The sequence below is a fragment of the Herbaspirillum sp. C7C2 genome (assembly GCF_022627865.1).
GTDB classification, from domain to species: domain Bacteria; phylum Pseudomonadota; class Gammaproteobacteria; order Burkholderiales; family Burkholderiaceae_D; genus Herbaspirillum; species Herbaspirillum frisingense.
In genome coordinates this window covers 1-56754 of record NZ_JABXGI010000024.1, presented here as the reverse complement: position 1 = coordinate 56754, position 56754 = coordinate 1, and the positions used below count along the sequence as shown (strand labels likewise).

Below are 56754 nucleotides of genomic sequence, written 5' to 3'. Positions count from 1 at the left end.
GGTGGAGAGCTGATCGCCTGCTTGCGCAGCGCGTGATGTAAGGCGCGTGGCGCGACGCCGAAAAAAATGGGCTGCAAGTGACATCACTTGCAGCCCATTTTTATTGATATAAATAATTTACTTTTTCTGTGCCTCGGGATCAGAAGGTCCGCTGCACGTCCGAGCGCGGCGGCAGCTGATAGCTCCAGGTCTCGGTCAGCGGCTTGCCGTTGGCGGTGAGCGCGGCCCGCAATTCCACCGCCTGTGCAACGTTGCGGATCTTCACCCGCAAGGTCAGGCGCCAGCCGTTGATGGCTAGATTGGGCTGCAGTTGCGCATCGATCAGCTCGCCATTGTTGGACACGCTCACCTGCGGCTGCACCTGGGTCCCGGCCGGCAGCTTGCCCAGCGGGCCGCCGGTGAAGTCCACCAGCAGGGCCGTGGTACCGTCGAAGGCGCGGATCAGGTTGGCCTGCGTGAGCTCGCCATCGGTATGGAAGGTCTGCTTGACCCAGCCCACCTCGTTGTTGAGGATGGCCGGCTCGTCCATGGTCCAGTGGATGCGGTAGTCGTAGGCCACCGGCGTGCCGCGGGCCGGCAATTGCGACGGCAGCCAATAGGCCACGATGTTGTCGTTGGTCTCGTCGGCGGTGGGGATTTCCACCAGTTGCACCGCGCCACGACCCCAGTCGCCACGCGGTTCGATCCAGGCCGAAGGACGCAGGTCGTAGCGGTCCTTCAGGTCTTCGAAGGCCGAGAAATCGCGGCCCCGCTGCAGCAGCCCGAAGCCACGCGGATTGGTCACCTCGAAGGAACTCACTTCCACGTTCTGCGGATCGTTGAGCGGACGCCACAGCCATTCGCCATTGCCGGTGTGGATCGCCAGACCGTTGGAGTCATGGATGGCCGGACGGAAGTTGCGGCGCGAGGATTGCTGGTTGGGGCCGAACAGGAACATGCTGGTCAGCGGCGCAATGCCCAGGCGACCCACTTCGCCGCGCAGGAACACGCGGGCCTGCACATCCAGCAGCGCATCCTGGCCCGGGGTCAGCGTGAATTTGTAGGCGCCGGTGGCGCGTGGCGAATCCAGCAGCGCATAGAAGGTCAGCTGCTTCTCGCCCGGGGCTGGACGCTGGATCCAGAATTCGGTGAAGTGCGGGAATTCCTCGCCGCTCAGCATGGCCGTATCGATGGCCAGGCCGCGCGCCGACAGGCCATAGACCTGGCCCTTGCCGATCACGCGGAAATAGCTTGCGCCCAGCACGCTCATGACCTCGTCTTCCTTGTCATCGCGGTTGAGCGGATAGACCACCCGGAAGCCCGCATAGCCCAGATGCGCGGTGCTGTCCTTGGCCAGCGCCAGGTCGCCGAAGTTGAAGCGGTCGGTGCTGTAGCCCACATCCTGCACGCGACCATCGATGATCTCGTGGATCGCCACCGGCGCGTTGAACTGCATGCCCTGGTGGTAGAAGGCCAGCTTGAAGGGCGTCTTCTGGTCGCGCCATTCGAACTTCTCGCTCTTGGGCTGGATCTTCATGTAGTCGGCGAACTGCATCGCCGCAAAGGTCGGCGAGAGATTGCTCGCCGGTTTCTGGTAAGGCTTGTCAGCCAGCGCCCTGGCGCGTGCCACGGCCTGGTTGAGGTCGAAGCCCTGGTTGCTCTGCGCCTGCACCGAGGCTGCCAGCAGCGAGGCTGTCAGCACCATGCCGTGCAGGAAATTCCATTTCAATCCACGTTTGATCAATGCATCTCTCCACAAAGAGGCGGCATTCCAGCACAAACGGGCTGGTCACCGCCATGGTCCTGTCTGTCCTACAGGCATCAAAACAGAATAATATAGCGAACCGTCCGACCGGCTAAGCATCATAGAAGACAAGCAATAACTGATCCCGCCGGCCAGACCGCCTTCGACGGGCCGCTGCACCCTGTAGAGAGCAGCGCGCCGCCAAAGTTTAGAAAAAGAGAGGAAACCCGTGTCCCACAAGCTTACCGAGCGGCAAGCCGCGCCCGTGCGCCGCCCCCGCCTGGCCTTGGCCATGACCCTGTGCGCGCTGGCCTGTAGCGCCGCGCTCAGTGGCCCCGCGGCCCATGCGCAAGCCAACCCCGCCTTGCTGGGTGACAAGACCGCCTTCATCGACGACCTGCTGCGCCAGATGACGCTGGAAGAAAAGATCGGCCAGTTGCGCCTGATCAGCATCGGCCCGGAAATGCCCGCCAAGAAGCTGGCAGAAGAACTGGCCGCCGGCCGCGTCGGTGGCACCTTCAATTCGGTCACCCGCGCCGAGAACCGGCCGCTGCAGGAAGGCGCGATGCGCTCGCGCCTGAAGATCCCGATGTTCTTCGCCTACGACGTGATCCACGGCCATCGCACCACCTTCCCGATCGGGCTGGGCCTGGCCTCCAGCTGGGACATGGACCTGGTCGCCAAGGCCATGCGCACCTCTGCCGAGGAAGCCGCGGCCGACAGCATCGACATGACCTTCGCGCCGATGGTGGACATCAGCCGCGACCCGCGCTGGGGCCGCACCTCGGAAGGCTTCGGTGAAGACCCCTACCTGGTCTCGCGCATCGCCGATGTCTCGGTGCGCGCATTGCAGGGCGAGACCCGTCCCATCGCCGCCAATCGCGTCATGGCCAGCGTCAAGCACTTCGCGCTGTATGGGGCGGTGGAGGGCGGGCGCGACTACAACGTGGTCAACATGGACCCGCAACGCATGTACAACGACTACCTGCCGCCGTATCGCGCCGCCATCGATGCCGGCGCCGGTGCAGTGATGGTGGCGCTCAATTCCATCAATGGCGCCCCGGCCACCTCCAACACCTGGCTGCTGCAGGACCTGCTGCGTCGCGATTGGGGCTTCAAGGGCCTGACCGTGTCTGACCACGGTGCCATCACCGAACTGGTCAACCACGGCGTGGCGCAGAACGATAGCGAAGCGGCGCGCCTGTCCATGAAGGCCGGCACCGACATGAGCATGGCCGACCAGGTCTACATCAAGCAACTGCCGGAGCTGGTGCGCTCGGGCAAGGTCTCGCAGCAGGAACTGGACAACGCCGTGCGCGACATCCTCGGCGCCAAGTACGACCTGGGCCTGTTCAAGGACCCGTTCGTGCGCATCGGCCGTGCGGCCGATGATCCGGCCGATGTCTATGCCGATGCACGCCTGCATCGCGCCGCGGCCCGTGAAGTGGCGCAGCAGTCCATGGTGCTGCTGGAAAACCGCAACGCCACGCTGCCGCTGAAGAAGAATGCCCGCATCGCGCTGGTCGGCCCGCTGGCCGATTCGCACATCGACATGCTGGGCAGCTGGTCGGCCGCCGGTCGCGACAAGCAGACCATCACCGTGCGCCAGGGCCTGCAGGCCGCGGTGGGCACGCAGGGCAGGCTGGTCTATGCCCGTGGCGCCAACATCACCGAAGACAAGCACATCGTCGATTACCTCAACTTCCTGAACTGGGATGATCCGGAGGTGGTGCAGGACAAGCGCAGCCCGCAGGCGATGATCGCCGAAGCCGTGCAGGCGGCCGCCAATGCCGACGTCATCGTGGCCGCCGTGGGTGAGTCGCGTGGCATGTCGCATGAATCCTCCAGCCGTACTTCGCTGTCGCTGCCGCAGAGCCAGCAAGATCTGCTCAAGGCGCTCAAGGCCACCGGCAAGCCGCTGGTGCTGGTCTTGATGAATGGCCGCCCGCTGGACCTGAACTGGGCACGCGAGAACGCCTCGGCCGTGCTGGAGACCTGGTACACCGGCACCGAGGGTGGCAATGCGATTGCCGATGTGCTGTTCGGCGACGTCAATCCTTCCGGCAAGCTGCCGCTGACCTTCCCGCGTTCGGTGGGGCAGATCCCGAGCTACTACAACCATGCGCGTGTCGGTCGTCCCTTTACCGAAGGCAAGCCCGGCAACTACACCTCGCAATACTTCGACGAGCCCAATGGCCCGCTCTATCCCTTCGGCTATGGCCTCAGCTATACCGAGTTCAAGCTCTCCGAGGTGAGCCTGTCGCAGCCCACCATGCAGGCCGATGGCAAGGTGGAGGCCAGCGTCACCGTGAAGAATATCGGCCGCCGCGCCGGTGCGACCGTGGTGCAGCTGTACATCCGCGATGTGGCGGCCTCGGTGGTGCGCCCGGTCAAGGAACTGAAGGATTTCCGCAAGCTGATGTTGCAGCCGGGAGAAGAAAAGCAGGTGCGCTTCAGCATCGACCGCAAGGCGCTGTCCTTCTATAACGCCAAGCTGGAATACGTGGCCGAGCCGGGTGAATTCCAGGTGCAGGTGGGCCTGGATTCCAAGGAGGTGAAGACGGCTTCGTTCAATCTGCAGTAAGGGTCTGCGGAAAGGGCGATAGGTCTCCCATCAGTCCGAACGGTATGAGATGGGAACCGCCATGGATGTTCATGCGGATCTTCGTCAGGCAAAGAAAAATGGGCACACTCAACAGAGTGTGCCCATTTTCATTTCCGGCCCGGCTTTGCATAAATGATATAAATCATTTATACAGCGATGGCATCAGGCCGCTGCTGCTTCGTCTTCCTCTTCACCCAGGAAGCCACCGCTCTGGTGCGCCCACAGCCGCGCATACAAGCCGTTGGCTGCCAGCAGCTGGCTGTGCGTGCCTTGCTCGACGATGCGCCCCTGGTCCAGCACGATCAGGCGATCCATGGCCGCGATGGTGGACAGACGGTGCGCGATGGCGACTACGGTCTTGCCTTCCATCAGCTTGTACAGGCTGGTCTGGATGGCCGCTTCCACTTCCGAATCGAGCGCGCTGGTGGCCTCGTCCAGCAGCAGGATGGGAGCGTCCTTGAGCATCACGCGGGCAATCGCGATGCGTTGGCGCTGGCCGCCGGACAGCTTCACGCCGCGCTCACCGACATGGGCGTCGTAGCCGGTGCGGCCCTTGGCATCGGCCAGGGTGCCGATGAAATCATGCGCCTCGGCCTGTTCGGCGGCGTGGACCATCTCGGCATCGCTGGCGTCGGGACGGCCATAGATCACGTTCTCGCGCACCGAACGATGCAGCAGGGAGGTGTCCTGGGTGACCATGCCGATCTGCGCGCGCAGGCTGTCCTGGGTGACGTGGGCGATGTCCTGGCCATCGATGGTGATGCGGCCACCCTCGATATCGTAGAAACGCAGCAGCAGGTTGACGATGGTCGACTTGCCGGCACCGGAGCGGCCGACCAGGCCGATCTTTTCGCCGGGTTTGATCACCAGGTCCAGGCGGTCCACCACCGGACGTGGCGCCGCGCCACCATAGCTGAAGCTCACGCCCTCGAAGCGCAGTTCGCCCTGCGCGACCTTCAGCGGCTTGGCATCCGGCGCATCCTTGACGTCATGCGCCAGCGCCAGCGTATTGATGCCGTCCTGCACCGTACCGACGTGCTCGAACAGGGCCGACATTTCCCACATCACCCAGTGGGCGATGCCGTTCAGGCGCAGCGCCATGGCGGTGCTGGCGGCCACCGCACCGATGCCCACCTTGCCCTGGGTCCACAGGTACAGCGATACCCCGCTGGCTCCGATGATGAGGATCATGTTCAGGATGTGGTTGACCACCTCGAAACCCGAAACCAGCCGCATCTGGCGATGCACCGTGGTCAGGAATTCGCGCATCGCGCTGCGGGCGTAATCAGCCTCGCGGCCGGCATGCGAGAACAGCTTGACGGTGGCGATGTTGGTGTAGGCGTCCGTGATGCGACCGGTCATCAGCGAACGCGCATCGGCCTGGTTGCGTGCCACCGCCGACAGGCGCGGCACGAAGTAGCGTAGTGCCACCGCGAAGGCTGCCAGCCAGACGAAGAAGGGCGCCAGCATCCACATGTCGAAGCTGCCGACCACGCCGATCAGGGTCGCGAAGTAGATGGTGATGAAGACCAGGATGTCGCCCACGATCATGCAGAAGTCACGCACCGCCAACGCGCTTTGCATGACCTTGGTGGCGACCCGGCCGGCGAATTCGTTCTGGTAGAAGCTCATGCTCTGGCTGAGCATGAGGCGATGGAAATTCCAGCGCAGCAGCATGGGGAAGTTGCCGGCCAGGGTCTGGTGCTTGAACATGGTCTGCAGTGCGATCAGCAGCGGACTGGCGGCCAGGATCAGCAACAGCCACAGCAGCGTGTGTCCCTCTTGCGCCCACAGGTGTGCCGGTTCGACCTTGGCCAGCCAGTCGACGATGCGGCCCAGCGCCGCAAACAGCAGTGCCTCGAATACACCGATGATGGCCGTCATCAGCGTCATGGCGGCGATGTAGGGGCGTACGCCCCGGGTACAGAACCAGATGAAGCGCATGAAGCCGCGTGGCGGCGGCAGCGGATGTGTTTCCGGGTAGGGATGGACCAGTTTTTCGAACCAGCTGAACATGCAACAAACTCCAAAAAGGGGGCGGCGGGCGACGGCGATACTGCGGCGGGCGCAGGACAGGCCAGGTTGGCCTGCGGCGCGGCTTCATGCGTGGCTGGCGGATCGTTGCGGCAGCAGGGCCGCTATCGTGATCCGGGGCTAGCCCGCGATAGGGTGGACGCCATGGAAGCCGCATCATCTCATAGGCATGGGGCCCAGGTGTATCGGACAAGACAAAAACACTTGTCGGAAAATCGGAATGGTGGTCGGCGCTTGAAGTTCCCTGATCGGCGATACTGATGAATTGCCATCCATTCATCTGTTGCAGCCATGAATCTCTCTCAAGCCGCCGTCGCCTTCCTGCCACAGGAGCAGTTGGCCCTATCGTTGTTGCCCTATGTCCTCGACGACGCCGCTGATGGTTCGCATGATCTTTCGCACCTGCTGCGGGTCTGGAACAATGCACGTCGCCTCCAGCAGGAGGAGGGCGGTGACCTGCGCATCCTGCTGGCCGCCGTGCTCTTGCATGACTGCGTGCGGGTGGAGAAGGATTCGCCCCTGCGCGCCCAGGCCTCGACGCTCTCGGCGCAACGCGCGCGGGAAATCCTGGACGCGCTGGGGTGGACCGCGCAAGACGCCGACCGCGTAGCCCATGCCGTGCAGGCCCACAGCTACTCGGCGCAGATCACGCCGCAGTCGCTGGAGGCGAAGATCGTGCAGGATGCCGACCGGCTGGATGCCATCGGCGCCATTGGCGTGGCACGTTGCTTCTATGTGGCGGGGCGGATGGGGTCGGCGCTCTATGAACCGCTGGACCCACAGGCGCACGGGCGGGTACTGGAGGATCGTCGCTTCGCGCTGGACCATTTCCCGGCCAAGCTGTTGCGCTTGCAGGAGGGCTTCCAGACCGCCAGCGGAGCGGCCATGGCCAGCGCACGGCAGGCACGCATGCGCGCGTTCGTGGAGGACTTCCTGGGGGAGTTGTGAGGGGGAGGGTGGTGCGCAGGGGAGCGCCAGCAGCGCCTGCCCGCTCGCGAGGGGAAGAGCAGGTGGCACGGACCGAGGCCACCTGATCACCAGATCACTTCACTTGAGCATCAGGCCGCCAGTTTTTCCATCGGCAGTGCCGGTGCCACTTGCAGCGGGACCTGTACGGTACGCAACAGCGGTGCGGTTTGCGCTGTCCTTGCCGTGGACACCCCCGCCACCGGTGCCGCCACCAGCGCGTCCGGTGCTTCCAGCTGGAATACGCCCACCGCCTGGTTCAGGTTCACCGCCTGCTCCTGCAGCGTGGCCACGGCGGCGCTGGCCTGTTCCACCAGCGCGGCATTGTGCTGGGTCACCTGATCCATCAGCGCAATGGCCTTGTTGACTTCCTCGATGCCCACGCTCTGCTCATGGCTGGCGGTGGAAATCTCGCCCATCACATCGGTCACCTGCTGCACGCTGGTCACGATCTGTTCCATGGTCTCGCCGGCACGTTCCACCAGGCGGGTCCCGGCTTCGACGTTGTTGACCGAGGCGTCGATCAGTTGCTTGACTTCCTTGGCGGCCGCCGCGCTGCGTTGGGCCAGGCTGCGCACCTCGGTGGCGACCACGGCGAAACCACGGCCCTGTTCACCGGCGCGGGCCGCTTCCACTGCGGCATTCAAGGCCAGGATGTTGGTCTGGAAGGCGATGCCGTCGATCACCCCGATGATGTCCACGATCTTGCGCGACGAGGTGTTGATGGCGGCCATGGTATCGACCACCTCTTCGACGATGGCGCCACCCTGCTTGGCGATGTCGGAGGCATTGCGGGCCAGCTGGTTGGCTTCGCGGGCATGGCCGTCGTTCTGCTTGACGGTGGCTGTCAGCTGCTCCATGGCCGAGGCGGTTTCTTCCAGCGAGGCGGCCTGGTCTTCGGTGCGGGCCGAGAGGTCGCTGTTGCCGGCGGCGATCTGGGCGCTGATGGTGGCCACACCGGCGGCCGCATCACGCACTTCGCTGACGGTGTTGCGCAGGTTGCCGCTCATTTCGGCCAGGGCTTCCATGATGCTCTGGCGACGCGCATTGCCGACACGGCGCAGCGTCACCTCGTGGTACAGCTCCCCACGGTCCACGGCCAGCGCCACTTGCTTGACCTCGTCCGGTTCGGCGCCCAGTGCGCCACGGATGGAGCGGGTGATCAGCGTGGCCAGCACCACGCCGGCCACCAGCGCGGCGCTGAGCAGGATCAGCATGAAGGCCTGGAAGCCGCGTGCGGTGCTGCGGGCCTTGGCTGATTCCGCCTGGCTCATGCCTTCTTCCAGGTCGATGAACTGGTTGATCGCGGCCAGCCATTCGACAAAGGCCGGCTTGACCTGGCCCAGCATCAACTGGCGCGCAGCCTCGATGTCACCCGCCTTGCGTGCCGCGATGGCCTTGGCGGCCAGCGGCATGGCGCGGGCTTCCATGGCCTTGATGCGTTCCAGGCTGGCGCGCTCGTCGGGACGCACGCTCATGCTGGCGAAGACCGCATCGAGCGGCTTGGCCGACTGCTGGTAATCGGCGTCGAGCTTGTCGATCAGCGCCATCACGTCCTTGACCTCGGCATCGCCCACCAGGGTCAGGTCGCGCAGGGCGATGGCGCGGTCATGCACGCTGCCGCGGAAGTTGATGGCGTAGCGCTGCTTGACGTTGTTGTCTTCGCTGACCCGCGCCAGGCTGCCTTCGATGGCATTGACCTTGGTAATGCTGACCACGGTCAGCACCAGCATCATCGCCAGTACCAGCGCAAAGCTCAGCGACAATTGGGCGGCGACGCTCAGTGAGCGACGCTTGGGGGTAAGTGGATGCATGACAGGCTCCCTGGAATGATGGACTGGTGACGCGACAGTGACTTGTGACCGATGCTGCCGATGTTGCCGATGCTGCCGATGCTGCCGATTATTGCGGGTCAGCCCGCAGGCGCCTACCAGACGATGGTATTAGTCCACCTTCGGACATGGCGCTGATGACCGGCAACATGGTGCGAAGAGGGCAGTCTAGCGGCAATCGCCATGGCCCTGGATTGAATCTTCCGATGGAAGCGATAGCCTCTGCGCAGTCCCACGGGATGGGCGGGGAGAGGGTGCTTAAGCCTGCGTTAAGTCTTCTGCGGCAAGCTGGGCAGCAAAACAACCGCCAGGACCACGACATGACCGAACACCCGTCCCCTGCAGTCGCTTCCACGCCACCGGCCGATCCCGGCCATCTCGCCAACCGTGCCACCCGCGCCCAGATATGGCGGCTCATCCGGCCGTTCTGGGTGTCCGAAGAAAAGTGGAAGGCCTGGGCGCTGCTGCTGTCCATCATTGCCCTGAACCTGGGCATGGTCTACATCAACGTGCGCCTGAACTCGTGGAACCGCGACATGTACAACGTGCTGCAATCGCGCGACTATCCGCAGTTCAAATCGCTGCTGTGGCAGTTCTCGGGACTGGCCTTCGTGTTCGTGGCCATCGCCATCTACAGCGTCTACCTGAAGCAGGCGCTGCAGATCCGCTGGCGCTACTGGATGAGCACCCGCTATCTCGACCAGTGGCTGGCGCATCGCGCCTATTACCGCATCGAGCAGGGGCAGGAGGGGCGGCTCTCGGACAACCCCGACCAGCGCATTGCCGAGGACCTGCATGCGCTGACCTCCGATACGCTGTCGCTGGTGCTCGGATTCATCTCCAGCAGCGTCACCCTGTTTTCCTTCATCCATATCCTGTGGTCGGTCAGTGGCCCGCTGAGTTTTTCGGCCGGTGGTCACAGCTGGGTCATTCCCGGTTACATGGTCTGGTTCGTCATCGCCTATGCCGCCGTCGGGTCCGGGCTGGTGTGGTGGATCGGTCGTCCGCTGGTGGGGCTGAGCTTCAACCAGGAGCGCTTCGAGGCCAACTTCCGTTTCGGTCTGATCCGCGTGCGCGAGCATGCCGAGGCGGTGGCCCTGTATCGCGGCGAGGCGCAGGAACGCACGCAGCTCACGGCACGCCTGGACGATATCCGCCGCAACTGGTGGGACATCATGCGGCTGACCAAGAAGCTCAATGTGGCCGTCAATTTCTATGGCCAGTTCGCCGTGATCTTCCCCATGCTGGTATCGGCGCCGCGCTACTTCTCGGGCGCCATTTCGCTGGGTGTGCTGATGCAGATCAGCGATGCCTTCGGCCAGGTGCAGGATGCGCTGTCATGGTTCATCAATGCCTTCACCACGCTGGCCAGCTGGAAGGCCAGTATCAACCGGCTGGCGGGCTTCCATGCCGATGTGGAGCGTGCGGCCGGCATGGCGCGCACCATCGAGGTCACGCCGCATGCGGGCAGTGCGGTGACGGTGTCGGGTTTGCAGCTGTCCTTCCCGGATGGTGCGCCGATGATGCGCAGCCTCGATGCCCGGGTGGAGTCGGGCGAGCACGTGCTCATCAGCGGCCCCTCGGGGTGTGGCAAGTCCACGCTGATCCGCGCCATGGCCGATGTCTGGCCCTATGGTCATGGCCAGGTCAGCCTGCCGCAGGATGCCCCGGTGATGTTCCTGCCCCAGCGCAGCTACCTGCCCATCGGCAGCCTGCGGGCCGCGCTCTCCTATCCGGCGGCCGAAGGCAGTTTCGAAGATGCCCTCATCACCCGTTACCTGGCCCTGTGCCGCCTGTCACACCTGGCCGACCGGCTGGATGTGGCGGCCAACTGGAGCCAGGCACTGTCGCCGGGTGAGCAGCAACGGCTGGCCTTCGTGCGGGTGTTTCTGAATCGTCCGCGCATCGTGTTCCTGGATGAAGCCAGCAGCGCCATGGATGGCGAGACCGAAGAGGCGCTCTATGCCGCCTTGCCGCGCGAGCTGCCGGGCGTGACCGTGATCAGCATCGCGCACCGCGAGACGCTGGCGCGCTTCCACGATGTGCGCTGGAAGTTCGTGCCGGCGGCAGCGGGCGAGGGTGAGGGCGCGGGGCATCGGGTACAGATGCAGCCCATCGCGTCGTGACCTCACCGGTTGGCGCGACCATACCGTTTTTGCATAAGCTCGGCAGAGAGGGCGTGACAGAATGGATTCATCGCGGCACGGTTCGCCGCATCCACCCGCTCACCCACGATTACTGGAAAGCCCACCATGAACGATCCCATCGTCTATCTCAATGGCGAACTCACGCCGCTGTCCGAAGCCCGCGTCCCGGTGCTGGATCGCGGTTTCATCTTCGGCGATGGCATCTACGAGGTGATCCCCATGTATCGCCGCAAGGCCTTCCGTGGTCGCCAGCACCTGGCGCGCCTGTTCCGCAGCCTGGACAGCATCGGTATTCCCAATCCGCATGACGAGGCCGGCTGGAACGCCCTGATCGACCAGGTCGTGCAGGCCAACGGTCTGGACGACCAGATGATCTACCTGCAGGTCACCCGGGGTGTGGCCAAGCGCGCCCACGCCTTCCCCAAGGAAGTGGTGCCGACGGTCCTGATCATGACCAACCCCATGGCACTGCCACCGGCTTCGGCCATCGAGCAGGGCGTGGCCTGCGTGACCATGGAAGATCGCCGCTGGCTCAATTGCCAGATCAAGTCGACCTCGCTGCTGGGCAATGTGCTGGCCGCGCAGTTCGCCGCCGAAAACCAGGTGACCGAGGCGATCCAGTTCCGTGACGGTTTCCTGTCGGAGGCGTCGTCCTCCAATGTGTGGGTGGTCAAGGATGGCAAGATTTCGGCGCCGCCCAAGGACAACCTGATCCTGGAAGGCATCCGCTACGGCCTGATGGAAGAGCTGTGCGCCGAAGAGGGCATCGTGCTGCAGTCGCGTCGCATCACCCGCGAGGAAGTGCTGGCCGCCGACGAGCTCATCATTTCCTCGGCCAGCAAGGAAGTGCTGCCGGTGGTCAAGCTGGACGGCCAGCCGGTAGGCAGCGGACGTCCGGGTCCGGTGTTCGGCAAGGTCTATGCGGCCTACCAGGCAGCCAAGGCCCGTCTGTAAACGTGTCGGCAATGTGGTCAATGGCGACCCTGACGTTTTCTGCACGTGGGGTCGCCGGCATGGCGTAGAATGCAGGTATCCCCCACCCGTATTCACCTGACCCTCCGCTTGAAGCGCGCCGGTTCATCCCCATCTGGGAGCATTGAAACCAGGAGCGCCGAAGCGGACAACGCCAAGGCGGTTTGCCATGACTATGCCCACTATTTCCCCTGAAGAATCCCTGATCGAATATCCCAGCGACTTCCCCATCAAGGTGGTCGGGATCACCCATGACGATTTCGCCGAAACCATCGTCGCCATGGTCATCGAGCACGATCCCGAGTTTCATGCGGGCAAGGTCGAGATGCGGCCGTCCACCCAGGGCAAGTACCTGTCGCTGACGCTGACCGTGCGCGCGACCAGCCGCACCCAGCTCGACAACATCTATCGCGCGCTGTCCACGCACGAGATGGTCAAGTTCGTGCTCTGATCCGGTTCGCGGTGTCGCAAGGTCGGCAAAGACCGGCGCAGTCCTTCGGAATGCGCCGGTTTTTTCATGGACTTTTCGCTTTTTTGCGGGCTGGCGTTTTCGGCACATCGCCCGGCCAGCCGGGGATGGCCTGGAAGCGTTGCATCTCCTCGAAGATCCATTGGCGGAAGGCCACCACGCCGGGCTTTTCCAGTCCTTCCGGCAGGTGCACCAGGTAATGCGCCTCCTCGCACAACTGGGCCACGTCGAACAGGCGTACCAGCGTGCCACTGGCGATTTCCTGCCAGGCAATGGTGTGTCGCGACAGCGCTACGCCCTTGCCCTCGACGGCATGGCGCAGGGTCAGTGAGGAGTCTTCCACCACCAGCGTGCCGCTGGGTTCCGGCAGATCCAGCCCGGCCAGGGTCAGCCAGGGTTGCCAGGACTCGCGGGTATCCATGCGCAACAGGGTGCAATGGGCCAGGTCAGCCGGGCGCGTGAGCTTGCGGCTACGGCCACCGTCGCCGCGATAGCCGGGCGCGGCCACCGGGTAGTAGTAATCGTCGCTGAGCTTTTCGGTGACCACGCCGCTGTACTGTCCGCGACCGAAGCGGATGCCCACATCCACCCCGTCCAGACGCAGGTCGGCCAGATGGCTGCCCGATTGCAGCACCACCTCGATTTCCGGATGGGCATCGATGAACTTCCACAGGCGCGGCGCCAGCCAGCGCGAGGCGAACGAGGGCGTGGCCGAGATCACCAGGCGCTGCTGGCGGTTCAGGCTGCGCAGATGTTCGGCGGCCTGGGCGATTTCACCGAGCGACTTGCGGATGGTGGCGGCGAAGCGCTGGCCGGTCTCGGTGATGGCGATGCGCTTGCCGTGGCGTTTGAAGAGCTGCAGGCCCAGGTCTTCTTCCAGCGCACGCACCTGGTGGCTGATGGCGCCGGGGGTGACATGCACCTCCTCGGCCGCGCGCGAAAAGCATTCGTGGCGGGCAGCCGCGTCGAAGGCGCGCAGGGCGGCCAGGTTGGGCAGTTTCCGGAGATCGGCCATGGTGGGCTCCTTGTGAATTCCATTCGCAAAGAAACGCAATATATATCGTTTTGTGGGCCTGCAGGGTTTTCCTACAATGGTGACTCATTCACCATCACTTCAGGCATTTTCCCTCTGAAAGTCGCACCCGATCGGGCAGTGCGGCAGGGACGCGGCTTGTCTGGATTTTCGCAAGGGAGTACCCGCCATGGCAATTTCATTCGCAGATCAGACGATTCCGGAACGGCTTCTGGAAGGACAGACGCAGACCCGCCGCCTGCGCGGTGGGGTGCGCATCCGCGTCACCAGCGGCCTGGTGTGGCTGACCATTGCCGGCTGCCGGCAGGACATCTGGCTCACGGCCGGACGTTGCTTCGACTACCACGGACGCGGGCTGGCGATCCTCGAAGCGGTGCACGGCGCGGCCGAGTTCACGGTGTCGCCCCTGCGCGTCGCGGGCTGGCGCAGCTGGCTGTCCGGTGCTGGCATCGCTCCCCAGGCGCCGCTGCTGCCGGTGGCTGAGGGTGACGACACGGTGCGTATCAGCAGCATCAGCAAGTTGTTGCCGCACGGACTGATCCGCTGGTTCTGACACGGCCCTGTCCGAATTTCGCTACACTGGCGGGCATGCAAACCGCACTACCCCCCGCCAGCGCCGGCACCACGCCCGCCGCCACGGCCCGCCGTCCAGAGCTCGTACGGCGCGGCGTCGAGTCCTACGAGACCAGCTTCGCCGCCATGCGCGCCTACACCGATGCGCGCACCGCCGACAGCCCCGACCAGCTCTGGATCGTCGAACATCCCCCCGTCTATACCCTGGGCCTGGGCGCCGACCGCGCCCATGTGTTGAACCCGCACGACATCCCGGTGGTGCAGACCGACCGGGGGGGCGAGGTCACCTACCATGGCCCCGGACAGGTGGTCATCTACCTCTTGATGGACCTGCGCCGCAACCGCAGCGGGGCGCGCCTGTTCGCCCGTGAATTCGTGCACAACATCGAAGAGGCGGTGATCGCCACGCTGGCGGCGTATAATCTCGCCGGTGTACGCAAGGAAGGGGCGCCCGGCATCTACGCCGCCGACGGCCCCTGGCAGGGCGCCAAGGTGGCCGCGCTGGGCTTGAAGATACGGGGCAACGGCTGCACCTACCACGGGGTATCGCTCAACGTGGCCATGGACCTGGCGCCGTTTTCCTGGATCAACCCCTGTGGCTACGAAGGCCTGGCCACCGTGGACATGCAGACCCTGGGGGCCGGACAGGCCCGCCTGGCCGATGTCCAGGACTTGCTTGCCGACCAACTGATCGCCCGCTTCGCGGGCATGGCTTGAGCCTCACGCGCTGAGCGCGCCCGGGGCCGGAACGACCGACATGACGACCGAAATCACTTCCGCAGCAGATTCCTCCTCCAATGCCAATGCCGCCGGTGCGGCCCGCGTGAACCCGCTGGACAAGCAGAAGGGCGCCGGCAAGACCGCCTGGATTCCCATCAAGGTGGTGGCCGCCGAAAAGCTGAAGAAGCCGGACTGGATTCGCGTCAAGGCCGGCTCGCCGACCACGCGCTTCTACGAGATCAAGGACATCCTGCGCGCCAACAACCTGGTGACGGTCTGTGAGGAAGCCTCCTGCCCCAACATCGGCGAATGCTTCGGCAAGGGCACTGCGACCTTCATGATCATGGGTGACAAGTGCACCCGCCGCTGCCCGTTCTGCGACGTCGGCCACGGTCGTCCCGACCCGCTGGACCCCAACGAGCCGGAAAACCTGGCCAAGACCATCGCCCAACTGCGCCTGTCCTACGTGGTCATCACCAGCGTGGACCGCGACGACCTGCGCGACGGCGGTGCCGCCCACTTCGCGGCCTGCATCCAGCGTGTACGCGAATTGTCGCCCGAGACCCGCATCGAGATCCTGACCCCGGACTTCCGTGGCCGCATGGACCGCGCCCTGGAAATCCTCAAGATGGCCCCGCCGGACGTGATGAACCACAACCTGGAAACCGCGCCGCGCCTGTACAAGGAAGCCCGCCCCGGTTCCGACTACGAGTATTCGCTGAGCCTGTTGAAGCGCTTCAAGGACCTGCATCCGGAAGTGCCGACCAAGTCCGGCATCATGGTCGGCCTGGGCGAGACCGACGAGGAAGTGCTGCAGGTCATGCGCGACATGCGCGCCCACAACGTCGACATGCTCACCATCGGCCAGTACCTCATGCCCAGTGGCGACCACCTGCCGGTACGCCGCTACGTGCACCCCGACACCTTCAAGATGTACGAGGAAGAGGCCTACAAGATGGGCTTCGTGCACGCCGCCGTGGGCGCCATGGTGCGTTCCAGCTACCACGCCGACCAGCAGGCGCACGGGTTGGTGTAAGCCGGCCGGCTTCGCACTGCAAGGCCCCGCCGTGTGCGGGGCTTTTTCTTGTTTGAGAGCGATTCAAATTCTCCATACAAGTCGCTCAGGTGGCTTGTATGGGATAGCGGGGCGCTGAAAGAAACCCGGCCGCAAGGTAAGATACGCGGTTCTGAGCATTCGATTCGAAAGCAGGTTGTCATGTCCTCATCCATCGCCCCGGCCGCCGCCGTGCCGGAAGAAAAACTGGTCTTCGTCAGTTCGTGCAAGTTGCCCATGCCCTGGGCCACCTTCGAGCTGCACGCCTTCTACGATGAAGTTTCCGGCAAGGAACATCTGGCCCTGACCCTGGGCGATGTCGGCAACGGCGCACCGGTGCTGGGCCGCGTGCATTCCGAGTGCCTCACCGGCGACGCCTTGTTCTCCCAGCGCTGCGACTGCGGCGCCCAGCTGGAGGCCGCCCTCAAGAAGATCGCCAAGGAAGGCCGGGGCGTGCTGTTCTACCTGCGCCAGGAAGGCCGTGGCATCGGCCTGTTGAACAAGATCCGCGCCTACCACCTGCAGGACCAGGGCGCCGATACCGTGGAAGCCAATGAACGCCTGGGCTTCCCGGCGGACATGCGGCGCTACACCATCGTATTGCCGATGCTGGCCCACCTGAAGATCACCAGCCTGCGCCTGATGACCAACAACCCGCGCAAGGTGAAGGCGCTGGAAGAGAGCGGCATCACCGTGGCCGAGCGCATTGCCCTGATCGCCAACCACAATCCTTTCAACATCGGCTACCTTGGGACCAAGGCGCGCAAGCTGGGGCACCTGCTGCCGGGCCTGGGCAAGGGCGAGGCCCAGCCGCAGCCGGAGAAGGTGCCGCTGGATGCGCACGACAATGAGTGAACTGCACGGGTAAGCAGCGCGAGGGAATCGCACAACACCAGACGGGCCGATACGGTCCGTCTTTTTTTTGCCCGTTCCGGCCTGCCCCCTTGACGCATCGGTTAGCATGGTGACTGGACTGTCCATTCTCATTCCGTCTTTACAACATGAACCCATCCGTACCCGCCGGCGCTGCGCCGATTCCCGTGTCCCTGCTCACCGGCTTCCTGGGCAGCGGCAAGACCACGCTGTTGAATCACCTGATCACCCAGCCGGAAATGAAGGACACGCTGGTCATCATCAACGAGTTCGGCGAGATCGGGCTGGATCACCTGCTGGTGGCGCATAGCCAGGAAGAAACCATCGTCGAGATGAGCAGCGGCTGCCTGTGCTGCACCATCCGTGGCGATCTCAAGAAGACGCTCAAGGACATCACCTGGCGCTTCGCCGAAGGCGGCCAGCGCAAGTTCAACCGGGTGGTTATCGAGACCACCGGCCTGGCCTCGCCCACGCCCATCCTGCACACGCTGATGACGGACCCCTTCATTTCGGAGCGCTATCGTCTCGATGGCGTGATCGTCACGGTCGATGCGGTCAATGGCATGTCGACCCTGGACAATCATCCGGAAGCCGTGCAACAGGCGGCGGTCGCCGACCGCCTGCTGCTGACCAAGACTGACCTGGCCGACGCTGCCACGCTGTCGGCCCTGCAGGCGCGCCTGCGTACGCTGAACCCCGGTGCGCGCCAGTTGCAGCCGCAGGTGGGCCAGATCGCGGCCGGCGAGTTGCTGGATGCGGGCCTGTTCAAGCCGGGCGAGAAGATGCCCGACGTGGCGCGCTGGCTCAACGAGGAAGCCTTCGCCGAGAAAGCGGCCCAGCACCACCATCACGGGCATGACCACCATCACCACGGTCATCATGACCATGAACATGATGATCACGGCCACGCGCATGCACACGCGCATCACGAGCATGAGCACGAGCATGATCACGCCCACGACGTGAACCGTCACGACGACCATATCCGTGCCTTCTGCTTTACCTTCGACGAACCCATCGATCCGGTGCTCTTCGATGAATGGCTGAGCTTGCTGGTGGGCTTCAAGGGGCCCAACATCCTGCGCATCAAGGGCATCCTCAACCTCAAGGGTGAGGAACTGCCGACCGTGATCCATGGCGTGCAGCACATCTTCCATCCCACCACCACCTTGCCGCAGTGGCCTTCCGAGGATCGCCGCAGCCGCATCGTCTTCATCACCCGCGACGTCGAGCGCGCCACCATCGAGCGCTCCTTCGACGCTTTCATGCAGGCCCAGCAGATCGAGCGGGAGGCGCGCGAGGCGCAGCAGAAGCGCAATGCGGCACCGGCCGCCTATTGAGCAGGACCGGCCGCGCAGGCGGCCGCATGTTCCCGCGGGGAAACATGAAAACGACCCGGCGATGGGATCAGCGCCCGCCGGGAGTGTGCCGATTAAAAATAAATCCGCTACGGCCGATAACGAGGGATAGTCCGGATTATGATCGGGCTCACTAGAGATATAACGATTCGTTTATGCAGCGTGTGATCAACAAGCTGGGGGCAACGTTGTCGGCATCGCTCACGCTGATGCTGGGTTTGTGCGCCACCGTGACGGTCTTCGTCGCCACCAGCCACCTGGAAGAGGATGCCGTCAACCTGGACTTCGAGCGCCGGGCCGGTCTGCGCGCCTTTACCATCCAGCGCGGGCTGGAAGAAGCGGTCCAGGTGCAGTCGGTGGTGAACCACTTCTATGCCACCGTGGGCGACCCCAGCCGCGAGCAGTTCGAGAGCTTCACCCGTCCGCTGCTGGAACGTTATCCCTATGTGCGCGCCTTCAGCGTGCAGCGTTTCGTGTCCGACGAAGACCGGCCGGTCTTCGAGGCCCTGCGCCAGGGGGCCAAGCCGGGATTCGAAATCACCACCCTGCAGGATGGTCGTCTGCAAAGCGCGCCGCAACAGGCTTCCTATCTGGTGGTGGATTATGTCGAACCTATCGCCGGCAATGAAGCCGCGCTGGGCTTGGACGTTTCCGGCAACGCCGCCATCCGGCATGCCCTGGACGCCGCCGTGGTCAGCGGCCGGCCGGCCTCGACGCTGCCGCTCCAGCTGGCCCAGTCCGGCCCGGACGAGCGCGGCCTGCTGGTGATCCAGCCGGTCTACCGGGGCGGCGTGCAGCCCACCGACCACGCGGCGCGGCGCGCCCTGCTGGTGGGCGATACCACGGCGGTGCTGGAACTCAATGGCCTGGTGCAAAAGATCCTCGACGGTGCCGGCCTGACCTCGGATCACGAGATCGGCCTGCGCATCTATGTTGGCCCCCAGGCCGAGCCGGGCAACCTGGTGTATCGCCATGACAGCGCACCGCGGGAGACGCACTGGCTGGATCAGTTGCTCAAGCCCGGTACCCTGTTTCGCCATCCTTCCAGCACCGTCACCCGTTTCGATATCGCCGGCCAGACCTGGCACATGGAGATCAGCATCCCCCCGCGCTCGGTCTTCGCCGACCATTACGGTTCGCTGCTGATCCTGCTGGTGGGGGTGATCGCCTCGCTGCTGGGCGCGGCCTACATGCGTGCTCTGTCGATGCGTTCACACCGGGTGCAGCAACTGGTGGAAGACAAGACCGCCGAGCTGCGCACCACCAATGCCCTGCTGTCGGACGACATCAAGGCGCGCCGGCTGGCCGAGCGCGCATTGCGCCTGCGCCATCAGGCCATTGAGGCCAGTGCCAATGCCATCCTGATCCTGTCGGCCCAACAGCCTGACTACACCATCGAATACGTCAACCCGGCGTTTGCCCGCATCACCGGCTACAGCAGCGCCGAGGCGGTGGGCAAGAGCATCCGCTTCCTGGAGGGACGCGACAGCGATCCCGAAGGTTTCGAGACCGTCTGGATCGCCATGCGCGAGCAGCGCGAGCACAACGTGGTCCTGCGCAACTATCACAAGGACGGTTCGGAGCTGTGGAACGATTTCTACATTGCCCCGGTACGCGACGAGAGCGGCGAGGTCACCCACTTCGTAGCTGCGCTCTACGACATCACCTCGATGAAGCGCTATGAAGCCGAACTGGAATTCCAGGCCAGCCGCGATACGCTCACCGGCCTGATCAACCGCCACATGCTGCGGCACCACCTGGAACAGGCCATCGGCGTGGCCGAGCGACAGAAGCAGGCCCTGTGGGTGGTGTTCGTCGACCTGGATCGCTTCAAGTTCGTCAACGACACGCTGGGCCACAAGGCCGGCGACACCCTGCTGCGCACGGTGGCCGGGCGACTGCGCGCGGCGGTGCGCGAAGCCGACACCGTGGCACGCCTGGGGGGGGACGAATTCATCATGATCCTGCCGGAGCAGGATGAGCTGTCACTGGATACGCGCAGCCTGCAACGCATCATGGATGCGGTGGCGGCACCGGTGACGCTGGGCGGGCATACCCTCTTCATGACCTGCAGCATCGGCGTGGCCTGCTATCCCAACGACGGCACCGATGGCGAGACCCTGATCAAGCACGCCGACATCGCCATGTATCGCGGCAAGCAGACCGGTCGCAACAATTTCCAGTTCTACACCCCGGCGATGAACGAGCAGGCACTGGAACGCCTGCGCATCGAAGGCGACCTGCGCAATGCGCTGGACCACGGCGAATTCCTGCTGCATTACCAGCCCAAGGTGGACCTGGCCAGTGGCCGCGTGATCGGCAGCGAGGCATTGATCCGCTGGCAGCATCCGCAACTGGGCATGGTCTCGCCGGCACGCTTCATCGGCCTGGCCGAGGAGACCGGCCTGATCCTGCCTATCGGCGCCTGGGTCCTGCGTACCGCCTGCGTGCAGTGCCGCCAGTGGCAGTTGAAGGGGCATGAGGACATCAGCGTCTCGGTCAACCTCTCGGTGGGCCAGTTCCTGCAGAAGGACCTGGTCTCCTCCATTGCCGACGTGCTGGAAGACACCGGCCTGCCGCCGGCCTCGCTGGAACTGGAACTGACCGAGAGCCTGATGATGACCGATGTCGAGCACGCCATCGGCATCCTGGCGGGGTTGAAGAAGCTTGGCGTGCGCCTGTCCATCGACGACTTCGGCACCGGCTATTCCTCGCTGGCCTACCTGAAACGTTTCCCCATCGACGTACTCAAGATCGACCGCTCCTTCGTGCGCGACATCACCATCGACGCCGACGATGCCGCCATCACCGCATCCATCATTTCGCTGGCACGCCACCTGAAGCTGCGCGTGATCGCCGAGGGCGTGGAAACCGACGAACAGCTGGATTACCTGCGTCACTACGGTTGCGACGAGATCCAGGGTTACCTGTTCAGCCCGCCGGTGCCGGCCGACAAGTTCGAGCAGATCCTGCGCGAGGAACGGGCCATGCTGTAAGCGCGCCGGCGCTGTCGTGGCCGGTACTGCGTATCACCTTCAGTGGTGTGCGATCCAGGCCAGGATCACGGCGATGGTCGGCAGCGAGAGCGTGGTGGAGATCAGGATGGCGCGCGACATGGCCGTCACTTCCCGCTGATACAGCTCGGCCAGCATGAACGGCCCGGTGCCGATCGGCATGGCCGCCAGCAAGACCGCACTGTCTGCCCACACCCGGGGCAGGGGCAAGATCCAGTAGGCCAGCACGGCCGTCACCGCCGGTTGCAGCAGCAGCTTGAAGGCCACCAGCAGCCACACCGGTGCGCCCTCGCCACGCTGTACCGGCTGCGCCAGGAACAGCCCCAGCGACACCAGTGCACAGGGGCTGGCCGCTCCCCCCAGAATCTTGAACAACTGCTGCACGCCGCTGGGGATGGTGGCCCCGCTCAGGGCCACCGCAATCCCGGCCACCGGCGCGATCATGATGGGGTTGCGCAGCAGCGAGCGACCCACCTTGAGCACCGTCTGCCCCAGCCCGGCCTGGGCATGCAGGCAGGTCTCCAGCAACACGATGGCCACCGCGAAGAGCAGGCAGGCCGTCATCATCATCGCGATCACCGAGGGCGGCAGGCCATCGCGGCCGAAGGCCAGGTAGCACAGGGGAATCCCGATGAAACCGACATTGGCGTAGGAACTGCCCAGGCTGTCGATGATGACGTCGGCCGCCGCCGCCTTCTGCCGCAGGCGCAACCATGCGGTCAGCAGGAACACCAGTGCCACGCCCGCCGCAAAGACGCCGATGAAGCGCAGGTTGGCGAAGTCGGCCGCTGTCAGTCGCGACATGGAATCGAACAGCAGGGCCGGCAGTGCCAGCCAGATCACGAAGCGGTTCAGCTCGCTGGCCGCGCCGGCCGACAGGATGTTGCGGCGACGGCAGATCCAGCCCAGGAAGATCAGTGAAAAGATCGGAAAGACGATATTGAAGATGGCAAGCATGGCTGGGCGCAGCCGTGCTGCGAGCGAATGAAGGGGAGGGTGAAGCGGTCAGGCCTGGCGGCCGGCCTGGCCTGTCTGTTCTCTTTGTTCAGTTTGTTGTGCGCCATCCAGCGCCCGCGCCAGGTGTTCGGCCGCGCCTTCGGCATGCTCGCGCGCCAGCTTGTCGGCCAGCGCCGGCTTGCCCTCCAGCACGGCCTGCAGGATCGCCTCATGCTCGTCCCACACCATCTGGTGCGAGCGCACATCTCCGGCCAGGATGGCACCCATGGCGCGGCGGATGTGCTGCCAGTGCAGGGCGGTGGTCTCGGCGATGACGGGATTGCCGCTGCTGCGATAGAGGAACTGGTGGAAATCCATGTCGGCCCGGATGCGCGCCGACAGGTCGTCCATGTCCGGCAGGGCGCGGGCCGCTGCGATCAGGGAGAGGCCCTCGCTGGCCGTGGCGGCGCGGCGGGCCGCATCCTGCTTGCAGTGCGCGGCACAGTCGCGTGCGGCCAGGCCGTCCAGTACCGCACGCACCTGGTAGAGCTGCAGCAGCCGCTGCGGGTCCAGGGCGGTCACCATCACCCCCTTGCGACCGGCATCGGTGATGAAGCCCTCACGTCGCAAGATCTGAAATGCCTGCAGGATGGGCTGGCGCGACACGCCCAGTTGTTCGGCCAGGCCTTCCTGCGTGATCTTGCTATTGGGCGCGATGGCACCGGTGCAGATGGCATCCAGGATGGCGTGGTAGACCTGTTCGATGAGCTGGGCGGGGGCGGCAATCTTGAGCATTGCGTGTAGGTTCGCTTTTTCTGTGTTCTGTATGCAGATTATGGAGAGCGGTGGGCTTTGTCAAGGCGCAAGGTCTGCGCAGGCGGGCGGCGTAGAATGGCGGCCTTGATCGATCCCGCCCCTGGATGTCCCGATAATGCCTGCCTGCCCCCTCCAACCTGCCTCCCCGGAATTGCTGGCCGCCTGGCGTGCCGACGCCGCGCAAGCTGCGGCCGGCCCGGTGGCGATCCCTGACTGCCTGAGCGAGCAGTCCACGGCCGTGGTGCTGGACCTGCATTTCGGTCTGGGCCATGCCTTTTTCGCCACCTGGCATGCCTTCGCGCGACAGCGGGCGCAGGGGCCAGTGCAGCGCCTGCATTACATCGCCATCCTGCCGCACCCGCCGACGGCGGAGGCCCTCCATTCAGATTTGACTTATGCACAGGACTTGCGCGAAGCCTGGCCCTTGCCGCTGCCCGGCACGCACCGGCTGCTGCTGGACGAGGGCAGGGTGGTGCTGACGCTGATCTGGGGCGCACTGGAAGAAGAGCTGGCGCGGCTGGAGGCGCCAGTCGATCTGTTCTACCTGCATGCCGATCCGCAGCGCTTCGACGCCGCTGCTCCGCCCTGGCATGCGCATGCTTGCAAACGGCTGGCGCGCCTGGCCTGGACCGGCGCTCAGGCCATGGTGTGGGGCATTGACGAGGCGGCATCAGTGGCCTTGACGGCGGCAATGCGCCAGGTCGGCTTTTCCGTTCACCCACGTGGCCCGCTTGGTGACGACGTATTGACCTTGCGCTACGCGCCGATGTGGGCGCGTCCGGCTTCGCATGTGGCCACCAGCGATACCCCGTTGCAGCGTCACCCGCGCCAGCCCCGTCATGCACTGGTGATCGGCGCCGGCCTGGCCGGCACGGCCATCGCCGAACGTCTGGCCGCACGTGGCTGGCGCATCGATCTGGTGGATGCCGGGCCGGAGGTGGCCACACTTGCTTCCGGCAATCACGGCGGTCTCTTCATGCCCGCGTTGGCACGCGACGACAGTCCGCTGGCGCGCCTGACGCGTGCGGCCTTCCTGTTCGCAGCGCAACGCTGGCAGGCACTGGGGGGCGTGGGCTTGAAGGAGGGCGCGGCCATCACCGGTGAATGCTGCGGCATCCTGCAGTTCGGGCGTGATGCCAAGCAGGCCTGGTCCTTCGAACAGGGGGCGCAGCAATGGCAGTACCCCGCCCGTTATGCACGCTGGATGTCGGCTGCCGACACGGCTGCTGCGCTGGGCATGCCGACCATGGGCGGGGGCTATTTCTTTCCGGAAGCGGGCTGGTTGCATCCGCCTTCGGTCTGCCGCCGCCTGCTGGCGCAGGCCCGTTCATATGGACAGCTTGCCACTCACTTCGGTCGCGCCGTGGCGCGCCTGCAGCGCGAGCAGGCGAGCGCGCAATGGCAGGCGCTGGATGCAGCGGGCAGCGTGATCGCCCAGGCGCCGGTGGTGATCCTGGCTGCCGGTGCACAGGCCAGGGCGCTGGCCCAGGCGGCCGACCTGCCACTGAACGCGGTGCGCGGCCAGGTCACGCATCTGCCGGCGCAAGGATTTCCCGACCTGCCGTACGCCCTGTGTGGTGACGGCTACCTGACCCGGCCCTATGCCGGGCAAGTCTGCATGGGCGCCAGCTACGACCGCTTCGACGATCCCGCCCTGCGGGTCGACAGCCATGCGGACAATCTCAACCGTCTGCGTCACATGCTGCCGCAGATCGACCAGCACCATGGGCAGCCGGGGCTGCCGGATGCCACCGATCCCGACCTGGGCGGGCGGGTCGGTCAGCGCTGCATCGCGCCCGACCGGCTGCCGCTGGTGGGAGCACTGCCGGGGCAGGATCCGGGGCTCTACGGTTTGCTGGGCTATGCGTCGCGGGGCCTGATCTGGGCACCGCTGATGGCGGAACTGCTGGCGTCGATGATCGAGCGCGAGCCCTTGCCGCTGCCGCGTGATCTGGTGGCGGCGCTGGACCCGGCTCGTTTCGCGGGCTTGTCAGCCGGTGCGTTCGATGCGATCAACGCGCCCAGTGACCCGGAATGAAGTGCCAGCCGCCGCCCGGGCCTTGTTGCCAGTGGGCCGGCTCATAGCGCGCATAACCGCGGCGCACGCGTTCCCAGTGCCCACCCACCCAGACGTGGCGGTGTCCGTTCCAGGCCCAGTAGCCCGGTGCCCAGGCATAGCCGTGGCGGGGCGGCGGGGCGACTTCATAGCGCGGGGCCGGTGGTGGCGTGCCGATGCGCACATCCACGCCCACCACCTGCGCCTGGGCGGCGGGGGCGGCGGCCAGGGTGGCGCCCAGGGCGGAGAGGGTGGTGACAAAGGCGAAGGCGATGCGACTTGTTGTGGTTTTCATCATGGACTCCTGTAATGGACAGCATGGCGGTGGATGCAGCGCGTCGCTGTGGTCGCGCCGTGAAGCCACTGTAGGAGCCGCTCTTCTTTAAGACTGTAATGTTGTGTTTCCAGTTGTTTCCTGGTGCGGGTGTGCGCCGCGCCGGCATCGGGGCGGGCGCAGCACTGCATCCGGCTGCGGTAACAACTCCGGGCAGATTGATACTTTGCGATACCGGCTCGATCAGCGCCGGGCCGGTTCAGTCACTTCAGTCACCTTGCCACGCGCTGGCCGCACATAGCGCTGCTCCACCACCCGGCTGCCCCATTGCTCCCCGGGCGACTCCTCGGCCAGCGTGAAGCCTGCCGCCAGATACAGGTGGCGCGCCGCATCCAGCCCCTGGAAAGTCCACAGGTAGCATGCGAATCCATGCGCATCGACAAAGGCCATGGCCTCCTCCAGCAGGCGCCGGCCCACGCCGGCGCCGCGCAGGCTGTCATCGACGATGAACCAGCGCAGGTGGGCTACTCCGCTGGCGGGATCACCATCGATGACGATCGACGCCAGGGTGCGTCCCTGCTCCACATGCGTCCAGAGTTGCTTGCCGGCGGCCGGCAGCAGCTGGGCGAAGGCACCCAGTTCGCTACCCACCTTGTGCTCGAAGAACACGCCGAAACCGGCCGCCTCGGCGTAATAGCGCGCATGCAGGCTGGCGATGTCGCCGATGCAGCCGGGCTGGTAGCCGAGGCACAACGGTATCGGCTGCTTCTCCTGCGAGGCTGCGGCATTCGGGTTTTCACGCGACAGGGCCTGCGAATACAGCGCCAGTGCGCGCAGCAGACCCTGCTGGTCTTCCGGCACGATCCGCCGCAGCGCCGCCGAGACCTGGTCGGTGGCGAACTTGTCGATCTTCTTGCGCAGGGCCTGCCCGGCCTCGGTCAGCGCCAGGCTGAAGGCCCGCCCGTCAGCTGCCAGTGGCGTACGGCGCACCAGGCCCAGGGCCTCCAGCTTGGCCAACTGGCGGCTGGTATTGGACTTGTCCAGATACAGCAGCTCGCCCAGGTCGCGCGCCTGGATGCCGGGATTGAGCCCGATCTCGATGATGGCGTGCACCGCCGAGGGCGCCATGTCGCTGCCGGCCAGCGTGCTGCGCATGAAGCCCAGCTCGCGCACCAGCTTGCGTGAGAGCTCCCGCAACTGGCGGATGGTGTGTTCCCGTGACGGTAGCTGAAGGCCGTCGTAGTCCATGGTGTTCTCCCGATTCAGTCTTATGGTTGCGATATGCAATCAATGTACGGCCAGATGATTGCGTAGTGCAACCAGTTTTGCGGGCCGCTCACCAGGCTGTCTCGCGCGCGCAACTGGCGTCGGGCGGCGTCGGGTTGGGGTCGGCCAGCGTGCTGGAGTAGAATGTCGCCTTTCGCGCAGCCCGCCCGCCGTGACCCTACCGGCCGCCGTGGCGCGCCACCTCCTGCATCCCCAGCCTTGTTGAAAGTCTCCGCACATGCTGCGCATCTCTGAGCTAAGCCTTCCGTTGAACCATACGGAAGATGAACTGAACGCCGCCATCCTCGACCGCCTGGGCATCCAGGCCGACGAGATGCTGTCCTTCACCCTGTTTCGGCGCAGCTACGATGCCCGCAAGAAGACGGCCATCACCCTGAACTACACCATCGACGTCGCGCTCAGGAACGAAGCCGAAGTCCTGCAGCGCAACGCGAAGAAAACCAATGTCGGCCCTACGCCCGACACTTCCTATCATTTCGTCACCCGCGCCCCGGCGACCCTGAAGAAGCGCCCGGTGGTGATCGGGTTCGGGCCGTGCGGCCTGTTCGCCGCGCTGATCCTGGCCGAGATGGGCTTCAACCCCATCATCCTGGAACGCGGCAAGACCGTGCGCGAGCGTACCAAGGACACCTGGGGCCTGTGGCGCCAGCGCGAGCTCAAGCCCGAGTCCAATGTGCAATTCGGCGAAGGCGGTGCCGGTACCTTCTCCGACGGCAAGCTCTACAGCCAGGTCAAGGACCCCAAGCATTACGGTCGCAAGGTGCTGTCCGAATTCGTCGCCGCCGATGCGCCGCCGGAAATCATGTACGTCAGCAAGCCCCACATCGGCACCTTCCGTCTGGTCAAGATGATCCAGCTGATGCGTGACAAGATCGAGAAGCTGGGCGGTGAATTCCGCTTCGAACAGCGGGTCGAGGATGTACTGATCGAGGATGGCCGCATCCGTGGCCTGACCCTGGCCACCGGCGAACAGATCGAGGCCGACCATGTGGTGCTGGCCATCGGCCACAGCGCCCGCGATACCTTCGAGATGCTCTACGAGCGCGGTGTCTATATCGAGGCCAAGCCGTTCTCCATCGGCTTCCGCGCCGAACACCCGCAGTCGCTGATCGACAAGTGCCGCTTCGGTCCCGGGGCCGGCCATCCCATCCTGGGCGCGGCCGATTACAAGCTGGTGCACCATGCCTCCAACGGTCGTTCGGTATACAGCTTCTGCATGTGCCCGGGTGGCACAGTGGTGGCGGCTACCTCCGAGCCGGGCCGGGTGGTCACCAACGGCATGAGCCAGTATTCCCGCAACGAGCGCAATGCCAACAGCGGCATCGTGGTGGGCATTTCACCGGCCGACTATCCCGGTCATCCGCTGGCCGGCATCGCCTTCCAGCGCGAGTGGGAAAGTCGCGCCTATGAGCTGGGTGGCAGCAACTACGATGCCCCGGCGCAACTGGTGGGCGACTTCATCGCCAACCGTCCCTCGACGCAACTGGGCAACGTGGAGCCGTCCTACAAGCCAGGCGTGAAGCTGGGCGACCTCAATCCTTCGTTGCCGAGCTACGCCATCGAGGCCATCCGCGAAGCGCTGCCGGCCTTCGAAAAGCAGATCCGCGGCTATTCCATGCACGATGCCGTGCTGACCGGTATCGAAACGCGCACCTCATCGCCCATCCGTATCAAGCGCGACGACCATAGCCTGCAGAGTCTCAATACCAAGGGTTTGTATCCGGCCGGTGAAGGTGCTGGTTATGCCGGGGGCATCATGTCGGCCGCCATCGACGGTATCCGTGTGGCCGAGGCGCTGGCGCTGGACATGGTGGCGCAGACCTGATCGTCGGACCGCCCAAGCAAAACGCCGCTCCGGTTGCCCGGAGCGGCGTTTTTCGTTTGCCTTGCTGCGTATTGCCTGACGCGTTGGCTTGCTGTCTGGCTTACTTCTTGGCGCGGGCCGAAGCGACGGTCTTTTCAGCTGCAGCCGTGAATTGCTTGGTCGCGTTGGCCAGGTTGGCTTCCAGGGTTTCCACAGCCTGCTTGGAGTTCTTGGACAGTTGCTCGTAGGCAGCGTTGGCGTTGGTCAGGGTGGCCTTCAGGATGGACACGGCCTGTTCCGAACCCGGGGGCGCGTTCTTGCTGATCTCGTCGATCAGGGCCGACAGCTTGCGGCTGGTTTCGGAAATCTGGGCTTCAGCCGCCTTGGTGAATTCAGCCTGGGTCGAGGACACGATGCCGGCCAGGTGACGGCTGTAGGCGGTGGCCTTCTCGGCGCCCGGCTGGGCTTGTGCAGCGGCCAGCGACAGCAGTTCCTGCGGGTCCTTGGCGGCGGCCAGCTGCTTGGCGGCGGCGGTGGCTTCCTCCAGGGTGGCCTTGGTGGCCGACAGGTTCAGTTCAACGATCTTTTCCACGCCTTCGAAGGCCTTGGCGGTCAGGTTGTTGATGAGGTCCAGGTGGGCTTGCAGGTTGGCCTTGGTAGCGGCGGAAAACTGATCTTGGTACGAAAACATGTTCATCTCCTAGGTGATAGATATGACAAATGAGCTTGCCGACGAGCGTGACGATCAAACAATCGGCTTTCGAGAGCGGCTTTCGACCAGAATCAACAAACAATCATGATTTGTGCGCCGCAACAATTCCTATTTTATGCACTTCTTTGGTGAAATCAAGTGTTATTTGTGCGCCGCACAAAAATAGTCCGGAGGTCGTGGGAATTATGCGACGCCCCGCCCGCAGCGGCTTTGCGGGCGATCAAGCCGAACGTTCGGTCGTTTTCTCCGGCTGCACCTGCGTGTGACCGCTGGGCAGGTCATGCACCACGATGCCGGCATCGGTCTCGCTGAAGGCACAGCCCTTGCCCAGGGCGATGGCGCGCAGGCCGTCCTGATAACCCTGTTCCCAGCGCCATAACACGGAGCCACGGGCGAAATTGACGTCCTTGGAAGCCATGTTCCAGTCACGCCCTGCATAGGCCAGCCGCACGATGTGAATGGTACTGTCGGCGCCGAGCTCGGCCATCATCTGCTTGTCTTCCTGGGTCAGCATCTCACGCGGCAGGCGCTTGTAGAGCGCATGGGCGGCGCGACGCAGGTGGTACTGCTGCAGGTAGGCATCGATGTGGCGCTGCGAGCGCGAGGCGAAGGTGACGTCCTTCTCCCGCGTCTGCACCTCTTCCAGGGTGCGCGGTTCGGGACCGTCGGCATGCCACAGGTCCACCATCATGCACAGCAGGTTGGTGCGGGGCTCATCGTTGAGGACGGCTTCCAGCGGCGTGTTGGAGTACAGGCCACCGTCCCAGTACAGCTCGCCATCCACCCGTACCGGTGCGAAACCCGGGGGCAGGGCGCCGCTGGCCATGACGTGGTCCGGTCCCAGCGGCTGCTCGCGGGAGTCGAAGTTGACCAGCGTGCCACAGGTGACCTTGACCGCCGCCACCGTCATGCGGATACCGGACTGGCTGTTGAGGTAATCGAAATCCACCAGCCGCGACAAGGTCTCGCCCAGTTCGGTGGTGCTATAGAAACTGGCCTCCTCGGGTGACACCGGCAGGCCCAGCGAAAAGGCATTGAGCGGGCGCGGCCGGAAGAAGCCGGGGGCACCCCGCAGGAAGGTATCCAGCGTGGTCACGCGGGTGGCCCAGGGACGCAGTGCGTCGGGCACCTGGCGTAGGTCGAACAGGTCGGGGTGGGCCACCGTCTCCCAGAACTCGCGCAGACGGGCGATGCGGGTCTCGCGCGGATTGCCGGCGATCAGGGCGGCATTGATGGCACCGATCGAGGTCCCCACCACCCAGTCCGGCGTGAGGTCGTGCTCGTGCAAGGCCTGATAGACACCGGCCTGGTAAGCCCCCAGCGCGCCGCCGCCCTGCAGCACCAGCGCCACGCGCGGCTTGACCGCCGGCGCGGCGGACCGGCTGGCGGGTTTGCGGGGAGCGGACGGGGCTGTCTGTTCGGGGTCCTTGCGCATCGTTCATCCTTTCAGGGAGTGCCTGTCACCGCCAGGGCGACCACATCGTCAAGGAGTCTAGGATAGCGCGCTTACGGGAACGTGACCGGACCAATATGCAAGTGCCGGCAAATGCCCGGCGGCACCGGTCAGCTGGCCAGCCAGGCCTCGATCAGTTGACGTGCCTGTGCATCGATCTGTTCCAGGTCGACCTCATGACGGCGATGGAAGATCATCAGCGCGTACAGGCCGGCGAGGGCATTGACTTCGGGGGACAGTGCGCACTCCTCTCCGCTGGCCGGGCGCTGCTGGCGCCAGTAGTTGATTGCATCTTCGAGTTCGGTGAGGGTGAGCATGGCGGTGATTCTTGATAAAGACTTAAGCTGAAACGTCGGCGCATTCTAACGCATTTCGCCCCCGAATACTGGTTGGAAATACAGTGCTGCCGCGCTTGCCCGAGGGTATCAACCCACGGTCCGGCGCTGGTCGCGCCACGGACAGCATGCGAAAAGCAAGCAAGCACATGCGTAATGCTTCGTTCGGATTCACAGGTCGCTTTGCTCTAATGAACGTCTGCTGACGCAAGGCTTGCGCCACCGGGCTCCCATTTCCCGCTGAGCTTGCCCCGACCAGCCCTGACTTCTCCCCGAACTTGATCGCCCGCCATGACCCAGACTGCCGCTGCTTCCGCCACCCTGCTCGATACCCTGCCGCCGCCCTCGGCGACCTCCACCCGCCTGGTCGCCCGCATCCGCGACGAGGCCGAGGCGCTGGCCGCTGCCCGCAAGCTGGCCGAGGATTTCCGCCGTGAAGCCGGCCTGCGCGACCGCGAACGCAAGCTGCCCTGGGACGAGCTGGAGCGCTACGTGCGTTCCGGCCTGTGGGGCATCAGCGTGCCGCGTGAATACGGTGGTGCCGGTGTGTCCTATGGCACGCTGGCCGAGGTGATCGCCATCATCTCCGCTGCCGATGGCTCGCTCGGACAGATTCCGCAGAACCACTTCTATGCGGTGGAGCTCATCCGCGTCAACGGCAACGAAACGCAGAAACGCTTCTTCTTCGAGCGCGTGCTGCAGGGCGACCGCTTCGGCAATGCCCTGGCCGAGCTGGGCACCCGTACCTCGCACGAGCGCAAGACCAGCCTCACACGCAACCCGCACGGCCCGGGCTATCGCATCAACGGTCGCAAGTTCTACGCCACCGGCGCACTCTATGCCGACTGGGTCCCGACCTCGGTGATCGACGAACAGGGCGTGCAGCAACTGGCCATCGTCCCGCGCCATGCCGCCGGCCTGACCGTCATCGATGACTGGTCCGGCTTCGGCCAGCGCACCACCGGCAGCGGCAGTGCCGTATTCGACAACGTGCAGGTCCCGGCCGACGCCGTGATCGGGTTTGCCTCGGCCTTCACGCGCCCCACCCAGATCGGCCCGCTGGCGCAGATCCTGCACGCCGCCATCGACCTGGGCATCGCCCGCGCCGCCTATGCCGATCTGCTGGAATTCGTGCGCACCCGTTCGCGTCCCTGGATCGACAGCGGCGTCGAACGCGCCGGTGACGATCCGTTGACCCTGCGTGAAGTGGGTGACCTGACCATCCAGCTGCATGCCGCCGAGGCATTGCTGCAGCGTGCCGGTGACCGGCTCGACACCGCCGCCGCAGAGCCGACCGAAGACAGTGTGGCCGCTGCCTCCATCGCCGTGGCCGAAGCGCGGGTCTTGACCACCGATGTCTCGCTGGCCGCCGGCAGCAAGCTCTTCGAACTGGCCGGTTCGCAGGCCACCCTGGCGGAGCACAACCTCGATCGCCACTGGCGCAATGCCCGTACCCACACCCTGCATGATCCGGTGCGCTGGAAATACCACGCCATCGGCAACTACGTGCTCAACGGCCAGAATCCACCGCGCCACGGCGCGCTCTGAGCCATCCGGGAGCCATCATGAGCAGGAAGGAAATCCGCCTCAACGCATTCAACATGAACTGCGTCAGTCACATCAACCACGGCCTGTGGACGCACCCTCGCGACCGCTCGCAGGACTACACCGATATCGCCTATTGGACCGGCCTGGCGCGCCTGCTGGAACGCGGCAAGTTCGATGGCCTGTTCCTGGCCGACATTGTCGGCGTCTACGACGTCTACCAGGGCAATACCGACCTCACCCTGCGCGAAACCATCCAGTTGCCGGTCAACGATCCCATGATGCTGGTGTCGGCCATGGCTGCCGTGACTGACCACCTGGGTTTCGGCATCACCGCCAACCTGAGCTACGAAGCCCCGTTCCTGTTCGCACGCCGCATGTCCACCCTGGATCACCTGAGCAGGGGACGCGTGGGCTGGAACATCGTCACCGGCTATCTGGACAGCGCCGCCCGCGCCATGGGCCTGCACGAACAGCTGGAACACGATCAGCGCTATGACCGCGCCGACGAATTCATGGAAGTCGTCTACAAGCTCTGGGAAGGCAGTTGGGAAGACGGTGCCGTGCTGCGCGACCGCGCGCGCCGCATCTATGCCGACCCGGCCAAGGTGCACAAGATCGCCCACCATGGCGACTACTATCACGTCGAAGGCATCCACCTGAGCGAACCCTCGCGCCAGCGCACGCCGGTGCTGTACCAGGCCGGTTCCTCCGGGCGTGGTCAGGCCTTCGGCGCGCGTCATGCCGAGTGCGTCTTCATCTCCAGCCAGAGCAAGGACGCCACCCGCAAGCTGGTGCAGAGCATCCGCGACGGCGCCGTGCGCGAGGGGCGCGATCCGGAGGCGATCAAGATCTTCATGGGCCTGACCGTGGTCACCGGCCGCACCGAACAGGAAGCCCAGGACCGCTATCGCGAATACGCCAGCTACGCCAGTCCCGAGGCCGGCCTGGCCCACTTCTCGGCCGGCACCGGGATCGACTTTTCGCGTTACGACCTGGATGAACCGATCCGCGCTGCCAAGACCAATGCCATCCAGTCGCTCACCAAGACGGTCACGCAACCGGAGTCGAACTGGACCAAGCGCAAGCTGCTGCAGCAACTCGAACTGGGTGGCCGCTATGCCAGCATCGTCGGCGCCCCGGATCGCATCGCCGACGAACTGGAAAGCTGGGTCGCCGACACCGGCATCGACGGCTACAACCTGACCCGCACGGTGACGCCGGAGAGCTTCGAAGACTTCGTCGACCTGGTCATTCCGGTATTGCAGGAGCGCGGCTCCTACAAGCGCGAATACGCACAGGGCAGCCTGCGCGAAAAACTCTTCCAGCGCGCCGCGACCCTGCCGCAAGAGCACGTAGGCGCGAGCTTCCGGAGGACCGCTGCGGTCGAACACGCCTGATTCCACCCCGGGTGCTGGCGCGTGCTGGCACATGCTGGCACATGCGCGCAGCACATATGCAAAGCGGAAATGATTCCTTCCGCCCCGCTTGAGCGGTCGCTACATTGGACCTTTTTCAATCGGGGAAGAGAATGAAGTTCAACGCAGCGAAATGGATTTCCGGCATCGCCCTGTGCGCGCTCGCCAGCATCGGCGGGACGGCACAGGCCGCACCGGATCAGGTGATCCGCGTCGGCGTCACCAGTGGTCCGCACGCACAGATCTTTGAGCAGGCACGACGCGTCTTCGAACGCGACAACCCAGGCTACAAGGTCAAGATCATCGAGTTCAACGACTACATCCAGCCCAACGCCGCCCTCGATGCGGGCGAACTCGACGCCAACAGCTACCAGCATCGCCCCTTCCTCAATGCCCAGATCAAGGCACGTGGCTACAAACTGTATGCCGAGGGCAAGACCATGATCGGCCCGATGGCGATCTATTCGAAGAAGTACCGCAAGCTTGAGGACGTCCCCATCGGCGCCAAGATCGGCATCCCCAACGACCCCGCCAACGAAAGCCGCGTGCTGTTGCTGCTGCAGAAGCATGGCGTCATCAAGCTGCGCGCCGGCATCGACCCGCTCATCGGCACCAACGCCACCCCCATCGACATCACCGAAAATCCGAAGAAGTGGAAGTTCGTCGAGATCGACGCTGCGCAACTGCCACGCACGCTGGACGACCTCGATGCCTCCGCCATCAATGCCGACTATGCTTCCAAGGCCGGCTTCAATCCCGCCCGCGACAGCCTGGTGGTGGAAAGCGGCGACAGCCCCTACGCCTGCCTGATCGCCGTGCGCGAGAAGGATCGCGGCCAGCCCTGGCTGGGCAAGCTGGTGCAGGCCTACCAGTCGCCGGAGGTGAAGCAGTACATCGAGACGGAGTTCAAGGGCGGGATTCTGGCGGCGTGGTGACATCGGCAGCGTCGATCTCGCAGTAATTTTGGACGCGGTGCGAAATGTTTTGACACCGCGGCCTTTCCAGGAGGATTTGCCTTTTTCCAGCAGATATTCGCGTACCTTCCCGATGGCGCGTCGAACCCCAGGATGACGCCAACATCGACAATCACATCGGAAGGCAGGCACATGAGGAATTTCTTTCGGAAACTCTGGCGGGATTTATGCAAAGGTGAAATCCACTCCGCACCTGTGGCGTGGGAGGTATTCAGTATCGGACTGCTATTGCTTATCGCCCTGTTTGTCGGTGCGGAGCGGCTGGTGGCCTATCTGTTGCACTGACCGCGGGACCAGTCATGCCCTCGCGTTTCGGTCATTGCTCTTGAGCGGGTAAAATGCTGGCTCCCCCAGCGCGCCACATTTCATGGCGCCTGGTCCCGAGACAAACATCAAACCGCACATGAGCTACACCCCCAGCCGCCCCATGGGCTACGGCTGCCTGATCCTGAGCATGTCCATGGTGGGCGCCTACGTGGCGCTGACCAAACCGCTGGCGGCGATGCTGCCGGTGTTCCTGCTGGCCTGGCTGCGCTTTGGCATCGGCGCCATCGCCATGCTGCGCTGGCTGAAGAAGCCGGCCGATGAAAAGCCCCTGAGCGCGCAATCGCGCTGGCTGGTCTTCCTCGAATCCTTCCTCGGCAATTTTCTCTTCACGCTGTGCATGATCACTGGTGTGTCGATGACCAATGCGGTCTCGGCCGGCGTGATCATGTCGGCGATACCGGCCGTGGTGGCGGTGATGAGCTGGGTCTTCCTGAAGGAGAAGATCAGCCTGCGCGTCTGGGGTGCGGTGGCCTGCGGCGCCATCGGCATCGGGTTGCTGTCGCTGGCCAAGGATCATCACGGAGCAGGGGCCGCAGCCAGCCACGGCCAATACGCGTGGCTCGGCAATGTGCTGGTGTTCTGTGCGGTGCTGTGCGAGGCCGCCTATGCGGTCATCGGCAAGAAGCTGACCGCCGTACTCACGCCCAAGCGCATCAGCGCCGTCATCAACCTGTGGGGGCTGTTGCTGATGACGCCCATGGGCCTCTATACCGCGCTGCAGTTCGACTTCGTCTCGGTGCCGGCCAACATCTGGCTGTTGCTGGTGTTCTACGCGCTGGCGGCCAGTGTGTGGACCGTGTGGCTGTGGATGACCGGCCTGAAGGTGGTGCCGGCCGCGCGCGCGGGCGTGTTCACGGTGATGCTGCCGATATCGGCTGCCGTGGTCGGTGTGCTGGCGCTGGGCGAGAACCTGTCGGCGCTGCAGGCCACGGCCTTTGCGGTGGCCCTGGCGGGAATGTTCCTGGCGACCTTGCCTGGCCGTTCCAGTTCTGAAAAATTACCGCTGCATTGAGCGAGGAAGACATGAATCAAGCCAAGCGCCCCTCCGGCAAATCACCCTCGAACGCAGCCCGGAAACCGGCCGCCAGCCCGTCCAGGTCACCGGCCAAACCGCCCGCTCAGGGACCGGTCCGCGACAAGCCCCGCACCCATGTCTCCACCGAAGCGGCACGTCGGCGCCAGCATCAGGCCCACGCGGCCTCGCAGAGCCTGGACGAAGACGAACTGCGTGTGCAGCAGATGGTGGCCCTGGCCAGCGCCGTGGCCGCCAGTGCGCCGGACCGTCGCGGTCGCCGTACCGGTCAGGAAGAGCTGGAGCGCATGGTGCGCAATACCCTGCGCGAGCGCGACGACGATACCCTCTACGAAGCACTGGAACAGTTGCGCTACGACGACCAGCGTGGTCATGCCTTCCTGCGCGAGGTGGTGGAAGAGGGCGCGGACATCATCGTGCTGCGACGGGGGGAGAAGGAGCTGGAGATCAACGCCTTCCTGATCCCGCTGCTGGTGCGCACCCGTGGCGGCCTGAAGGAAGCGCTGGCGCTGACCGATGGCGATGCCTTCGATGCGCTGCGCACCAGCCTGCAGGAGGCCGGCCTGGAAAGCCCCGGCGCGCGCGTGGTGCTGGTCCACCATCTCTATCATCCTGAAGAAATCAATGGGCTCAGCTTCAGCGAAGTCGAGGCCATGAACCGCGACGCCTTCGCCTCGCTCACCGACAAGAAGATACTGGGCGTGCCGGCCATCGAGCGCAGCATGCGCGGCTGGCCGGAGAGCGCCTTCGGAGCTGACGATGAGGCGCTCGAATTACGCTTCCTGCTGGGCTTTGCCTTGAAGGACGTGGACGATCCCTTCTACGCCATTCCGGCGGAAGAGGCGGCAGCCGATGCCTATTTCGAAGCGCGCGCGCAGCGCTTCCGCCAGTGGAGCGAGCAGATCACGCCGCTGATGCAGCAATGCCTGACCGGGCAATCCGGCGAGGCGGCGCAGTGCCAGCTGCACTTCCTGTACCAGGACCTGTTCCACGGTGCCAAGCAGACCGGCAATGCGGAATATCGCACGCTGCAGATGCTGTCGGAACTGGAGGCTGGGCTGGCGCAGGCAGGTGCGCAGGCCGCGCAGGCCAGCGCCTTCTTTGCCATCGACGATGCAGAGGGCGAGATCCAGCTGCAGGTCGTGCTGCGGGGCGCGCAGGGACTCCTGGCGCGTTCGGTACAGCCTGTCGACGGGGATGTGCAGGTCGCCCTGTTCGATGCTGCCGATGCCGTCGCTTCGCTGGGTGTAGCCGCAGTGAAGCTGGCCGAGGCGATCGATGCCGATGGCCTGCCGCTGCGCGAGCGCGATTTTCCGGCGGCCTAGGGCCTGTTTGAATGTGACCAGGTCCTAGTCCAGCAGCGCCTGCAAGCTCACGCCCGTGGGCTGGCAGCGAAAATACAGGTCCACCTGCATCGGTCGCCAACCGCGCACCAGCTGGCGCAGGTCGGCCTGCATCTGCTGCCGGCCGCAGAAGTCGCGGGCCTTTTCACGCGCTGCCGCGGTGAGGGCAGGGATGGACATGGTGTAGCTCACGCCCGTGGCCGAGACCTGATAGAGCTCGTCCTGCCCGGCGCTGACTTCGCTGAAGTTGGCGCAGCCACCCAGGGCGACGGCGCTCAGGCAGGCGAGCACGATGCCGCCCCTATGCTGGCTGGTTTGTTCAATACGCATGAAATCCCCCCGTTGACTGGTCCTCGCGTGTGTGTGCATGGCAATCGTGGCATTGCCGTGCGGCATCGATGCGAGAGGTCCCAGATTAAGCGCGCGGGTTTCCGTGGAGCGTCGGCCTTACCCGGTTTTACCCGGATGGCGTGGCTGTAAGAAAATCTTCAACCGGGCTTGCGCGCATGCGCAGGCTGTCAGATTTCGTTCAACGGTGTGAGTCCGCCACTGTTTGTGCGGTAGCCGGGAAATTTTTCCTGCCTGCTGGGAGTCAGCCCCACTCGGGTCCCTGCTGCCGGCAATTGCCCGGGCGGGCCGCCTGCGGCTGGGCTAAAATCGTCGACGCCGTCCGGCGTGGGCCGGGCGCAGACCACTTGCGCAACGCTGCCGTCCACGCGGCGGCCGCGCCATCCGCCAAATCAGGGAGAACAGAGAAATGACCAACCGTCGCAGTTTCATCACCAGCGTGGCCGGCCTTGCCGCTGCCAGCGCCATTCCGAATGTCTTCGCCCAGGCCGCCGCTGCGACCGGCTCGACCGAACCGACCCTGGCCCGCGTGCAGCGTACCAAGACCCTGCGTATCGGTGCCGTGCGTGGTGCTGCGCCTTACTACAACAAGGACCTGGCCAGCGGTGAGTGGGGCGGTTTCATGATCGATTTCGCCAAGAGCCTGGCGGCCAGCCTGAACGTCAAGCTGGACATCACCGAAACCACCTGGGGCAACTCGGTGCTGGATCTGCAGACCCACAAGATCGACCTGTTCTTCGGCATGAATCCGACGCCGGCACGCCGCGAGGTGATCGGCTTTACCGAACCGCTGTTCCTGAATGCCTTCACCGTGGTCTCCAAGAAGGAATTCAAGACCTGGGCCGAGCTGAACAAGCCGGAAGTGAAGATCGCCGTGGACATCGGTTCTTCGCACGACCAGATGATCAGCCGCGTCTGCCCCAATGCCACCATCGTGCGCCTGGAGAAGGCCGACGATGCCACCCTGGCGCTGCAGACCGGTCGTGTCGATGCGCAGGTACTGGTGTGGCTGCTGGCGCTGAACATCCTGAAGAAGAACCCGGCGCTGGGCAAGATGTACGTGCCGCAGCCGCTGGAAGCGACCTCCACCAACATCGGCGTCCCCAAGGAAGAGGACAAGGCCTGGGTCGAGACCATCAACAAGTGGATCGTGGCCGAGCGCGCTGCCGGCAAGATCAAGCCGACCGTGCTGGGCAACCTGCAGAAGCTCTCCGGCGTGAAGCCGGAAGATGTGCCGCCGCAGATTCCGCTGTAAGTACAGGCCGGCGTCCCCGCGCGCCTGCACTCGGACCGCACCAGCGATGGTGCGGTTTTTTTTTGCCTGTACTGGGCTGGGTTGAGAACTTTGCTTGATTCGGGGAGGGGGGCTGCCCGTCGAAGGCCGGGCGTTTGTCGTCAATTGAGGCGTTTGAATTCGCTGGAGCGGATCACCACTTCAGCAAGGTCTCGAGCCTGATCATGCGCTCGGTCAGATTTTCTATCCTGGCCTGTTGCTGGCGGATCGCTTCGCTTTGTCGCGTGACCTTGTCTTCCAGTTTGATGATGGCGGTCAATGCCGTCCACAGCCGCCCGGTGAGACCGAACATCAGGACCTCGCCGCGCTGACCTGCCGTTGCGCCTCCAGTGCCGCCAGGCGGGCGTTGCTGGCGGCAACAAAGTCCAGCGTCTCATCGATGGCGGCACAAGCCCGCTCGGCAGCCTGTCGGGCCTGGCTGGCCAGTTCGCCCAGCGCCTCATCCATCTGTCCGCCTTCGTAGGCCAGTGCGCCCTTGCACATCAGGTCCGGTACATCCAGGCCGAGCCTGCGCGCCTTGGCGGAAATGACCAGCTTTTCACGGGTGGTCGCCCTGACCACGATGGTTTCGTTGGCAGACGTTTTCATTGCGTTTCTCCTGAAAGGACGGTTGCGGGAAAGCGGTACGCTGCCTGATCCAGATAACCATGTCGAGTCGGCACTGGTTAAACTGCACAAGAACTCGATTTTTTTCAGCGCCCATTCCGCCTGTCGATGGCACCTGAAATGAAAATGGCGCGCCACCGAAAACGGGTGACACGCCATTCTCATGAGTTACGTTGAACGTAATTCAGTGTAACCAGCAATCAAGCATTGAAACGTGACAGGAAGGCCTGGGTCGCCGCCTGCTGCGGATTGTCGATCACCTGCGACGGCGGTCCGGCTTCCACCACCACACCGTCGCGCATGAAGACGACCTGGTCCGCGACTTCACGGGCGAAAGCGATTTCGTGCGTGACCAGGATCATGGTCATGCCATCGGCGGCCAGGCTGCGGATCACGTTGAGCACTTCGCCCACCAGTTCCGGGTCCAGTGCCGAGGTGGCTTCGTCGAACAGCATCACGTCCGGTTGCATGGCCAGGGCGCGGGCGATGGCGACGCGCTGCTTCTGGCCGCCCGAGAGCTTTTGCGGATACATGTCGGCACGGTCTGCCAGCCCCACCTTCTGCAGCAGTTCCATGGCTTGCGTGCGAGCCTGCGCCTTGGGCGTGCGCAGTACGGTGACCATGCCTTCCATCACGTTCTCCAGCGCCGTCATGTGCGGGAACAGGTTGAAATGCTGGAACACCATGCCGGTGCGGGCGCGGAACGCGGCCAGTTCACGATCCTTGGGCAGGCGCGACTTGCGGCCGTCGAATTCGAAGTGGCGCTCGCCGATGCGCACCGCGCCCTGGTCGGGCACGGTCAGCAGGTTCAGGCAGCGCAGCAGGGTGGACTTGCCCGAGCCGGATGGCCCGATCATGGCGACCACGCTGCCCTTGCCGATCTGGATGGAGATGTCCTTGAGCACCACGTGCTCGCCGAAGGCCTTCTTGAGATTGCTGATCTGGATCATCGCGTTGGCGTTGTTGTTGACCTGGGTGTTCATCCTGTTCTCCTCAACCATGCTGCGCCGACAGGCGATTTTCCAGGCGCTTGGCCCAGATGGTGGCCGGCAGCAGGATGATGAAATAGATGATCGCCACCAGCGTATAGATTTCCAGCGGGCGATAGGTTTCGTGGGCGATGATCTGGCCCTGGTACAGCAGGTCCGGCACGGCCAGCACCGACAGCAGCGAGGTGTTCTTCAGCTGCATGATGGACTGGTTCACCAGCGGCGGGGTCATGCGCTTGAAGGCTTGCGGCAGGATCACGCGCTTCATCAGCTGGAAGCGCGTCATGCCCAGCGCCCAGCCGGCTTCGGACTGCCCCAGGTCGATGGAGACGATGCCGCCGCGGATGATCTCGGAATAGAAGGCGCCGCCGTACAGCGCCAGCGACAGCATGGCGGCGGTGCCGGCCGACATCTCGATGCCCAGCAGCACCGGCAGCGCGTAGTAGAACCACACCAGTTGCACCAGCACCGGGGTGCAGCGGAACACTTCGACGAAGGCGCGCAGCGGACCGGAGATGAAGGGGTTGGTGGACAGCCGACCCAGACCGACCACCAGGCCCACCAGCAAGCCAAGGGCAATACAGGCAACCGTATAGCTCAGCGTATAGACGAAGCCGATGCCGATGATGCTCCTGAATTGCCAGAGCGAGCCGAAGTCCCATTGATACATCTGTGTTTTTCCTTGGTTACGAAACGCGTGATTCCAGCGAAGGGCGGGGGCCGGCTCCGTGGAAGAGGGATGCCCGCATCGCATGCACGAACCATGCCCTGTGCGCCCGGGGCGCATGCTGGCATGGGTCAGGTAGAAGGTCGGACATGGGAAGGGGCGTCATCACATGGACCAGCATGGCCGGTGGCGCATGCCGTGAATCCTGCAAATCCGGCCATTGTAATGGAGAACGGTCGGCCGGCACATCGCGCAGAACAGCAATCGACAGCCCGCAAGCCCACGCCGCGACTGGCTTTGGCTAAAATGGCGGGATTGCGCTGACGTGCATCCATGTCAATTCCCGGCATCCGGGAACGCGCCTTCTTTTCTTCAGGACCATGAGCGCATCTTCCCCCGCCATCGATGGCGAAACCGTCCGTACCATTCTCATCACGGGCGCTGCCCGCGGCATTGGCGCGGCGGTCGCCACCACCGTGGCCGCGCCCGGCGTGGCCTTGATCCTCCATGCGCGCAGCGAGTCACCCGAGTTGCAGGCGGTGGCGCAACACTGCCGCGCTCTGGGTGCGCGCTGCACCCTGGCATTGGGCGACCTGGCCGATCCGCAGACCGCCGCACATCTGCGTGATACGGCGCTGGTGCAACACGGGCGCCTCGATGCGCTGGTGGCCAATGCCGGCTTTGCCGATCGCAAGCGCATCGGCGAGCTCTCCGAGGCGGACTGGTCGCGTTCGCTGGATGCCTTGCTGAGCGGCTTCTTCCGTCTGGTCACGGCGTGCCGCGAGCCGTTGATGGCCAGTGGACAGGGCAGGGTGGTGGCGGTGAGTTCCTTCGTGGCCCATGTGTATCGGCTGGGTGAGTCGGGCTTCCCGGCATCGGCGGCGGCCAAGGCCGGCATCGAGGCGCTGGTCAAGTCACTGGCGGTGCAACTGGCGCCGGCAGGCGTGACGGTCAACGCGGTGGCACCGGGCTACGTTCAGAAGAGTGATCCGGCCAAGTCGGCCATCGATCCGGCAGCCTGGCAGGCGGCATTGGCGCGCATTCCCATGCAGCGCCTGGGCCAGCCGCAGGAGATTGCCAACGTGATCGGCTTCCTGCTGAGCCCAGCGGCGTCCTATGTCACCGGTCAGGTGTGGCATGTGGATGGTGGCCTGACGCTGTAGTGCTCATGCTGTCGTCCACAAAATAATTTATAAGATTTACGTCATTCATCTTTCTTCGAGAAGTCCAAACCATGCGCATCATCGTGCTGGGCGCCGGCATCGTCGGCGTCACCACTGCTTATTTCCTCCGCGAGCGCGGCCATGAAGTGGTCGTGGTCGAGCGCCGCGCCGAAGTGGCTGCCGAGACCAGTGTGGGTAATGCCGGACACGTCTGTCCGTCCTACGCCACGCCCTGGGCCGCACCGGGCATGCCGGCCAAGTCGCTGAAGTGGTCGGTGCAGAGCTGGCTGGGCATCGAGGCGGCGCTGCGCTTTACGCCGCGTCTGGATGCGCACCAGTGGAAGTGGCTGCAGCGCTTCCTGGCGCAATGCACGCCTGAGCGCTATGCCATCAACAAGGCCCGCATGGGGCGTCTGGCGCGCTACAGCCACGGCCAGTTGAAGCAGATCCGCGAACGCCTGGACATCCGCTACGAACAGACCACCGGCGGCAACCTGCAGCTGTTCCGTACCCAGGAGGGACTGGACAATGCAGGCCTGTCGACCCGGGTGCTGGCAGAAGCCGGCGTGCCTTTCGAATTGCTGGATGCCGATGGCTGCGTGGCCTTCGATCCCGGCCTGCACGCAGCGCGCCACGAACTGAAGGGCGGCCTGCTGTTGCCCCTGGACGAGACCGGCAACTGCCCCTTGTTCGCGCGCGCCCTGGCGGCCTGGTTGCAGGCGCATGGGGTGGAGTTCCACTTGTCCACAGAGGTGCAGGCCATCGAGGTGGCCGGTGGTCAGGTCAGTGGCGTGCGCACCCGGAACGCCACGCTGCGCGCCGATGCCTACGTGGTGGCCTGCGCCAGTGCCTCGGTGCCGATGTTGAAGCCGCTGGGCCTGGACCTGCCCATCTATCCGGTCAAGGGCTATGCCATCACGGTGCCGGTGGCCGACCCTGCCAGCGCGCCGCGCAGTGGCGTCATGGACGAATACTACAAGGTGGCCATCACCCGCATGGGCCAGCATATCCGCGCCGCCGGCACGGCCGAGATCGGCAGCTGGGACACGCGCGTCACGCCGCGCGACTGCGCCACCGCACTGAAGTCGCTGAAGAATCTTTATCCACAGGGCGCCGACCTGGCCAAGGTGGAATACTGGGCCGGCTTGCGACCGATGACCCCGGATGGCGCGCCGCTGATCGGCGCGACCCGTTATCCGAATCTGTGGCTCAACGCAGGCCATGGTTCCAATGGCTGGACCACGGCCTGCGGTTCCTCCCGTCTGATCGCCGACAAGATATCGGGCGTGGCCAGCGAGATCGAGAGCGCCGACCTGGAGCCGCAGCGCGTGATCTGAGTGGAGCGTCGCCGGGCTGGCGTCAGCGATCGAACAGGGCGTCGACGTTGGCGCCGTTGCTGAAGGTACTGACCGCCCAGCCGGCCGGCGCCTTGTAGAAGATGAACATCCAAGGGATGGCCTGGCGCTCGGTCTTTTCGATGTAGGTCAGCTTGATGAGGGATTCACCGACCTTTTCCGAACGGATGAATTCATAGCCGACCGAATTGCCGACCAGGGCTTCGACGGCCATGCGCGAACTGCGGGCGTTGGTGCGGGCGGTTTCGAAGGCGCGGATGTCGACCAGCGCATACGGCGAGAGCATGCCGTAGGCGTCGTCGGTACGGCCGGCACCGGCCTGAGCCATGACCTTGTCGGTCAGGGCGCGCACCTCGGTTTCGGACTTCAGGGTATCGGCCTGCGCGGCCGGCAGCACGACCAGGGCCAGCGCGGCCAGCAGGGTGCGGGGGATGAAAGCGGACATGGAAATCTCCTTGTGGGCATGGCACAGGTGGCCACAGCCGGCTATTGTGCCAGCACCGTGGGCCATGTTGCATCCGTTCGCGCCGGCGCGGCTTTGCGTCTTGCTGCCTGCTGTTAAGCGCGCAAGTGGCCAGCGTAAATACAGGTAAAACGGAACAGTCGCCTTGCCGTGCGCCGCTATGATGGGCAGCCTGTGATCCGGCCACCCGCGCCATGCGGGATGCGGCACATCGGATTGCGCTCGGGGGAGAGCATCATGCGCACCATCATCACTGCCACCTTGCTGGTTTCATCGCTCGCGGGTTGCGTCGTCACTTCCGGCAATGCCCTGGTGGATGCCGTGGGCCTGGTGGGCTCGGCGGCGTCCAGCGTCAAGGCGATGACGCCCAACACCACCCAGAATCCCATCGTCTACAGCAAGGATCCGATCCGCGATGTCTGCATCGAGTGGAATGGCTCGGTGGCCCTGAGCGATTTCGTGCCGGGCCTGCAGGGCGAGCTGCAGAAGCACGGGGTGCAAAGCCGGGTCTATGATGCCGGTACCCAGGCGCTGGCCTGCCCGGTGACGCTGAGTTACGTCGGTTACGTCAAATGGGATACCAAGGTCTTCACCGATGCCTATACCCCCTATCTCACCTATGCCGCGCTGACCCTGCGGCGCGATGGTCGCGTGCTGGGTACGGCGCAATACCGGCTGGGCTCCTTCGGCCAGGACAAGTGGGCGTCCGCCGGTGACAAGCTGGCCCCCCTGATCGATGCGCTGTTCCCGGGCAATCCCATCGTGGCGGACAATTCGCCAGACAACATGCGCGGTGCCGCCAACGGTTTCTGAGATAAGGGGCGGGGCGCTCGTCTGGCCCGTACATCCAACGCTATCCAGTACGCAATGAAAAACGGCAAGCCAGGCTTGCCGTTTGTCTTTTGTTGCCTTCGCTGTCAACGTGCTTACCAGATCGTCAGCAGGCGGCGGAAGAAGTTGCCATCGGTGCTGGCGTCGGCAATGGAGCCGCCGCCGACCTGTTCCAGCCGGGCATCGGCGACGTTGGAGGAGGCCACGATGCCGCCCCGGATATCGCGTGTGCGCACCACGCCCGAGAAGCGCAGCGTGTTGATGTTGCCGTTGACACCGATGCGTTTTTCACCGGCCACCACCAGATTGCGGTTGGGAAGCACTTCGACGATGGAGACCATCAGCGTGCCGCTCATGGTGTTGGTATTGCTGCTGTCGCCGGAGCCCTTGAAGGTGTTGTTGCCGGAGGCCGAATAGTTGGCGTCGTAGAGCTGGGTGAACAGGCCGCCCAGCGGTGCGCCCGAGCCGGGTCCCTTCTGCGTGAGGGAGCTGTCGCGGCTGTTGTTGGTGGCGGCCTTGTTGCTGCTGCTGATCGACTCGGAAATGTCGATCTTGATGATGTCACCGACGTTGTAGGTGGTCGGCTCCTCGAACAGCTGGGCGCTGGAGACGCGGAAGATGGCGCCATTGTTTTCCACGTTGGGCACCTGATAGGCAGGGCGTACGCTGGTAGGTCCGTTGACCATCGGTGCCGGGCTGTTGCAGGCCGACAGCGAAACGGCCAGCGCGCAGGCGCCGGCAAGGCGAAACTGGAATGACATGACGATCCCCCCGTTGGACGGCCTGGCTGGATGCCCGGCGCGCGTGGCCACCGACGCCGTTGCAGGCGTGGCGGCACTGGCAGGGATGATGGTGGGTAACGGTGTAAGCAGCGGTTAGGTCCTTGTAAAGTGCGGCAAACAATCTTCAACGAGAGTTAAGTGCAGACCTTGCGAGCCGGTGGATTGACCCGGGCTTGACGCAGGTTGGGCGGCAATGCGCTCGCGCATTTCCGTGCATAATGGCGCCACCCCCAACTCTGCGATCCCGTCGTGCGTGATCGCATACCATCATGGCAACAGAAAAAAACCAGGCCGCGGTGAGCTCCGAGGCAGCCGCAGCCGCACCGACGATGCATGATCAGTTGGTCTCGGCCCGTATTCGCCAGCGCATCAAGGCGGCCGGCGTGCGTTTCCACGCCAACGACAATATCGCCGCCTTCATCAGGGAAGGTGAACTGGAGCAGTTGCAGGCGGAGGTGCAATCCAAGCTGGCCGCTGTCCTGGAGAGCCTGGTGATTGATGTCGAGAGCGACCACAACACCCAGGACACCGCCAAGCGCGTGGCCAAGATGTACCTCAACGAAGTCTTCAAGGGCCGCTACCAGGTGGCGCCGCCGGTGACCGAGTTCCCCAACATCGAGCGTCTCAACGAGCTGATGATCGTCGGCCCCATCACGGTGCGCAGCGCCTGCTCGCACCACCTGTGCCCGATCATGGGCAAGGTGTGGGTGGGGGTGATGCCCAATGAGCATTCCAACCTGATCGGCTTGTCCAAGTATGCCCGCCTGCTGGAGTGGGTGATGAGCCGTCCGCAGATCCAGGAAGAGGCGGTCTCGCAGGCGGCCGACCTGCTGATGCAAAAGCTGCAGCCGGACGGCCTGGCCATCGTCATGGAAGCCGACCACTTCTGCATGCACTGGCGCGGCGTCAAGGACGTGGAGTCGAAGATGATCAACAGCGTCATGCGTGGCTCTTTCCTGCGTGACGCCAACCTGCGCCGTGAATTCCTGGCGCTGATTTCCCAACGTCAACGAGGTTAATCATGCTGGTTCGTCTGATCTATGCAAGCCGCGCACGCGAGACCATCACCCACGAGACCATCGAAGGCATCCTGGCGGCGTCGCGTCAGCGCAATCCGCAACAGGGCATCACCGGGGTGCTGTGCTATAGCGATACCATCTTCGTGCAGGTACTCGAAGGCGGACGCGATCAGGTCAACCGACTGTACGGCCGGCTGCTGGGCGATGCGCGACATCAGGATGTGATCCTGCTGGCCTATGAGTCGATCGACGAACGCCAGTATTCCTCCTGGACCATGGGCAAGATCCGGCTGGACAAGATCAATCGTTCCCTGCTGCTGAAGTATTCGGTCACCGGTGAGCTCAATCCCTACGAGGTGTCCTGCTGTTCCACCGTGGCACTGTTGAATGAACTGGCCTCGACGGCGGCATTTGCGCAACGTGACTGAACCGGGTTTGCGGCAGCAATGACATAGCAACGGCGCCAGGGATGAAACTGGCGCCGTTTCTTTTTGGGCAGGCCCTAGAGCAGGTCGATGCTGGGCAGGCTGCGGATGCCCCACTTGGCCGGGTCGGCGTAGGCGATGATCTTGTCGCTGCCGTGCGCGAGGTCGACGATGTCGGACTTCAGCGGCATGCGGCTGGTGGTCGAGTAGAACACCTTCACGCGCGGCGTGAGCAACTGGTCCGGACGCTGGTCCACCACCACGCCCAGTCGACCCGATTGCAGGATGACGCAGGAGCCGGTCGGGTAGATGCCGATGGCCTTGACGAAGGCCTGCATCGTCACCGGGTCGAAATGCCCGGCACTGCTGGCCATGTGGCGGATCGAACGGGCCGGGTCCCAGCCCGCCTTGTAGGGACGATTGGAGGTGATGGCGTCGTAGACGTCGCATACCGCCCCCATCTTGGCCATGATGGAAATACTGTCGGACTTGAGATTGAAGGGATAGCCGCTGCCATCGATCTTCTCGTGATGGTGCAGCGAGACATCCAGCGGAACCTCGCCGATGCCTTCGATCTGCTGCAGGATGCTGTGGCCTTGCACGGTGTGCGAACGGATGGAGGCGAACTCTTCTTCGGTCAGCTTGGCCGGTTTGTTGAGGATGTCCAACGGCACGGCCATCTTGCCGACGTCATGCAGCAGCCCCGCCATGCCGGCCTGCCTGGTCTGCTCCTGAGTCATGCCCAGCTGGTTGGCCAGGGAGATCATCATGGCGCAGACGGCCACCGAATGCATGTAGGTGTAATCGTCAGTGGTCTTCAGGCGGGCCAGACTGATGAGGGCGTCGGCGTTGCGGGAGACCGAGGAGGTGATCTCGGTGACCAGCTCGGCGGCATCCTTGACGTCCACCGCCTTGCCCATGCGCGCTTCGGAAAACATGTTGAGCACGGTGGACTTGGAAGAGGAAATGATGCGTGCCGCACGTTCGCGTTCGACAGCGGTCTCGGTGCGCTGGGCCGGCTTGCGTACGGCCACGGCGACTGCTGCGGTAGGGTCATGCTCTTCGTGAGCATCTTCCGGGTCGTCTTCCAGGTGGTCCGGCGCAATGTCGCGGCCCTTGGCGGTATCGATGGTGACCTGGTCGATCGGACAGTCGCGCAGCGTCTGCAGGTCTTCCAGGCTCTCGATCTTGAAGGATTTGCGCCAGAAAGGATGACTGATCCATCCCCCGGGGATGGAGTGGACATACATGCCCAAACGCAATTGTTCTAAGGCGATGGATTTCAACATATCGAATTCAGGTCTGTGCCTGTCACTGTTTCCCGCTTTGAAAGCGGTTCGATTTCCCTGATGAAATGACGCCTATTATTGGTAGTGTCTCCCACGTGGCAGAACTCGCTTGCATGGCTAAGCTAGCTGAAATTATCGTAACAGAATGCGTTTTGCTTGAGGTCGATTAAGCGGGGATTAACGGTCGAAATTTCCGTTTGCGCTCGCCAATGTTGGTGTGTGGAAAAGAGTGAGAATGCAGCGCCCGCCGAAGCTGACAAAATGCTGAGGAAAGATAGCCGCCGCCTGAGAATCCGGCAGGCCGCGGCCGTGAGGAATGGTGAGAAAAACTTATTTTTTCAACGGTGGTGCGTAGGGATTCTTGGTCAGCAGACGCAGGAAGCTGGCAATGCACGCGACCCCTGCAAAGGCGGCGCCGAAGCCCAATGCCAGGCGCGAGCCTTGCGTTTCGGAAAGATTGAAGCATAGCGCGACCAGCGCTGCGCCCACGCTTTGACCGAGCAGCCGGGCTGTGGCCACGATACCGGATGCGCCGCCACTGCGATGGGGGGGCGCACTGGTCATCAGCGCTTTCAGGTTGGGTGACTGGAAGAAGCCAAAGCCCATGCCGCACAGAAGCATGCGCCAGCTGATTTCCCAGACGGTGGGTGCGGCCGGCATGAAGGTCATCGACAAGAGCCCGGCGCACAGTAGCGCCAGACCGACGCCACCGAGGATGCCGACCGGATAGCGGTCCGACAGGCGTCCCGCGATGGGGGCCATGATGGCCACGGCCACCGGCCAGGGCGTCATCAACAGGCCGATCTCCACCTGGCTGCGTCCCAGGTCATGATGGAAGAAGAAGGGGAGCGAGACGAAGGCCAGGCCTTGCGCGGCGAAGGAGCAGATGGCAGTGACCGTCGAGAGCGAAAACATCGCATGGCGGAACAGGTCCACCGGCAGCATCGGCGCCGGATGCGACAGTTCGCGCTTGAGCAGGAACAGGCCGCAGACAATGGCGGCCGCCAGTTCCAGTCCGACCACGCTGGCCTGGGCCTGGTGCGCGCCTTCGCCGATGGCCAGGATCAGCAGGCCGAAGGCGGCGGCGTTGAGCACTGCGCTGCGCAGGTCGAAGGTATGGGTGGACAGCGTGGTATGCGGCAACGAGGGCAGGGCCAGTACCACTGCCAGCACACCCAGCGGCACGTTGACGGCGAACAGCCATGGCCATGGTGCGATGGCGAGGATGCCCGAGGCCACCGAGGGACCGACCGTGAAGGCGATGGCGACGATGAGCGTGTTCAGTCCCACGCCGCGGCCCAGCGAGCGGGTCGGATAGATGAAGCGGATCAGCGCGGTGTTGACACTCATGATGCCGGCCCCGCCCAGTCCCTGGAGGAAACGCGCCATCACCAGCGTAGGCAGCGACCACGCCACAGCACACAGCAGCGAGGCCGCGGTAAACAGCACCAGTCCCCAGACATAGATACGGCGATAGCCGACGATCTCGCCCAGCGCCGCCAGGGGCAGCAGCGACACCATCATCGCCAGCTGGTAGGCGGTCACGATCCAGACCGAGGCGGCCGGCGTGGTGTTGAGGTCCAGCGCCATGGCTGGCAGGGCGGTGTTGGCGATGGCGGTGTCGAGCGTGGCCAGGCCGACGGCGATGCCCAACGCCAGGATGGCGCGGCCGCGCTGGTCGGGCGGCAAGCCTTCCCCTGCGATGACGATGTGGTGTTTGGGATCGGTGGCGCCGGGGGAGGAGGGCAGCGTGGACATGGGTCTTGGATATCTGGCGAAGGTGTGCGTGCTGGCGTGGCACCGGATGCCGGAGCTCTGCCGCCGCTTGTTTGCTCTTGGAATCCTGCAATGAAGACAGGTGCAGCCCGGCTGGGCAGCGCCGCACAATGATAGCGGGGAACGTGCAAGCGCGCTGGCGGCGGTCACGAGCGGGGCGGCTGCGCTATGATGGCGGTTTGCGCTGGCGTGGCTGGCGCGTTTTGATCACGGAGTCATCAGCATGTCCAAACAGCAGTTGTCGGAGCGCCTGTGCGCGTGGATCGATCAGCATTTCGACGAGGAGGTCGGCGTGCTGCAGCAGTTGATCCGCATCCCCACCGATACGCCCCCCGGCAACAATGCCCCGCACGCCGATGTGGTGGCCGAGCTGGTGCGGTCCTGGGGCTGGAATGCCGAGAAGTTTCCGGTCCCGCAAGAGCAGGTGCGTGACTATGGCATGCAGAGCATCACCAACCTGATCGTGCGCCGCCCCTATGCCGAGGGCGGCCCGACGCTGGCCCTGAATGCGCATGGCGACGTGGTGCCGCCGGGCGAGGGCTGGTCGCATGACCCCTACGGCGGTGAAGTGGCCGATGGCCGCATCTATGGCCGGGCGGCGGCGGTCTCCAAGAGTGACTTCGCCAGCTATATCTTCGCTACCCGCGCGCTGGAGGCGCTGGGCGCTTCGCTGCGCGGTGCGGTGGAGCTGCATTTCACCTACGACGAGGAGTTCGGTGGCCTGCTCGGCCCCGGCTGGCTGCTGGAGCAGAAGCTGACCCAGCCGGATTACGTGCTGGCGGCCGGCTTCAGCTACAACGTGGTGACCGCCCACAATGCCTGCCTGCAGTTCGAGGTGACCGTGCATGGGCGCGCCACCCACGGCTCCATGCCGGAGACCGGCCACGATGCACTGCAGGCCGCCAATGCCGTCCTCAATGCCATCTATGGCGCCTTGCCCGGCCTGAAGGACATCCGTTCCTCCATCCCCGGCATCAGCCATCCGACCATGATCGTCGGCCGCATCGATGGTGGCACCAATACCAATGTGGTGCCGGGCAAGGTGGTGCTGAAGATGGATCGTCGCATGATCCCCGAGGAAGACCCGGCGCAGGTCGAGGCCGGCGTACGCAAGCTGATCGAGGATGCGGTGGCGGGGCTGCCGGGCATCCGCGTGGAAATCCGCCGCCTGCTGCTGGCGCGTGCACTGCGCCCGCTGCCGGGTCACGAGAAGCTGGTGCAGAGCCTGCTGCGCAATGCCGAGACGGTCATGGGCGAAACGCTCACCACCAACGGCTCGGCGCTCTATACGGACGCCCGCCTGTACGGCGAGCATGGCATCCCGGTGGTGCTGTTCGGCGCGGGGCCGCGCACGCTGATGGAATCCAACGCCAAGCAGGCCGACGAGAACCTGGCCCTGGACGACCTGCGCAAGGCCACCAAGGTGGTGGCGCTGATGCTGCTGGACTTCCTCGGGCCGCAGGACTGAGTGCGACGCCCGGCGGGCGCGACTTGAAGTTGCCCGCCGGGAAGTTGGCCGGATCGCCGCCGGATCGACAAATGATTACAATGTGTGCCCGCGCGCTGATGGCCGACGTTTCCTGTCGGCATCTTCCGGGCCGGGAGGCTTCCTGCTTGCCCGGGTAACGAAGCAAGTCTTGAGGGACCGAGATCAATCGCATGTTGAACGCCATCGAGCACACCCATCCGCCCCCATCGGCAGCCACGCGCAAGCCCGGCTATCTCGGCTTGTCGTTCCGGCAATTGCTGCTGGCGGCGTTCCTGCTGATTGCGGCCCTGCTCAGCGGTACCTCCATCCACGCCCTGTTCACGCTGGACCGCATGTCGGCCAACAGCCGGGACACCGCCCGGCAGGCGGTGCAACTGACCGAGGCGGCACAGCGCCTGGCCGAGCGCACCGTGGCCATGGAGCGCAGTGCGCGCCAGTATCTGGTGCTGGATGACACCGCTTTCCACGACCGTTTCAACGAAGCGCGCGACCAGGCCCGGCAGGCGGTGGATGAGCTGTCCGACGCGTTGCCGATGGCACCGCGGGAAATGTTCAGTCAATGGGGCCTGTATGTCGATGAAGCGGCGGCCGTGCTGGAAGCCGATTCGCGCAAGGACAAGGGGGAGCAGGCCAAGCTGTTCCAGGACTTTGCCCGCCTGCCCGCCCTGAACGAGCGCATCGCGCTGGAAAGCCGGCGCGAGGTCGATCGCCGCAACAATGCCCTGTCCGCGGCCCTGGAACAGCAGCGCCAGCTGCTTACTGCCCAGGTGGTGGGCGCCATCGTGCTGGCGGTGTTGCTGGCATTCTGCTTCGGCCTGTGGCTGTCGCGGCCGATGGCACGGCTGGAGCAGGCCATCGGCCGGCTGGGCGACAATCGCTTCGATCAGCCTATCGACGTGCGCGGCCCGGCCGACATCCGTCGCCTGGGTCAGCAACTGGACTGGCTGCGCCAGCGCCTGGCCGATCTGGAGGCCGAGAAGTCGCGCTTCCTGCGCCATGTTTCGCATGAACTGAAGACGCCCCTGTCGGCCTTGTGCGAGGGTGCGGCGCTGCTCGATGACGGCGTGGCCGGCCAGTTGAGCGAGAACCAGCGCGAGATTGCCCGCATCCTGCGCCAGAATACGCAGTCGCTGCAGACGCAGATCGAGGACCTGCTGCGCTATAACGAGGTGTCCTTCGATGCCCAGCGCATCCATCCGGTGCCGGTCGACCTGCGTGCCTTGCTGCACAAGGTGATCGATGACCAGCGGCTGCAATGGCTGGCGCGCCAGCTGAAGGTGGAGATCGAAGGGGCGGCACGTACCGTGGTGGTGGACCCCGAGAAGATGGCCATCGTGCTGGCCAATCTGCTTTCGAACGCCGTACGCTTCAGCCCCGAGGGCGGGTTCATCCGTTTCATGCTGACCGAGGCGCCGGGCCTGGTGCGGGTCGAGTGCATCGATCAGGGGCCGGGGGTGGCGCCGACGGACGCGGCCCGCATCTTCGAGCCGTTCTATCAGGGCCTGCACCAGCCTCCGGGCGCGCGCCGTGGCAACGGTATCGGCCTGTCGGTGGTGCGCGAGTATGTGCAAGCCCATAGTGGCAAGGTCTATCTGGTCCCGCGCGAGGGCGGGGCGCATTTCCGAATCGAGTTGCCTGATGAAAAATAAGATCCTGATCCTGGCTTCCTGCATGGTGCTGGCGGCGTGTACGGCGCAGCCGCAAGCACCCACCTCGACCGTCCAGCTCATCCAGTCCAGTAGCAACATCGACGAACTGCTGGCCTATAACGCCCAGTTGCGCAAGATGTCGCCGGCCGAACTGGGGCGCGAAGTGCAGCGTTTGAACGCCTATCCGGCCGGCCCTGCCACGACGGTACGCCGTGCGATGGCGCTTTCGCTCACCCGGGACCCCATCGATCTGGCCAAGGCCGAAGCCCAGCTATGGAACGTCATGGCCGATCGCAGCGTCGAAGCGGAGAAGCTCAAGCCGTTGGCGCAGTTGCTGGCAGGTCATTATGCCGATCTGCGCCGGGTGGCCGACAATGCCGAGAAGTCTTCGGTGCAACTCAAGGAAGCGCAGCGCAAGGTAGACCAGCTCAATGACAAGCTGGAAGCGCTGAAGAACATCGAACGGACCCTGCCGGCCGGCGGCAAGTAAGGCCAGCGCCGTCGGGGCCCGTTCCATTTTTACTGGAACTGGAGTCCCGATGGGAAAAACTGCCCCCCTGATGCTGGTCGATGATGATCCCGACCTGCTGCGCCTGTTGACCCTGCGCCTCAACGCCAGCGGTTACCGCATCCTGGCCGTGGAAAGTGCCGAGGCTGCCCTGGCGCAGCTGGCCATTGCATTGCCGGCACTGGTGATCACCGATGTACGGCTGCCGGGGATGGACGGCTTGGCGCTGTTTGCGGAGATCCGCAGCCGCTATCCGGCCCTGCCGGTGATCCTGCTGACCGCGCACGGCACCATCCCCGATGCGGTCGATGCGACGACCAAGGGCGCTTTCGCCTATCTCACCAAGCCTTTCGATGGTCATGTGCTGCTGGACAAGGTGGCCCAGGCGCTGAGCCTGTCCGCACCGGCCCAGGAAGCGCCGGATGAGGCCTGGCGCGCCGATATCATCAGCCGCAGTCAGCGGGTCGATGAGCTGCTGGCCGAGGCGCGCCTGGTGGCAGCGTCCGATGCCAGCATCCTGATCCGTGGCGACAGCGGCACCGGCAAGGAGCTGCTGGCCCGTGCCATCCACCGGGCCAGCCCGCGGGCCGACAAACCGTTCATCGCCGTCAATTGCGGCGCCATTCCCGAGCAACTGCTGGAGTCTGAGCTGTTCGGCCACGTCAAGGGTGCCTTCACCGGAGCGGTTGAACATCGGCAAGGGCTGTTCCAGGCGGCCGACGGCGGCACCCTGTTCCTGGACGAGATCGGCGACATGCCCATGGCATTGCAGGTCAAGCTGCTGCGCGTGCTGCAGGAGAAGACCGTGCGCCAGGTGGGCGCCAACCAGTCCGGCGAGGTGGACGTACGGGTGATTTCCGCCACCCATCGCGACCTGGAGGCGGCCATGACCGAAGGTCAGTTCCGGGAAGACCTGTATTACCGGCTCAACGTGGTGACCTTGCAGTTGCCCGCTCTGGAAGAGCGGCGCGAGGATATCGCCCTGCTGGCCAATCATTTCCTCAAGAGCATCGCTGCCAAGTATCCCAAGCGCCTGACCGGGTTTGCGCCGGATGCGCTGGAGGTGCTGAGCCTGGCGCACTGGCCGGGTAATGTGCGGCAGCTCTACAACGTGGTGGAACAGGTGTGCGCGTTGTCGACAGCACCCTTGATCCCCGCCACGCTGGTGCAGCGGGCATTGAGGGTACCGACCCTGGACCTGCTGCGCTATGCCGAGGCCAAGCAGAAATTCGAGCGTGATTATCTCGTCCGCCTGCTGAAGCTGACCGATGGCAATGTCTCGGATGCGGCCAGGCTGGCTGATCGCAATCGCACCGAGTTCTATCGCTTGCTGCAGAAGAACGGACTTGATCCGCGGCGCTTCCGCGGCGGGGAGGAGCCCGTCGTCATGGAGCGACAGGATGGAATCCTTTGAAAACAAGGGCTTATGTGGAAGAGGCCGGTGGCACGTCGTGGCAAGCCGACGGAAACGAGGGGTTTGTTGCATGGTTCGAGCCTGTTTCCACCCACTTGAATTGCTAAGTGATTGATTTAAAAGGAAGATCTTCTGCTGGCATGGCCTTTGCGACTAGGGCTGCAAGTGCTGCTCTATATAGAGACTTTCAGAGCAGAGTCGGAATGAGTGAATTGACTACAAGGAGAACGCCATGAAAAAGACCTTCGCTTCCCATCTGCTGGCCGCCAGCCTGCTGGTGATGACCGCCGCGCCTGCTGTCCATGCTGCGGATACCTCGCGGGCCGCCGCGCCCAGCGTTCAAAAGGCCGGGACATATATAGATGACTCAGTTGTTACCGCCAAGGTCAAGGCAGCATTGGTCGAGGACAAGCAGATTTCAGCCATGAAGATCAGCGTCACTACCAAGGATGGCGTTGTCACCCTCAAGGGGGCGGTGCCCAGTGCCGAGCTGGGGCAACATGCCTTGCAGTTGGCAGCCGGCATTGAAGGCGTACGCGACGTCAAGAGCGACCTCATCGTGAAGGCCGGATAAGCGCGCCAGGTAGGGGCGCAATTGAGACGAGCGCCTTTGCCGAGTCCCAATCAAGAAGAGAGCGGGCCGTCCCGTCAGGGATGGCCCGCTCTCTTTTGGATTCATCAATTCGCGCCGCGAAGGTCCTGTAATCCATGATGGGCTTGGGTTTGCGGGCGATTGTCCCGGTCGGCTTTCTGGATTGGCTAAATTATTTTCGAATATTTTTCAAAAAGTGCTTGCGTGGTGTGGGGGGCGTTGCTATAGTTCGCCCCCTGCTGACGCGACACACGAAGCGAAGTTGAAAAACAGAGCGACGAAGGTGGGCGAAGCAGGTGAGTAGTGAAGCAGTTTGAAGGGCGTTTTAGATGGAAGTAGTCGAGCGGTAGCAAAAGCGAAGACGAAAAAATTTAAAACGAATCGCAAAAAAGTAGTTGACGCGATGAAC

General features: G+C 64.3%; 50 protein-coding genes (1 of these 50 only partly in view). 30 read left to right on the top strand and 20 right to left on the bottom strand.

Going from position 1 to position 56754, the window contains the following annotated elements:
- On the top strand, positions 1 to 13 hold the 3' end of the coding sequence (locus tag HWE04_RS21500) for a ParB/RepB/Spo0J family partition protein (protein WP_006463426.1). It extends 902 nt beyond the left edge of the window; only the last 13 of its 915 coding nucleotides appear in the window; the start codon falls outside the window, past its left edge; it ends in the stop codon at positions 11 to 13.
- A gap of 126 nt (positions 14 to 139) precedes the next feature.
- Here HWE04_RS21500 and HWE04_RS21495 read toward each other — a convergent pair whose 3' ends face one another.
- The gene (locus tag HWE04_RS21495; protein WP_241813666.1) at positions 140 to 1684 is read right to left on the bottom strand and encodes a glucan biosynthesis protein G; all 1545 of its coding nucleotides are present in this window, start codon (positions 1682 to 1684) and stop codon (positions 140 to 142) included.
- A 268-nt stretch (positions 1685 to 1952) separates the two neighbouring features.
- Here HWE04_RS21495 and bglX point away from each other — a divergent pair, with 268 nt between their 5' ends.
- Complete coding sequence (gene bglX / locus HWE04_RS21490) at positions 1953 to 4307, top strand: beta-glucosidase BglX (protein WP_241813665.1); 2355 nt, start codon at positions 1953 to 1955, stop codon at positions 4305 to 4307.
- Between the two features lie 183 nt (positions 4308 to 4490).
- On the opposite strand, the gene HWE04_RS21485 is transcribed toward bglX, so the two are convergent.
- Entirely contained in the window at positions 4491 to 6344 is a 1854-nt protein-coding gene (locus HWE04_RS21485) for an ABC transporter ATP-binding protein (protein WP_241813664.1), read from the bottom strand.
- A gap of 309 nt (positions 6345 to 6653) precedes the next feature.
- Here HWE04_RS21485 and HWE04_RS21480 point away from each other — a divergent pair, with 309 nt between their 5' ends.
- Positions 6654 to 7310, top strand: a complete 657-nt coding sequence (locus tag HWE04_RS21480; RefSeq protein ID WP_241813663.1) for an HD domain-containing protein — start codon at positions 6654 to 6656, stop codon at positions 7308 to 7310.
- 110 nt (positions 7311 to 7420) lie between these two features.
- Here the strand turns inward: HWE04_RS21480 and HWE04_RS21475 are convergent, their stop codons facing one another.
- Positions 7421 to 9142 carry a methyl-accepting chemotaxis protein gene (locus HWE04_RS21475; protein WP_241813662.1) on the bottom strand — a complete coding sequence of 574 codons (1722 nt, stop codon included), beginning with the start codon at positions 9140 to 9142 and terminating at the stop codon, positions 7421 to 7423.
- Between the two features lie 338 nt (positions 9143 to 9480).
- On the opposite strand from HWE04_RS21475, the gene HWE04_RS21470 reads away from it, so the two are divergent.
- The 3 genes from HWE04_RS21470 to HWE04_RS21460 all read left to right on the top strand — a co-directional run bounded on the left by HWE04_RS21470 (position 9481) and on the right by HWE04_RS21460 (position 12730).
- Positions 9481 to 11286 (top strand): ABC transporter ATP-binding protein/permease, encoded by a 1806-nt coding sequence (locus HWE04_RS21470; RefSeq protein WP_241813661.1) that lies wholly within the window; start codon positions 9481 to 9483, stop codon positions 11284 to 11286.
- Between the two features lie 126 nt (positions 11287 to 11412).
- Entirely contained in the window at positions 11413 to 12261 is an 849-nt protein-coding gene (locus HWE04_RS21465) for a D-amino acid aminotransferase (protein WP_077238604.1), read from the top strand.
- A 187-nt stretch (positions 12262 to 12448) separates the two neighbouring features.
- Entirely contained in the window at positions 12449 to 12730 is a 282-nt protein-coding gene (locus HWE04_RS21460; RefSeq protein ID WP_039875317.1) for an HP0495 family protein, read from the top strand.
- Between the two features lie 64 nt (positions 12731 to 12794).
- On the opposite strand, the gene gcvA is transcribed toward HWE04_RS21460, so the two are convergent.
- Complete coding sequence (gene gcvA, locus HWE04_RS21455; protein WP_006463417.1) at positions 12795 to 13763, bottom strand: transcriptional regulator GcvA; 969 nt, start codon at positions 13761 to 13763, stop codon at positions 12795 to 12797.
- A 187-nt stretch (positions 13764 to 13950) separates the two neighbouring features.
- Between gcvA and HWE04_RS21450 the strand changes: the two genes are divergently transcribed.
- The 6 genes from HWE04_RS21450 (at position 13951) to HWE04_RS21425 (ending at position 21355) form a co-directional block, all read left to right on the top strand.
- A complete protein-coding gene (locus HWE04_RS21450) occupies positions 13951 to 14334 on the top strand; it encodes a DUF2917 domain-containing protein (protein ID WP_241813660.1) in 384 nt (127 codons plus the stop codon).
- Between the two features lie 35 nt (positions 14335 to 14369).
- Positions 14370 to 15071, top strand: a complete 702-nt coding sequence (gene lipB / locus HWE04_RS21445) for a lipoyl(octanoyl) transferase LipB (RefSeq protein ID WP_241813659.1) — start codon at positions 14370 to 14372, stop codon at positions 15069 to 15071.
- Between the two features lie 40 nt (positions 15072 to 15111).
- Positions 15112 to 16110 carry a lipoyl synthase gene (gene lipA, locus HWE04_RS21440; protein WP_180671075.1) on the top strand — a complete coding sequence of 333 codons (999 nt, stop codon included), beginning with the start codon at positions 15112 to 15114 and terminating at the stop codon, positions 16108 to 16110.
- Between the two features lie 180 nt (positions 16111 to 16290).
- Positions 16291 to 16983, top strand: coding sequence for a GTP cyclohydrolase II (gene ribA / locus HWE04_RS21435; protein ID WP_241813658.1), 693 nt, complete (start codon positions 16291 to 16293; stop codon positions 16981 to 16983).
- A 146-nt stretch (positions 16984 to 17129) separates the two neighbouring features.
- Entirely contained in the window at positions 17130 to 18341 is a 1212-nt protein-coding gene (locus HWE04_RS21430; RefSeq protein WP_241813657.1) for a CobW family GTP-binding protein, read from the top strand.
- A 173-nt stretch (positions 18342 to 18514) separates the two neighbouring features.
- On the top strand, positions 18515 to 21355 hold the full coding sequence (locus HWE04_RS21425) for a bifunctional diguanylate cyclase/phosphodiesterase (protein WP_241813656.1): 2841 nt from the start codon (positions 18515 to 18517) through the stop codon (positions 21353 to 21355).
- Between the two features lie 39 nt (positions 21356 to 21394).
- On the opposite strand, the gene HWE04_RS21420 is transcribed toward HWE04_RS21425, so the two are convergent.
- Positions 21395 to 22330 (bottom strand): AEC family transporter, encoded by a 936-nt coding sequence (locus HWE04_RS21420; protein WP_006463410.1) that lies wholly within the window; start codon positions 22328 to 22330, stop codon positions 21395 to 21397.
- Between the two features lie 48 nt (positions 22331 to 22378).
- Positions 22379 to 23104: a GntR family transcriptional regulator gene (locus tag HWE04_RS21415; RefSeq protein WP_241813655.1), complete on the bottom strand. Its 726-nt coding sequence runs from the start codon at positions 23102 to 23104 to the stop codon at positions 22379 to 22381.
- A gap of 136 nt (positions 23105 to 23240) precedes the next feature.
- Between HWE04_RS21415 and mnmC the strand changes: the two genes are divergently transcribed.
- Complete coding sequence (gene mnmC, locus HWE04_RS21410; RefSeq protein WP_241813654.1) at positions 23241 to 25163, top strand: FAD-dependent 5-carboxymethylaminomethyl-2-thiouridine(34) oxidoreductase MnmC; 1923 nt, start codon at positions 23241 to 23243, stop codon at positions 25161 to 25163.
- Here mnmC and HWE04_RS21405 read toward each other — a convergent pair.
- Both HWE04_RS21405 and HWE04_RS21400 read right to left on the bottom strand, forming a co-directional pair.
- Positions 25138 to 25476 (bottom strand): YXWGXW repeat-containing protein, encoded by a 339-nt coding sequence (locus HWE04_RS21405; RefSeq protein ID WP_006463407.1) that lies wholly within the window; start codon positions 25474 to 25476, stop codon positions 25138 to 25140. The two genes, mnmC and HWE04_RS21405, sit on opposite strands and share 26 nt — an antisense overlap.
- Positions 25477 to 25698: 222 nt before the next feature.
- Positions 25699 to 26703 (bottom strand): helix-turn-helix domain-containing GNAT family N-acetyltransferase, encoded by a 1005-nt coding sequence (locus tag HWE04_RS21400; RefSeq protein WP_241813653.1) that lies wholly within the window; start codon positions 26701 to 26703, stop codon positions 25699 to 25701.
- 256 nt (positions 26704 to 26959) lie between these two features.
- Here HWE04_RS21400 and HWE04_RS21395 point away from each other — a divergent pair, with 256 nt between their 5' ends.
- Positions 26960 to 28567, top strand: coding sequence for an NAD(P)/FAD-dependent oxidoreductase (locus HWE04_RS21395; protein WP_241813652.1), 1608 nt, complete (start codon positions 26960 to 26962; stop codon positions 28565 to 28567).
- 100 nt (positions 28568 to 28667) lie between these two features.
- Here the strand turns inward: HWE04_RS21395 and phaP are convergent, their stop codons facing one another.
- From phaP to HWE04_RS21380, 3 genes are all read right to left on the bottom strand, one after another.
- Positions 28668 to 29237 (bottom strand): TIGR01841 family phasin, encoded by a 570-nt coding sequence (gene phaP, locus HWE04_RS21390; RefSeq protein ID WP_006463404.1) that lies wholly within the window; start codon positions 29235 to 29237, stop codon positions 28668 to 28670.
- Positions 29238 to 29478: 241 nt separating this feature from the next.
- Positions 29479 to 30693 carry a patatin-like phospholipase family protein gene (locus HWE04_RS21385; protein WP_077238615.1) on the bottom strand — a complete coding sequence of 405 codons (1215 nt, stop codon included), beginning with the start codon at positions 30691 to 30693 and terminating at the stop codon, positions 29479 to 29481.
- A gap of 128 nt (positions 30694 to 30821) precedes the next feature.
- A complete protein-coding gene (locus tag HWE04_RS21380; protein ID WP_006463402.1) occupies positions 30822 to 31028 on the bottom strand; it encodes a DUF3717 domain-containing protein in 207 nt (68 codons plus the stop codon).
- Positions 31029 to 31337: 309 nt separating this feature from the next.
- Between HWE04_RS21380 and HWE04_RS21375 the strand changes: the two genes are divergently transcribed.
- The 5 genes from HWE04_RS21375 to HWE04_RS21355 all read left to right on the top strand — a co-directional run bounded on the left by HWE04_RS21375 (position 31338) and on the right by HWE04_RS21355 (position 37668).
- A complete protein-coding gene (locus tag HWE04_RS21375) occupies positions 31338 to 32594 on the top strand; it encodes an SfnB family sulfur acquisition oxidoreductase (RefSeq protein WP_182993392.1) in 1257 nt (418 codons plus the stop codon).
- A gap of 17 nt (positions 32595 to 32611) precedes the next feature.
- On the top strand, positions 32612 to 33991 hold the full coding sequence (locus HWE04_RS21370; protein ID WP_241813651.1) for an LLM class flavin-dependent oxidoreductase: 1380 nt from the start codon (positions 32612 to 32614) through the stop codon (positions 33989 to 33991).
- A gap of 131 nt (positions 33992 to 34122) precedes the next feature.
- A complete protein-coding gene (locus HWE04_RS21365) occupies positions 34123 to 34944 on the top strand; it encodes a MetQ/NlpA family ABC transporter substrate-binding protein (protein WP_241813650.1) in 822 nt (273 codons plus the stop codon).
- A gap of 442 nt (positions 34945 to 35386) precedes the next feature.
- The gene (locus tag HWE04_RS21360) at positions 35387 to 36322 is read left to right on the top strand and encodes a DMT family transporter (RefSeq protein WP_241813649.1); all 936 of its coding nucleotides are present in this window, start codon (positions 35387 to 35389) and stop codon (positions 36320 to 36322) included.
- 11 nt (positions 36323 to 36333) lie between these two features.
- On the top strand, positions 36334 to 37668 hold the full coding sequence (locus HWE04_RS21355) for a DUF2863 family protein (RefSeq protein ID WP_241813648.1): 1335 nt from the start codon (positions 36334 to 36336) through the stop codon (positions 37666 to 37668).
- Between the two features lie 24 nt (positions 37669 to 37692).
- Here HWE04_RS21355 and HWE04_RS21350 read toward each other — a convergent pair whose 3' ends face one another.
- Positions 37693 to 38016, bottom strand: coding sequence for a hypothetical protein (locus HWE04_RS21350; RefSeq protein WP_006463396.1), 324 nt, complete (start codon positions 38014 to 38016; stop codon positions 37693 to 37695).
- A 427-nt stretch (positions 38017 to 38443) separates the two neighbouring features.
- Between HWE04_RS21350 and HWE04_RS21345 the strand changes: the two genes are divergently transcribed.
- Positions 38444 to 39289 carry a transporter substrate-binding domain-containing protein gene (locus tag HWE04_RS21345; RefSeq protein WP_077238620.1) on the top strand — a complete coding sequence of 282 codons (846 nt, stop codon included), beginning with the start codon at positions 38444 to 38446 and terminating at the stop codon, positions 39287 to 39289.
- A 172-nt stretch (positions 39290 to 39461) separates the two neighbouring features.
- Here the strand turns inward: HWE04_RS21345 and HWE04_RS21340 are convergent, their stop codons facing one another.
- The 4 genes from HWE04_RS21340 to HWE04_RS21325 all read right to left on the bottom strand — a co-directional run bounded on the left by HWE04_RS21340 (position 39462) and on the right by HWE04_RS21325 (position 41593).
- Positions 39462 to 39620: a hypothetical protein gene (locus tag HWE04_RS21340; RefSeq protein ID WP_241813647.1), complete on the bottom strand. Its 159-nt coding sequence runs from the start codon at positions 39618 to 39620 to the stop codon at positions 39462 to 39464.
- A complete protein-coding gene (locus HWE04_RS21335; protein ID WP_077238621.1) occupies positions 39620 to 39916 on the bottom strand; it encodes a hypothetical protein in 297 nt (98 codons plus the stop codon). Before HWE04_RS21335 ends, HWE04_RS21340 begins: the two co-directional genes overlap by 1 nt.
- 218 nt (positions 39917 to 40134) lie before the next feature.
- Entirely contained in the window at positions 40135 to 40917 is a 783-nt protein-coding gene (locus HWE04_RS21330) for an amino acid ABC transporter ATP-binding protein (RefSeq protein WP_006463392.1), read from the bottom strand.
- Between the two features lie 10 nt (positions 40918 to 40927).
- Entirely contained in the window at positions 40928 to 41593 is a 666-nt protein-coding gene (locus HWE04_RS21325; protein WP_077238622.1) for an amino acid ABC transporter permease, read from the bottom strand.
- Positions 41594 to 41970: 377 nt separating this feature from the next.
- Between HWE04_RS21325 and HWE04_RS21320 the strand changes: the two genes are divergently transcribed.
- Together HWE04_RS21320 and HWE04_RS21315 are read left to right on the top strand one after the other, a co-directional pair.
- The gene (locus HWE04_RS21320; RefSeq protein ID WP_241813646.1) at positions 41971 to 42753 is read left to right on the top strand and encodes an SDR family NAD(P)-dependent oxidoreductase; all 783 of its coding nucleotides are present in this window, start codon (positions 41971 to 41973) and stop codon (positions 42751 to 42753) included.
- Between the two features lie 71 nt (positions 42754 to 42824).
- Positions 42825 to 44090, top strand: a complete 1266-nt coding sequence (locus HWE04_RS21315) for a D-amino acid dehydrogenase (RefSeq protein WP_241813645.1) — start codon at positions 42825 to 42827, stop codon at positions 44088 to 44090.
- Positions 44091 to 44112: 22 nt separating this feature from the next.
- Here HWE04_RS21315 and HWE04_RS21310 read toward each other — a convergent pair whose 3' ends face one another.
- On the bottom strand, positions 44113 to 44553 hold the full coding sequence (locus HWE04_RS21310) for a hypothetical protein (RefSeq protein WP_241813644.1): 441 nt from the start codon (positions 44551 to 44553) through the stop codon (positions 44113 to 44115).
- Between the two features lie 255 nt (positions 44554 to 44808).
- On the opposite strand from HWE04_RS21310, the gene HWE04_RS21305 reads away from it, so the two are divergent.
- Complete coding sequence (locus HWE04_RS21305; protein WP_006463386.1) at positions 44809 to 45384, top strand: hypothetical protein; 576 nt, start codon at positions 44809 to 44811, stop codon at positions 45382 to 45384.
- A 113-nt stretch (positions 45385 to 45497) separates the two neighbouring features.
- Here the strand turns inward: HWE04_RS21305 and HWE04_RS21300 are convergent, their stop codons facing one another.
- Positions 45498 to 46163 carry a flagellar basal body L-ring protein FlgH gene (locus HWE04_RS21300; protein ID WP_006463385.1) on the bottom strand — a complete coding sequence of 222 codons (666 nt, stop codon included), beginning with the start codon at positions 46161 to 46163 and terminating at the stop codon, positions 45498 to 45500.
- A gap of 290 nt (positions 46164 to 46453) precedes the next feature.
- On the opposite strand from HWE04_RS21300, the gene folE reads away from it, so the two are divergent.
- Both folE and HWE04_RS21290 read left to right on the top strand, forming a co-directional pair.
- Positions 46454 to 47203, top strand: coding sequence for a GTP cyclohydrolase I (gene folE / locus HWE04_RS21295; protein ID WP_241813643.1), 750 nt, complete (start codon positions 46454 to 46456; stop codon positions 47201 to 47203).
- 2 nt (positions 47204 to 47205) lie between these two features.
- Positions 47206 to 47631, top strand: a complete 426-nt coding sequence (locus tag HWE04_RS21290; RefSeq protein WP_006463383.1) for a BLUF domain-containing protein — start codon at positions 47206 to 47208, stop codon at positions 47629 to 47631.
- Between the two features lie 74 nt (positions 47632 to 47705).
- Here the strand turns inward: HWE04_RS21290 and HWE04_RS21285 are convergent, their stop codons facing one another.
- Together HWE04_RS21285 and HWE04_RS21280 are read right to left on the bottom strand one after the other, a co-directional pair.
- Positions 47706 to 48917 carry an HD-GYP domain-containing protein gene (locus tag HWE04_RS21285; RefSeq protein ID WP_241813642.1) on the bottom strand — a complete coding sequence of 404 codons (1212 nt, stop codon included), beginning with the start codon at positions 48915 to 48917 and terminating at the stop codon, positions 47706 to 47708.
- A 330-nt stretch (positions 48918 to 49247) separates the two neighbouring features.
- A complete protein-coding gene (locus HWE04_RS21280; RefSeq protein ID WP_006463381.1) occupies positions 49248 to 50675 on the bottom strand; it encodes an MFS transporter in 1428 nt (475 codons plus the stop codon).
- Positions 50676 to 50916: 241 nt separating this feature from the next.
- Between HWE04_RS21280 and HWE04_RS21275 the strand changes: the two genes are divergently transcribed.
- The 5 genes from HWE04_RS21275 (at position 50917) to HWE04_RS21255 (ending at position 56327) form a co-directional block, all read left to right on the top strand.
- On the top strand, positions 50917 to 52161 hold the full coding sequence (locus tag HWE04_RS21275) for an ArgE/DapE family deacylase (protein WP_241813641.1): 1245 nt from the start codon (positions 50917 to 50919) through the stop codon (positions 52159 to 52161).
- Positions 52162 to 52352: 191 nt separating this feature from the next.
- Positions 52353 to 53831, top strand: a complete 1479-nt coding sequence (locus HWE04_RS21270) for a HAMP domain-containing sensor histidine kinase (protein ID WP_077238629.1) — start codon at positions 52353 to 52355, stop codon at positions 53829 to 53831.
- On the top strand, positions 53821 to 54321 hold the full coding sequence (locus tag HWE04_RS21265) for a hypothetical protein (protein WP_006463378.1): 501 nt from the start codon (positions 53821 to 53823) through the stop codon (positions 54319 to 54321). The genes HWE04_RS21270 and HWE04_RS21265 overlap by 11 nt, the downstream gene beginning before the upstream one ends.
- Positions 54322 to 54370: 49 nt before the next feature.
- Positions 54371 to 55753, top strand: coding sequence for a sigma 54-interacting transcriptional regulator (locus HWE04_RS21260; protein WP_241813640.1), 1383 nt, complete (start codon positions 54371 to 54373; stop codon positions 55751 to 55753).
- 232 nt (positions 55754 to 55985) lie between these two features.
- Positions 55986 to 56327, top strand: coding sequence for a BON domain-containing protein (locus tag HWE04_RS21255; RefSeq protein WP_006463376.1), 342 nt, complete (start codon positions 55986 to 55988; stop codon positions 56325 to 56327).
- The last annotated feature ends 427 nt before the right edge of the window (positions 56328 to 56754 follow it).

Bases quoted from the DNA above. Each gene is read 5' to 3' on its own strand.
- HWE04_RS21495 (WP_241813666.1), bottom strand. From the start codon at position 1,684: ATGGTGCTGACAGCCTCGCTGCTGGCAGCCTCGGTGCAGGCGCAGAGC.
- HWE04_RS21485 (WP_241813664.1), bottom strand. From the start codon at position 6,344: ATGTTCAGCTGGTTCGAAAAACTGGTCCATCCCTACCCGGAAACACAT.
- HWE04_RS21480 (WP_241813663.1), top strand. From the start codon at position 6,654: ATGAATCTCTCTCAAGCCGCCGTCGCCTTCCTGCCACAGGAGCAGTTG.
- HWE04_RS21475 (WP_241813662.1), bottom strand. From the start codon at position 9,142: ATGCATCCACTTACCCCCAAGCGTCGCTCACTGAGCGTCGCCGCCCAA.
- HWE04_RS21470 (WP_241813661.1), top strand. From the start codon at position 9,481: ATGACCGAACACCCGTCCCCTGCAGTCGCTTCCACGCCACCGGCCGAT.
- HWE04_RS21465 (WP_077238604.1), top strand. From the start codon at position 11,413: ATGAACGATCCCATCGTCTATCTCAATGGCGAACTCACGCCGCTGTCC.
- HWE04_RS21460 (WP_039875317.1), top strand. From the start codon at position 12,449: ATGACTATGCCCACTATTTCCCCTGAAGAATCCCTGATCGAATATCCC.
- gcvA (WP_006463417.1), bottom strand. From the start codon at position 13,763: ATGGCCGATCTCCGGAAACTGCCCAACCTGGCCGCCCTGCGCGCCTTC.
- HWE04_RS21450 (WP_241813660.1), top strand. From the start codon at position 13,951: ATGGCAATTTCATTCGCAGATCAGACGATTCCGGAACGGCTTCTGGAA.
- lipB (WP_241813659.1), top strand. From the start codon at position 14,370: ATGCAAACCGCACTACCCCCCGCCAGCGCCGGCACCACGCCCGCCGCC.
- lipA (WP_180671075.1), top strand. From the start codon at position 15,112: ATGACGACCGAAATCACTTCCGCAGCAGATTCCTCCTCCAATGCCAAT.
- ribA (WP_241813658.1), top strand. From the start codon at position 16,291: ATGTCCTCATCCATCGCCCCGGCCGCCGCCGTGCCGGAAGAAAAACTG.
- HWE04_RS21430 (WP_241813657.1), top strand. From the start codon at position 17,130: ATGAACCCATCCGTACCCGCCGGCGCTGCGCCGATTCCCGTGTCCCTG.
- HWE04_RS21425 (WP_241813656.1), top strand. From the start codon at position 18,515: ATGCAGCGTGTGATCAACAAGCTGGGGGCAACGTTGTCGGCATCGCTC.
- HWE04_RS21420 (WP_006463410.1), bottom strand. From the start codon at position 22,330: ATGCTTGCCATCTTCAATATCGTCTTTCCGATCTTTTCACTGATCTTC.
- HWE04_RS21415 (WP_241813655.1), bottom strand. From the start codon at position 23,104: ATGCTCAAGATTGCCGCCCCCGCCCAGCTCATCGAACAGGTCTACCAC.
- mnmC (WP_241813654.1), top strand. From the start codon at position 23,241: ATGCCTGCCTGCCCCCTCCAACCTGCCTCCCCGGAATTGCTGGCCGCC.
- HWE04_RS21405 (WP_006463407.1), bottom strand. From the start codon at position 25,476: ATGAAAACCACAACAAGTCGCATCGCCTTCGCCTTTGTCACCACCCTC.
- HWE04_RS21400 (WP_241813653.1), bottom strand. From the start codon at position 26,703: ATGGACTACGACGGCCTTCAGCTACCGTCACGGGAACACACCATCCGC.
- HWE04_RS21395 (WP_241813652.1), top strand. From the start codon at position 26,960: ATGCTGCGCATCTCTGAGCTAAGCCTTCCGTTGAACCATACGGAAGAT.
- phaP (WP_006463404.1), bottom strand. From the start codon at position 29,237: ATGTTTTCGTACCAAGATCAGTTTTCCGCCGCTACCAAGGCCAACCTG.
- HWE04_RS21385 (WP_077238615.1), bottom strand. From the start codon at position 30,693: ATGCGCAAGGACCCCGAACAGACAGCCCCGTCCGCTCCCCGCAAACCC.
- HWE04_RS21380 (WP_006463402.1), bottom strand. From the start codon at position 31,028: ATGCTCACCCTCACCGAACTCGAAGATGCAATCAACTACTGGCGCCAG.
- HWE04_RS21375 (WP_182993392.1), top strand. From the start codon at position 31,338: ATGACCCAGACTGCCGCTGCTTCCGCCACCCTGCTCGATACCCTGCCG.
- HWE04_RS21370 (WP_241813651.1), top strand. From the start codon at position 32,612: ATGAGCAGGAAGGAAATCCGCCTCAACGCATTCAACATGAACTGCGTC.
- HWE04_RS21365 (WP_241813650.1), top strand. From the start codon at position 34,123: ATGAAGTTCAACGCAGCGAAATGGATTTCCGGCATCGCCCTGTGCGCG.
- HWE04_RS21360 (WP_241813649.1), top strand. From the start codon at position 35,387: ATGAGCTACACCCCCAGCCGCCCCATGGGCTACGGCTGCCTGATCCTG.
- HWE04_RS21355 (WP_241813648.1), top strand. From the start codon at position 36,334: ATGAATCAAGCCAAGCGCCCCTCCGGCAAATCACCCTCGAACGCAGCC.
- HWE04_RS21350 (WP_006463396.1), bottom strand. From the start codon at position 38,016: ATGCGTATTGAACAAACCAGCCAGCATAGGGGCGGCATCGTGCTCGCC.
- HWE04_RS21345 (WP_077238620.1), top strand. From the start codon at position 38,444: ATGACCAACCGTCGCAGTTTCATCACCAGCGTGGCCGGCCTTGCCGCT.
- HWE04_RS21340 (WP_241813647.1), bottom strand. From the start codon at position 39,620: ATGTTCGGTCTCACCGGGCGGCTGTGGACGGCATTGACCGCCATCATC.
- HWE04_RS21335 (WP_077238621.1), bottom strand. From the start codon at position 39,916: ATGAAAACGTCTGCCAACGAAACCATCGTGGTCAGGGCGACCACCCGT.
- HWE04_RS21330 (WP_006463392.1), bottom strand. From the start codon at position 40,917: ATGAACACCCAGGTCAACAACAACGCCAACGCGATGATCCAGATCAGC.
- HWE04_RS21325 (WP_077238622.1), bottom strand. From the start codon at position 41,593: ATGTATCAATGGGACTTCGGCTCGCTCTGGCAATTCAGGAGCATCATC.
- HWE04_RS21320 (WP_241813646.1), top strand. From the start codon at position 41,971: ATGAGCGCATCTTCCCCCGCCATCGATGGCGAAACCGTCCGTACCATT.
- HWE04_RS21315 (WP_241813645.1), top strand. From the start codon at position 42,825: ATGCGCATCATCGTGCTGGGCGCCGGCATCGTCGGCGTCACCACTGCT.
- HWE04_RS21310 (WP_241813644.1), bottom strand. From the start codon at position 44,553: ATGTCCGCTTTCATCCCCCGCACCCTGCTGGCCGCGCTGGCCCTGGTC.
- HWE04_RS21305 (WP_006463386.1), top strand. From the start codon at position 44,809: ATGCGCACCATCATCACTGCCACCTTGCTGGTTTCATCGCTCGCGGGT.
- HWE04_RS21300 (WP_006463385.1), bottom strand. From the start codon at position 46,163: ATGTCATTCCAGTTTCGCCTTGCCGGCGCCTGCGCGCTGGCCGTTTCG.
- folE (WP_241813643.1), top strand. From the start codon at position 46,454: ATGGCAACAGAAAAAAACCAGGCCGCGGTGAGCTCCGAGGCAGCCGCA.
- HWE04_RS21290 (WP_006463383.1), top strand. From the start codon at position 47,206: ATGCTGGTTCGTCTGATCTATGCAAGCCGCGCACGCGAGACCATCACC.
- HWE04_RS21285 (WP_241813642.1), bottom strand. From the start codon at position 48,917: ATGTTGAAATCCATCGCCTTAGAACAATTGCGTTTGGGCATGTATGTC.
- HWE04_RS21280 (WP_006463381.1), bottom strand. From the start codon at position 50,675: ATGTCCACGCTGCCCTCCTCCCCCGGCGCCACCGATCCCAAACACCAC.
- HWE04_RS21275 (WP_241813641.1), top strand. From the start codon at position 50,917: ATGTCCAAACAGCAGTTGTCGGAGCGCCTGTGCGCGTGGATCGATCAG.
- HWE04_RS21270 (WP_077238629.1), top strand. From the start codon at position 52,353: ATGTTGAACGCCATCGAGCACACCCATCCGCCCCCATCGGCAGCCACG.
- HWE04_RS21265 (WP_006463378.1), top strand. From the start codon at position 53,821: ATGAAAAATAAGATCCTGATCCTGGCTTCCTGCATGGTGCTGGCGGCG.
- HWE04_RS21260 (WP_241813640.1), top strand. From the start codon at position 54,371: ATGGGAAAAACTGCCCCCCTGATGCTGGTCGATGATGATCCCGACCTG.
- HWE04_RS21255 (WP_006463376.1), top strand. From the start codon at position 55,986: ATGAAAAAGACCTTCGCTTCCCATCTGCTGGCCGCCAGCCTGCTGGTG.